The sequence below is a fragment of the Streptomyces sp. CB02414 genome (assembly GCF_001905385.1).
GTDB lineage: Bacteria > Actinomycetota > Actinomycetes > Streptomycetales > Streptomycetaceae > Streptomyces.
This window is the reverse complement of record NZ_LIPF01000006.1, coordinates 228,409-284,204: the sequence shown is the minus strand read 5'-3', so window position 1 is coordinate 284,204 and position 55,796 is coordinate 228,409. Positions and strand designations below refer to the sequence as shown.

Sequence of the window (55,796 nt, the reverse complement as noted above, 5' to 3'; positions counted from 1 at the left end):
CCCAGGGAGCCGTCGACGGCTCCCACGTCAACCGCGTTCTCGGCGCGCTCGGGGTGCGCCGCCTCTTCGACGTCCATCCCGACCTCGCCTCGGCGACCGGCGACAGGCCCCGCCCGCTGTCCGCCTGAACCGCGCACCCGCCCGGCCCGTCGGCCCGTATGCCGCCCGCGGCCGCGGCCGGCGTCGTACTCTCCGAGCGAGACGCAGACCACCGACACCGACGTGAGGCGGCCGGAGAGAACCATGGTCAACAGCGAGTACGAGCGCAGGATCGCCGCACGCTTCGCCACCTTCGACCAGGACGGCAACGGTTACATCGACCGTGCGGACTTCAACGCGGCGGCCAAGGCGCTGCTCGCCGAGTTCGGCACCGCCGCCCGTTCCGAGCGGGGGCAGTCCCTGTACGGCGGCGCGGAGGCGCTCTGGCAGGGCATGGCGGGCATCGCCGACCGGGACGGCGACCAGCGCATCACCCGTGAGGAGTTCGTCACGGCGGCGGTCAAGCGGCTGCGGGACAACCCGGACCGGTTCGCCGAGATCGCCCGCCCCTTCCTGCACGCGGCCCTGGACGTCGCCGGCACCGACGGCGACGGAGCGGTCGGCGTCGAGGACGTCGCGCGGGTCCTCACCGTGCTCGGCGTGCCGGAGGAGACCGCGCGGTCGGTCGCCGCCGCCCTCGACACGGACGGCGACGGCAGGGTGGGGGAGGCGGAGATCGTCCCGGCCTTCGCCCGCTACTTCACCGTCCCGGAGTAGCGCGCCGCGCGCCGCCGGCCGTCTCCACCTGTCTCCGCACTCCGTCCCCGCGCGGGATGTCACGGATCGTGGCACGGCGGCGTCACGGAGCGTTGATACCGGGTTGTGTCCGCCGTGTGACCCGTCACGGCCCGGAGTCGGCGCCACACTCCGGTACCTTGTGTGGGATGCGAGTGGTCCTGAGCGCCGAGTGTGGTGGAACGGCCGTCGGCCGCCGCCTGTTCGACTCCCCGGAGCGGGCGTCGCACAGTATGCCGCAGGGGTACTCCTTCGCGCTGGAATATGCCCGAAGCGCTTGTTGGCGTGACTGTACGTCAACCATGCTGTCCCGCAAGGGATTCACGTTCCGTGATCCCCGCCCGGCCGTTGTTCTGGCCATGCAGAGAATGGCTACGATCGTGGCCCTCATGAGGCGCGAGCCTTTGTGTCCGCCGGTTCGGATGGTGTGAGCGGTGCAGGTGCTTCAAGTGCAGCTGGAGGTCCGGCCCGACCCCTCGGAAGTGGGGCGGGCCCGGCGGTGGGCGCGCTCACGGCTCGCCGGGTCCGGGATACAGGCCGACGAACCACTCGCCGAGACGCTGGTGCTCCTCGTCTCCGAGCTCGTCACCAACGCCGTGGTGCACACCGGCCGTTCGGCCGTACTGCGGCTGGTGCTCCCGGGAGCGGTGACGGAGGAGGCCGGGGAGGCCACCGTCCGCCTCGAGGTGGACGACGCGAGCGACCGGGCCCCGGTGCCCCGCTGCGTGGACGGCGAGGAGACGGGCGGCCGGGGTCTCGCCCTGGTCGACGGCCTCGCCGACCGCTGGGGTTGGAGCCGCGAGGGTACGGGCAAGCGCATCTGGTGCGAACTGGACCGCTGCGCCGGGCCGGAGGACACCGCGCCTACCTGCGACGGCGGTGACGGCGCGGTCGCGTACGAGGGGTACGCGTACGAGGTGGTGTAGCGGCCGGCGCGGGACGCGGAGGCGCCCGGTGCGCGGAGCCCGTCATTCGCGGGGCCGGTGCGGCAGTGCGCCGGTGTGTGCTTCCGTGCGCGTCCCGTACAAACCGGGTGTAAGTGATGAACAGTCCGCTGCCGGTTGACGGATCGTGACCGTTTCCTCACGCTTGTAGGCGACGATTCGCCGCGAGGGGACGACGAGGGCTCGGTGACGGAGCCCTCGACGAGTGTGGGTCGTGTTTCGGCGGCGGTTCCCTCGGGGGCGACGGGAGCCGGGCGGGAGCGCCGGAGTCGGGTGGCGGCGCGCGATGCCATGCTCGGGGCGGTCGGCGCCGCGCCGCCGGCCGACGAGTTCCGTCCGCCGCCCCTCACTCTCCACAGGCTGTGGACAAGTCGGGCCGGAAGGTCCGCCGGTACGCGGTCGGGGTGACCCCGAGCGCCGCCTGCAGATGCTGCCGCATCGACTGGGCCGTACCGAAGCCCGCGTCGTGGGCCACCTGGTCGACGGAGAGGGCGGTGGACTCCAGCAGGTGCCGGGCCCGTTCGACGCGCTGTCCGGTGAGCCACTGACCCGGACTGACGCCGACCTCCTCGCGGAAGCGGCGGGTGAAGGTGCGCACCGACATCGACTCCTGCGCGGCCATGTCCCGCAGCTGGATCGGCTCCTGGAGGCGGGCGAGTGCCCAGGCGCGGGCGCCTGTCGTGGAGGACTGCTGCGGATCGGGCACCGGCCGCTCGATGTACTGCGCCTGCCCGCCGTCGCGGTGCGGCGGTACGACCGTGCGGCGGGCCACCTCGTTGGCGACCGCCGTGCCGTGGTCCCGGCGCACGATGTGCACGCACAGGTCGATGCCGGCCGCGACGCCGGCCGAGGTGAGGACGTCGCCGTCGTCGACGAACAGCACGTCGGCGTCCACCCGCACCTTGGGGAAGAGCCGCTGGAAGTGCTCGGCGGAGGCCCAGTGCGTGGTCGCCGGGCGCCCGTCGAGGAAGCCGGCGGCGGCCAGGACGTACCCGCCCGTGCAGATCGCCACGAGCCGGGTGCCGGGCCGGACATGGGCGAGCGCTGCGGCCAGCTCCTGAGTCAGCACGCCCTCGTCGTGGACCGGGCCGAGCTCGTAGGAGGCCGGGACGACGACCGTGTCGGCGGTGGCCAGGGCCTCGGGGCCGTTCTCCACCATGATCGCGAAGTCCGCGTCTGTCTCGACGGGCCCGGGCGGGCGGACGGAGCAGGTGACGACCTCGTACAGGCGGCGCCGCCGCTCGTCGCGCGCGAGTCTGAAGATCCGCTGCGGGATGCCCAGTTCGAAGGGGAGCAGGCCGTCGAGGGCGAGCACGACGACGCGGTGCGGCCTGGGGGCGGGGAGGGCTGGGGACGTACGGTCGGACGCCATGGCCCGATCCTAGCGAATGCTGTCCTTCGGGCCACTCGATCGGCCGGGACCCGTCCCCGAAGCTCAATGACGTGACCCAGACAACCGACGACGCCGCAGCAGCCGTACACCAGCCGGAGCCCGACCGCCCGCGCCGCCGCCCCCGTGTGCACCGCGCCTGGTGGGTCGCCGCCGTCACCTTCGTGACGATCATCGGCGCGGCCGCCTTCCGCTCCCTGCCGGGCATCCTCATCGACCCGCTCCACCAGGACTTCGGCTGGTCGCGCGGCACGATCGGCGCCGCCGTCTCCGTCAACCTCGCGCTCTACGGGCTGACCGCGCCCTTCGCCGCCGCGCTCATGGACCGCTTCGGCATCCGCCGCGTGGTCGCCGCCGCCCTGACCGTGATCGCCCTCGGCTCGGGCGCGACGGTCTGGATGGAGTCGGCGTGGCAGCTGATCCTCTGCTGGGGCCTGCTGGTGGGCCTCGGCTCCGGCTCCATGGCGCTGGCCTTCGCCGCCACCGTCACCAACCGCTGGTTCACCGAACGCCGGGGCCTGGTCACCGGCGTCCTCACCGCCGCCTCCGCCTCCGGGCAACTGATCTTCCTGCCGCTGCTGTCCTGGATCGTCGAGACGTACGACTGGCGCCCCGCCGCCGTCACGGTCGCCCTGGCCGCCCTCGCCGTCGTCCCCTTCGTCTGGCTCCTCCTGCACGACCACCCCGCCGACGTGGGCATCGAGCCGTACGGCTCCAAGGAGTTCGTTCCCAAGCCCGCCCCCGTGCCGGGCGCCGCCCGCCGCGCCCTCACGGTCCTCTTCTCCGCCGCCCGCACCGGCCCGTTCTGGCTGCTCGCCGGCACCTTCGCGATCTGCGGCGCCTCCACCAACGGCCTGATCCAGACCCACTTCATCCCCGCCGCCCACGACCACCACATGCCGCTGACGACCGCCTCCGCGCTGCTCGCCGTCATCGGGATCTTCGACGTGATCGGCACCGTCGCCTCCGGCTGGTTCACCGACCGCTTCGAACCGCGCCGCCTGCTCGCCGTCTACTACGCCCTGCGCGGCATCTCCCTCCTCTTCCTCCCCCTCCTCCTCGCGCCCAGCGTCCACCCCCCGATGGTCTTCTTCATCGTCTTCTACGGCCTCGACTGGGTCGCCACCGTCCCGCCCACCCTCGCCCTGTGCCGCGAGCAGTACGGCGAGGACAGCGCCATCGTCTTCGGCTGGGTCCTCGCCTCCCACCAGGTCGGCGCCGCCCTCGTCGCCTTCCTCGGCGGCGTCGCCCGCGACGAGTTCGGCTCCTACGACGTCGTCTGGGTCGCCTCCGGCGCCCTGTGCGCGGCGGCGGCCCTGATGGCCCTGGTGATCCGGCGCCGTCCGGCCGCGGCGCCCGGCGGCACCGCCTAGGGTCTGCCCGGCAGCCGTGACACCCGCCCCGCCTCCCTCTTCGCCACCGCCCCGGCGATGCGGCCGGCGTCGAGGCCCAGCTCGCGGAGCATGCCGCTGATCGGGTTGGTGAAGCCGGTGAAGTACAGGCCGGGGGCGTCCGGCCGGCTGCGGGCGCCCCGTACGGTCGGTCTGCCGTGCGCGTCGAGCACGCCAAGGTGGCCGACCAGGCCCTCCAGTCCCCGGCGGTAGCCGGTGGCGGCGATCACCGCGTCCGGGGCGGTGCGGGTGCCGTCGGCGAGGGCCACCTTGCCGTCCTCGAAGCCCTCCACGGCGGCCACGACCTCCACCCGCCCCTTGCGCACCGCGTCGATCAGACCGACGTCCTGCACCGGTATCGCGCCCTCGGCGGCCCGGGTGAGCAGGCCGGTCTCCGGGCGGGGCAGCCCGTGCGCCGACAGGTCGGGCGTGCTGATCCGGGCCAGCGGCCGGGCGAGCCGGTCCACGAGACGGGCGGGCAGGCGGCGGGCCAGGACGCCGTTGTACTGGGCGGGCCAGCCCGCGGTGGAGCGGCGGACGATGTGCGGCGCGGTGCGCACGGACAGCCGGACCCGGCCGGCCCCGCCCTCCACCAGGTCCACGGCGATCTCGGCGCCCGTGTTGCCGACGCCGACGACCAGGACGTCGCGGCCCGCGTAGGGGGCGGCGTTCCGGTACTCGGCGGCGTGCCGGAACTCGCCGGTGTACGTCTGACGCCCGGGCCAGTCCGGCACGCGCGGGGTGTGGTTGTAGCCGGTGGCGACCACCACCGCGGCGCCGGTCAGCTCGCGGCCCCCGGAGGCGTGCAGCGTCCAGCCGGCGCCGTCGGGCGCGCGCTCGACACGGAAGACCTCGACGCCGGTGACGATCTCCAGCTGGTGGACCTCGGCGTACTTCTCCAGATACCGCACCACGTCGTCCCGGGCGACCCACCGCCCGAAGCGGCGCGGCATCGGCAGGCCGGGCAGCGCCGACAGGCGGCGGGTGGTGTGCAGGCGCAGCCGGTCGTAGTGGTGCCGCCAGGAGGCTCCGACGTGGTCGGCGCGCTCCAGGACGACGGCCCGTATGCCGCGGGCGCGCAGCGCGTGGGCGACGGCGAGGCCGCCGGGCCCTGCGCCGATGACGTACACGGGGCGCTCCGCGGGGTGGGCGGGCTGCGGCTGAGCGGACGCTGTGGAGTCGGCCATGCCGCGAGCGTAATCAAGGCTCGGCTTGATGGGTCTCGGTCAAGACCGGAATCGGTTGCGGAACGGTCACGACCGCGACGGGTCGGCTTCAATGGCCCGATGGCCTCCACACGTATGCCCACCCTGCTCCCCTCTCTGACCCAACCCCGCGGACACGGGCTGCACCTGGGTCCCTGGGACGCCGGGTCCGACGCCGACGCGGAGAGCTGGCTGCGCGGCTGCCTGGACCCCGAGTTCCAGCGCTGGAACACCCCGCTCAAGCTGTGGACCGACCTCGCCGGCGCCCGCGAGTCGCTGCGCGCACGGGCCCAGGAGGCCGGGGAGGGCAGGGCCGCGTCGTTCCGGATCACGGACGGGGAGAGCGGTACGACGCTGGGCCACATCGGCGTCAACGAGATCAACCTGCCGCTGAGGCTGGCGCGGGTCGGCTACTGGGTGCTCCCCGAGGCCCGCGGCCGGGGCGTCGCCACCCGCGCCCTGCTCCTCGCCTCACGCTGGGCCTTCGCGGAACTCGGCCTGCACCGCCTGGAACTGGGCCACGCGCTGGGCCACGATGCCTCCTGCCGCGTCGCCGAACGATGCGGGTACGCCCCCGAGGGCACGCTGCGCGGCGCGATGTTCGAGGCCGGCCGGCACGACGCGTTCCGCGACGCCCACCTGCACGCCCGGCTGGCGACGGACAAGGAGCCGGCCCCGCCGCGCGGGCGGTGCTGAGCGCCGAGCGCGGGTGCGCGGCCGTTCCCGCCCGCGGGTGCGCGCTGACCGCTGCGGACGCCTGCTTCGCCCGGTGGGCGGCGTTGCGCGGGGGGTGTGGGTGGGTGTGGTCGGCGGGGGGGGGGTGCCGTTGGCGTGCAGGCCGGTGTGTGCTTGCCGTGGTCGGCGGGCGTGTGCGGGGCTGTGCCGGCCCCGCCGGGGGCGCGCTGACCGCTGCGGACGCCTGCTTCGCCCGGTGGGCGGCGCGTTGCGCGGGGGGTGTGGGTGGGTGTGGTCGGCGGGGGGGTGCCGTTGGCGTGCAGGCCGGTGTGTGCTTGCCGTGGTCGGCGGGCGTGTGCGGGGCTGTGCCGGCCCCGCCGGGGGCGCGCTGACCGCTGCGGACGCCTGCTTCGCCCGGTGGGCGGCGCGTTGCGCGGGGCAGCGCGGGTGTGTGCGGCAGGTGAGGTGCGCGGTTGCCGCCGCAGGCGGGCGTGTCCGAGGGCTGTTCCCGTCCCCGCCCGCCGCTGACGGGCGTCCCCGGCGGGCAGTGGCCGTGGCCGCCCGTCAGGGCCAGAGCAGGCCCGTGCGCCAGGTGGTGCGCCCGGTGTCCTCCGTCCGCCGGTAGGCGAGCCGTACGTGGCGGCGGTGGGGGTCGCCCTGGAAGAACTCCACCTCGTCGGGGAGGAGCCGGTACAGCGTCCAGGACGGGGCCGGGGCGTCCGGCTCGCGGCCGGCCCGTTCCCAGGCCGCCTCGGAGGCTCGGGCCAGTTCCTCCAACGACCCCAGGTCCTCGCTCTGCCGCCCGGTGAGCGCGGCGGCCAGGGCGCCGGCCGACCGCGCGTGCAGGTCGGCCCGCGCCTCCTCGGCCGGCGCGACGGTGACCGGGCCGCGCACCCGCACCTGGCGGCCCAGCACCGGCCAGTGGAAGACGAGCGCGGCGTACGGGCGGGCCGCGAGGTGCCGGCCCTTGCGGCTGCCGGCGTGCGTGGCGAAGGACCAGCCGTCCTCGTCGGCCCCGTGCAGCATGACGATCCGCACGTCCGGCAGCCCCTCCGCGTCCGCGGTCGCCAGCGACACGGTGTGCGGTTCGCGCTGCCCGGCCGCCACCGCCTCGGCGAACCACCTCGTGAACAGGTCCAGTGGGTCGCCGGGCGCGTCGGCCGGGTCGAGGGGCGGCAGTTCGGTGACCGCGGGGTCCCACACCCGCAGTGACCTCAGCAGCTCGTGGAGATCGGTCGGCTCGGTATCCATGCCCCGATTGTCACGTGCGCTCAGACCGAGCCGAGGTCCGAGGACACCCACCGCTCGGGACGCATCCGGACGACGACCTGGTCGCCGTGGTTGGCGGAGGCGAAGGCGACGTAGCCGTCGACCTTGTCGGCCGGGAGGTAGCGGGCGGAGACCTCCCGCAGGTCCTCGTCCGTGGCGGTGACCGTCCCGACGACCGGCCCCTCCACCGACACGTACCGGATGGTGGGCTCCAGCCGGTCGACCATCAGCGAGAACCGCCCGGCCGCCTTGATCAGTTGGTTCTTGCGGCTGTCCAGTCCGGTCATGATCCAGACGTCGCCGCCGGGCTCGTACTGGTACCAGATCGGCACGGTCAGCGGTGCGCGGCCCGCTCCGGCGTCCACCGCGAGCGCGGCGATGTGGGGCTCGGCCAGGAACTTCTCACGCTCTTCGCGAGTCAGGGCCATTCCGGTCTCCTCCAGCGGGTACGGGCGTCGGTCGCTTCCTCGGTACCACGTCAACGCCGGTCGGGACGGCGGCTGTTCCCCCGGCGCCGGGCGGCCGGCGGGATCAGGACAGCGCCAGGCGCTGCACCAGCAGGAACGCGCCGATGCCCAGCATCGCGGCGCCCGACGTACGGGTGACCGCACGCGCGGCGGCCGGCCGGGCACCCAGGACGGCACGGGCGGCGAGACCCACCGTCAGGTACACGGCGGCACAGCACGCCATGTGCAGCAGCCCCAGGACGACAGTCTGCACGGGCACCGGCAGGTGCGCACCCCGGGTGACCAGGAACTGCGGCAGCACGGACAGGTAGAGCAGCAGGCCCTTGGGATTGAGGCCGCTGATCGTCGCACCGCGCAGGAAGACCCGGGCGCGGGAACCGCCCTCCGCGGTGGCTGAACCCTCCGCGCCGGCCGGCCCCTCCTCCCGCGCGGCACCGGGAGTGCCCGGCCGCCGCAGCACCCCCCACCCCAGCCACACCAGGTACGCCGCGCCCGCCACCGTCAGCACCGTGAGCAGCCCCGGCGACCCGGCGACCAGGACCGCCAGCCCCGCCGCCGCCAGCAGCGTGTGCAGCGCGTACCCGGCGACCAGGCCGCCCACCGCCCACGTCACCGACCGTTCGCGCAGTCCCGCCGCGATGGCGTACGCCCAGTCCGCGCCCGGCACGCACACCAGCAGCAGGTCCAGGGCGAGGAAGGAGAGAAGCAGTGCCGAGTCCATACCGGGAAGATTAGGAGCAGATGCCCCGAAGGTGTTCCCGAGTTTTTCCCCGTGCGGCACCTTGAGTGGACGAATTTCCCCCATGGATGACATGGACCGGAAAATTCTTGCCGAGCTCCAGCAGGACGGGCGGCTGACCGTGACCGAACTGGCCGCGCGCGTGCGGCTGAGCGTCTCGCCGTGTCACCGGCGGCTGCGCGAGCTGGAGCGGTCCGGGGCGATCGGCGGCTACAGGGCGGTGGTGGACCCGGCCGCGGTGGGCCTGAGCTTCGAGGCGCTGGTCTTCGTGTCGATGCGGCAGGAGGACCGGGAGACGGTCGCCGAGTTCGAGCGGGCGGTCAGCGAGGTGGGGGAGGTGGTGGACGCGCAGCGGCTGTTCGGGGAGCCGGACTACCTGCTGCGGGTGGTCGCCGCCGACCTGGCGGCCTACCAGCGGCTCTACGACGAGCGGCTCGCCACCCTGCCCGGGGTGCTGCGGCTGACGTCGACGCTGGTGATGAAGCACGTGGTGCGGGACCGGCCGCTGCCGGCGTAGTGCGGGCGCGACGGAGATGACAGGCTGCCGCTTCCGGCGCCGGGCCGACCGGCTCTACTTGGCGGGCTTCTTGCCGGTGACGCCGAGGTACATCAACAGCGAGAGGGTGGGCTTGAGTTCGGCCTGCTTGACGCCCCAGGAGGAGAAGCCCTTCTGGTGCGAAGCCGCGGCGGCCAGCATGACGACCAGGGAACCGGCGATCGCCGCGGGGTTCACGTCCTTGTCGACCTTGCCCTTGGCCTGCAGTTCGGCGACGGAGTCCGTGAGGGAGGAGTGCACCGAGTTCAGGACCTTCATGCGGATCTTGGAGAACCGTTTGTCCCCCTCGGCCGCACCCAGGTCGACGACCCGGAGGATCGCGTCGTTCTTCCGCCAGAAGTCCAGGAACCCGTCGACCAGTTCCTGCGCCGTCTGCCAGCCCGCCTTGCCGGTCCACGAGCGGCCCGCCGTCAGCTCGGCCAGTCCGGAGCTCTCGGCGGCCATGTGGTCGGCGAGCTCCAGGACGGCGCCCTCGACGTCCGGAAAGTACTGGTAGAAGGTCGCGGGCGAGGTGCCGGCCTTGCGGGCGACATCGATGACTTTGACATCGCGATAGGGGGAGGAGCTGAGCATGTCGCTGAGGCAGTCGAGCAGTTTCTGCCGGGTCGCCTGCCCACGTCGACCGGCCACGCGGCCGTCGACGGTACGCACTTGTCCTGTCATGCCGTCAGCTTACCGACGGGTGATCCGAGCGCGATTCGGCCGACTGCAAATGGGGTGTGCGAGCGCCAGGAGGCTGGTGTGCCTGGTCTGCGCGGTGCGGGCGGCGCGGTTACTTTGACGGCATGGCCGAAAACGGGGCATCACAGAAGACGGCGTCCGCTCGTCCGGAACTCCCTCAGGGCGCACCCTGCTGGGCCGACGCCCAGCTGCCGGACGTCGAGGCGGGCAAGCGCTTCTACGGGGAGCTCTTCGGGTGGACCTTCGACGCACCGGAGGAGGAGACCGTACGGGCGCGGCTGGACGGCGAGCCCGTCGCCGCGCTGGTCCGCAAGACGGACGGCCGGATGCCCACCGTGTGGTCCGTGTACTTCCACACCCCGGACGCCGCCGCGCTGGCCGGGCGCATCCGGGCGGGCGGCGGCCAGATCGTCACCCCGCCCCACCCGGTGGGCGACCAGGGCACCACCGCGCTCGCCGCCGACCCGGACGGCGCCGTCTTCGCCCTCTGGCAGCCGGACCGCCACCGCGGCTTCGGGCGCCGGCACGAGCCGGGCACCTTCACCTGGGCCGAGCTGTACACCCGGGACACCGAGGCCGCCAACGCCTTCTACGGCGACCTGTTCCACGACGCCCTCTTCGGGCCGGACGCCGCTCCCGACTTCGGCCGCGCCCCCGTCTCCTCCGTCTTCCCGGCCGAGATGCCGCCGCACTTCCTCGTGCACTTCCTGACCGGTGACGTCGAGGCCGCGCTCGGCAGGGTGGCCCGGCTCGGCGGGCGGGTGCGGGTGCCTCCGTTCGAGACGTCGTACGGAGGGGTGGCCGTGGTCTCCGACGACCAGGGAGCGTCGTTCGCGCTGCTGCAGCGCTGAGCGGAGGTCGGGGGCGCGGGCCACCAGGGAGTCTTTGTCCGGGATCGGGATGACACACCCCGATTGTCCGCAGGTTCGCCACCAGCGCTCCGGACAGGAAGAATCGGGGTGCGTGCCGCCACTGGGGTGCCGTGGTGAGACGCTGCACTTCGGTCGCGTACATATGTGGGTGGCGCGGCTCGTACGGGGAGGTGGCAGGCAAGTGGTGGATCAGCTGACGCAGCACGATCCGCGGCGGATCGGGCCGTTCGAGGTGCTGGGGCGGCTCGGCGCCGGCGGCATGGGGCTGGTCTATCTCGCGCGCTCGGCGTCCGGGCGGCGCGTGGCGATCAAGACGGTCCGCACGGAGCTGGCGGAGGACCAGCTGTTCCGCGTCCGCTTCACGCGGGAGGTGGAGGCGGCCCGCGCGGTCTCCGGTTTCTACACCGCCGCAGTGGTCGACGCCGATCCGCGCGCCGCGGTGCCGTGGCTGGCCACGGCCTACGTGCCCGCTCCCTCCCTCGAGGAGATAGTGAACGAGTGCGGGCCGCTCCCGGCGCAGGCGGTGCGCTGGCTGGCGGCGGGCGTCGCGGAGGCGCTCCATTCGATCCACGGCGCGGGCCTGGTCCACCGCGACCTGAAGCCGTCCAACGTCCTCGTCGTCGAGGACGGCCCCCGGGTGATCGACTTCGGCATCGCGTCCGGCGTCTCGAACACCAGGCTGACGATGACGAACGTCGCCGTCGGCACGCCCGCCTACATGTCCCCGGAGCAGGCCAAGGACTCCCGCAGCGTCACCGGCGCCAGCGATGTCTTCTCGCTCGGCTCGATGCTGGTCTTCGCCGCCACCGGGCACCCGCCCTTCCACGGCGCCAACCCGGTCGAGACGGTCTTCATGCTGCTGCGCGAGGGCCCCGACCTCGAAGGCCTCCCCGACGAGCTGCGCCCGCTCATCGAGTCCTGCATGCAGATGGAGGCCACGGCCCGCCCCAACCCGGCCGACCTCCAGGCCCAGCTCGCCCCGCACCTGTTCGGTTCCGGCTCGGACGACAGCGGTACGGCGTCGGCGTGGCTGCCGGAGCGGGCGGTGGGCCTGATCGAGAGCCGCCGGGGCGGCCGCCCCGCGCCCAGGCTCGCCACGACCGCCGGCGGCCGGGGCGGTGCCGGAGGCGGAGCGCACGGCGGCCCCGCGGGCCCCGCCCCCGCCGTACCCGCGCCCCCGCTCCCGCCCCCGCCCTCCCACGACCCCGTCGTACCGGCACCGCCCGGACACGCGCCGCCGGTGCCCGCGCCCGTCGGCTCGCCGGACTCCGGCCCGGTCCGGCTGGCCGGGGTCTCCGTGCCCATCGGCCCCGGTCCGCGCGTCGCCGACATGCGCGCCGCCGCCGTCGCCGCGCCCCCGCCGGAGTCCGCCCTCGCCGCGTCCTGGTCCCGCCCGCGCCCCGGCGTCAACGGCGCCGACCCCGCCGCACCGCCCGCCCCCGCCGCGCCCCCGGAGGCGTCGCCGGCGGGCTGGCGGCCCTGGCGCTTCCGCATGTCCAACGACGTGTGGGGAACCCCGGCCGTCGCCGAGGAACTGGTCTACGTCACCTCCTTCGAGGTGCACGCCCTGGACGTCGCCACCGGCCGCCGCCGCTTCAAGACCCGGGACGTCGCCTGGTCGATGGCGGTCGCCGACGGACGTGTCCACGCCTCCGACGGGCCGACCCTCTTCGCCCTCGACGCCCGCGAGGGCGCCGACCTGTGGCGCGTGCAGACCGACGCCTGGGTGTACTCGCTCCAGGCCGAGCGGGGCACCCTCGTCACCGCCACCCGGGGCGGCGGCGTGCAGGGCTGGGAGGCCTCGGGCGGCCAGAAACTGTGGGAGATCACCGGCTGCCAGACCGACTTCGAGTCCCCGGAGGCGGGCGCCGCGCTCCACGAGGGGACGGTGTACGTCTGGCAGGACGCCCGGCTGCGCGCCCTGGACGCCCGCACCGGCGACGAGCGCTGGTCGTACCCGATCGGCGACGCCGCCTCCTGCGGCGGGGTCCCGGTCCGGGTCGCCCCCGCCCCCGACGGCTACGTCTACGTCTCGGCCGGCACCCGGGTCCTCGCCCTGGAGGTCGCCTCCGGGCACGTCCGCTGGCACTTCGAGGCCCCGGCGGTCTTCCTCGCCCCGCCGGCCTTCGTACCGGGCCCGGCGGTGACCGGCGGCGGCGTCTACCTCGCCGACTACCTCGGCACCGTCTACGCCCTCGACGCCACCGACGGCCGCGACCGCTGGCGCATCGCCACCGAGGCCCGCTCCTCCACCGACCCGGTCCTGGTCGCCGCCGGCCACGTCCATGTCGGCAGCGGCAAGGGCCTCTACACCCTGGACGCGGTCACCGGCACGCCCAAGTGGCGCTTCCAGGCGGGCGGCGACATCGTGGGCGCCCCCGCGGTCGCCGAGGGCCGCATCCACTTCGGCTCCACGGACCACCTCCTCTACACCCTCAAGTCCGACGACGGCCGCCTCCGCTGGAAGCTCGCCACCGGCGGCGAGATCACCGGCTCGCCGGTGGTGCGGGACGGCATCGTGTACGCGTGCAGCAAGGACCGCTGCGTGTATGCGCTGGACGCGGAGAAGGGCACGGGGACGGCCCGTACGACATGAGTCCGGGCGCCGGCGACGATGCCGCCGGCGCCCGGACACATGTCGGCCGCGGCGGCTCCCCTCCGCGCCGCCGCGGCCGATCCCCGTGTGGAGAAAGGTCTACTTGCCGTCGCCGTCCAGGTCCAGGGCGGGCGGGGCCGGCATGGCGTTGTCCATCGTGGTGATGGTGTCGGCGGGGCCGCTGGGCATGGCGTTGTCGAGCGTGGTGACGGTCTCGTCGTTCGCCGGCGGCGTGGGCATGGCGTTGTCCTGCGGAGTGGCCGCCGCTTCCTTCTGCTTGTCGCTCATGTCTTCGGTCCTTTGCTGCTGAGTCAGCGAGTTGGCGACGCCCGTCCGGTAGCTCCCCCGTGGGCCGCCGGACGGGCGTTCGGAGCCGCACGATACTTCTCGGGCTCCCGGCCACCCCGTCTGCCCCCCGACGCGACGGTGTGACAGCAACGACAGTGCCCGAGGGGCATAAACAAACGCTGAACGCCCACCCGCCCCCGGGTACGGCGTCGTTCAGGCCGCTGACCGAGGGGAGAGGAGCGCCCGCACGTCGTCCGCCTGCGGAGCACCGATCTGCTGGAAGATGTTGAGCGCCTCCTGCCAGCAGGCCTTCGCCCGGTCCGCCTGACCGAGCGCGGAGAGAGCGCGGCCCAGCAGGGTCAGGACGTTCCCGCGCATGCGGTCACCTCCGATGCACCCCAGGGCCAGAGCCTGTTCGGAGTGCCGGGCCGCCTGCGCGGGGCGGCGGGCGGCCAGGTGCACCTCGGCGATGCGGAAGTTGGTCGTCCCCTGCCAGAGGCGCTGTCGGTGGGCTTCGAAGATGAGCAGGGCGTCGGAGAACTGCTGGAGGGCTTCGCCGTGGCGGTCGGCCTGGGTCAGCGCGATGCCCAGGGTGAAGTGCCCGTTGGCGAGCCGCATGGTCCGGCCGATGTCGAGCTGCGCAGTCAGCCCGCGGTGTGCGATGGCCACGGCCTTGGCGGTGTTTCCCATGCCCAGGTGGGCCCGGGAGAGATTGCAGAGACTCAGTGCCTCGCCGGCCCGGTTCCCGGCGGCCCGGTACCCGTCGATGGCCTGCTCCAGGAAGGCCCGGCCGTCCGCATACCGCCCCTGGTGCAGTGAGATGAGCCCGCGGTCGTTGGCGACCCAGCTGACCGCCGTCGTGTCCAGCGCCGACTCCGCCAGTTTCATGGCCAGAGCCGCCTGCTGGGCGGCCTGCTGGATGCGGCCGGACACCAGCAGGACGTTGGTGAGGGTGGTCAGCGCCCTGCCCTGAGCGCGAGTGTCCCCGGCGGCCGCGGTGGCCTCGCACATCGCACTCGCCGTCGTCTCGTACTGGTGGGAGTTCGCCCCTGACTCCGTCAGGTCCTTCGCCGCCCACAGCAGGTCCACCGCGCGGCGCAACCTGTCGGTTCCCGCGGCCTGCCGCACACCCGCCAGCAGCGGCGCCGCCTCGGTGTACAGCCAGTCCAGCGCGGCCGATCCCTCGGTGAACGACAGCCCCGGGTACTCCGTCGGCTCCAGGCCGTCCACCAGCCGGTCCCCGGGCCGCTCGATCGCGTACACCCCCGCCGCCGTGGCCAGGTAGAAGTCCAGCAGCCGCGACAGCGCCGCCTCCCGCTCGCTCGGCGGGTGCTCGTCCCGTTCCGCGCACGCACGCGCGTAGAGGCGGACGAGGTCGTGCAGGCGGTAGCGGCCGGGGGCCGCCGACTCCAGCAGGGAGGTGTCGACCAGGGACTCCAGCAGGTCCTCCGTGTCCTCGACCGGGAGGTCCAGCACCGCGGCGGCGGCCGCCAGGGAGATGTCCGGGCCGTCCGCCAGCCCCAGCAGCCGGAAGGCACGGGCCTGGGCCGGTTCCAGCTGGCCGTAGCCCAGTTCGAAGGTGGCCTTGACCGCCAGGTCGCCGGCCCGCAGCTCGTCCAGGCGGCGCCGCTCGTCCGCCAGTTTCGCGGCGAGGACCGAGACGGTCCAGGTGCGGCGGGCCGCCAGCCGGGACGCGGCGATGCGGATGGCGAGGGGCAGGAAACCGCACGCCCCGACCACGTCCAGCGCCGCCTCCCGCTCCGAGGCCACCCGCTCCTCGCCCACGATCCTGGTGAAGAGCGTCAGCGCCTCCTCCGGGGACATCACGTCCAGGTCGACCAGGTGCGCCCCGGCGAGGTCCACCATCCGCACCCGGGACGTGACGAGCGCCGCGCACCCGTCCGTGCCGGGCAGCAGGGGCCGCACCTGCGCGGCGTCGCGGGCGTTGTCGAGGAGGACGAGGACGCGGCGGCCGTCCAGGACGGACCGGTAGAGGGCGGCGCGTTCCTCCAGGGAGTCGGGGACGGCCGAGTCGGGCGTGCCGAGGGCGCGGAGGAAGGAGCCCAGCACCGTCTCCGGTTCCGCCGCCCGCGCGCCGGCGCCCTGGAGGTCGACGTAGAGCTGCCCGTCGGGGAAGGCGGCCCGCGACTGGTGGGCGACGTGCACCGCGAGGGTCGTCTTGCCGACGCCGCCGATGCCGGCCAGTGCGGAGACCGCCATGACACGGCCCGACGGTCCGTCCCCGGACGCCGAGGCCAGTACGTCGCTCAGCTCGCGGACGAAGGCCGTACGGCCGGTGAAGTCGGGCACCGTGGCGGGGAGCTGGGCCGGGCGGACCGGGGGCGACACCGCTTCCTCGGCCGGCGCCGACGGTTCGGCGAGACCCGGGTCCGCCTGGAGGATGCGCTGCTGGAGTTCCTGGAGGCCGGGGCGCGGGTCGACGCCGAGTTCGTCGGCCAGCAGGCGCCGCGTGTCCGCGTAGACGGCCAGCGCCTCCGCCTGGCGTCCGCTGCGGTACAGGGCCAGCATCAGCAGCTCGCGCAGGCGTTCGCGCAGCGGGTGGGCCGCGGTGAGCGCCGTCAGTTCCGAGACGGCCTCGGCGTGGCAGCCCTGTTCCAGGTCCATGTCGAGGCACGTCTCCAGGAGTTGGAGCCGCCATTCCTCCAGGCGTACGCGCTGCCCCTCCGCGTACGGGCCAGGTACGCCCGCCAGTACCTCGCCGTCCCACAGCGCCAGCGCGCGGCGCAGAACGTCACGGGCGTGGCACAGGTCTGAGGCGCCCCGGGCCTTCTCCGCCTCGGCGGCCAGGTCCTGGGCCGTCCCCAAATCCAGGGCGCCCTCGCCCGGCAGGCGCACCGCGTACCCGCCCGACTCGCTCACCAGCACGCCGGGGTCCAGGACCTTGCGCAGCCGCGACGCGTACGTCCGTACCGCCGCCAGCGCCTGCGACGGCGGTTCCTCGCCCCACAGGGCGTCGATCAGCTCGGCCGCGGTGGCCGTCCGCCCCTCACGGAGCAACAGGGCCGCCAGCAGGGCCCGTTGCTGGGGGGAGCCGGTGGCCAGCGGCTCCCCGCCGCGCCAGGCGCGTACCGGTCCGAGTACGCCGAAGCGCAGCCCGGCCGACTGTTCGGGTTCCGCCGGGCTTCCCGGATGCCGCTGCTCCGGAACCCGCGGTACACCGTCCATGCCGTCCCCCTAGACATCCTGAGCAACCAGGCCAGTTTGCCTTGTTCATGCCGACCGCGTCAGCCGCGGGAGACGCCGATCACAGGTCCCTCACCTGCTTTCACCGTCGTCCAGGTCCACCCGCACCGTCAGGTGCCCCGTCCCGACGCCCATGGCCCGCACCGCCAGGCTGTTGAGCCGGGGGAGGAGCCGGAGGCGGGCGACCGGGTCGTCGTCGGGCAGGAGGCGGGCCGTGCCCGTGTACCAGCGGCCCCTGATGCGTACCCGTACCCGCGGGTCGGCCCGGACGTTGCGTACGTACTGGGACCGCTCGCCGAACTCCGACACCAGCCAGAAGGAGTCCCCGACCCGGCGTCCGCCCACCGGTGTGCGGCGGGGCAGGCCGGAGACGCGGCCGGTGGTCTCCAGCAGGGTCTGGGCGGGCAGGCGGCGCATCACGGCGTTCAGCCGGCGCTGGACGGCCGTGACGGCCCGGTACTTCTTCTCGGCGTAGGGCGGCTTCGACATCGTTCGTTCACGCTCCCGTCTCGTGTGCCTCCATGTTCCCCGGAAAACCTCAGGGGGAAGGTGAGGGCAGGGCCGAGAGACGGGTGGTGCGGTCGTGCGGGTCGTGACCTGGAATCTGTGGTGGCGGTTCGGGCCGTGGGCCGACCGGCAGAAGGCGGTCCTCGCCGTGCTGCGGGAGTTGCGGCCCGATGTCGTCGGACTCCAGGAGGTGTGGGCCGCCGACGACGGCGCGAACCTCGCCGAGTGGCTGGCCGGTGAACTCGGCCTGCACTGCGCCTGGGCCGCCTCCGAGGCCCCCGAGCGGTGGCAACGGCGGATCGCGGACGACACGGTCGGCATCGGCAACGCGGTGCTCAGCCGCTGGCCGGTGACCGAGCGGGCGGTGCTGCGGCTGCCCGCGCCGACGGAACTCGACGACGGACGCCTCGCGCTCCACGCCCGCCTGGACGCCCCCGGCCACCCGGTCCCGTTCTTCACGGCCCACCTGAACTCCGGAGACCATGCCGCCGCCGTGCGCCGCGAACAGGCCGCCGCCCTGGCGGACTTCGTCGCGAAGTACCGCCACGGCACCGCCTTCCCGCCCGTCGTCACCGGGGACTTCAACGCCCGCCCCGAGTCACCGGAGGTCCGCCTCCTGCGCGCGGGGCGGCTGCACGACGCCTGGGACGTCGCGGACCCCTCGGCGCCGGCTTCGACCTGGGACGCGGCCAACCCGTACATCCCGAACCCACCTGTCCCGGGCGTCCGGATCGACTACGTCCACGTGGGGCCGCCCGGGCCGGACGGACTCGGCCGGGTACGTACCGCGCGACGGGCGGGCGACGGACCCGTGGACGGCGTGTGGCCCTCCGACCACGCGGCGGTCGTCGTGGACCTGGCCGGGAATTGACGCGGGAGAGCGGAAACGGCCGCCCGGCGTGAACTCGATGAAGGCTCAATTACCGTGCGTGTATGTGCCGGTGGTCAAGTGATCGATTCGTGGTTAGCATGCTCGTGTGCCTGGCGCTCCACCGACCAATGGAGTTCCGGTACGTGTCGTTTTCTCTCCTGGCCAGCGGGACGGCGGCAGACCGAATCGGGGGAAGAAGTAAGCAGGCCGAAGCCCAGCAGGCGGCGCGACCCCGGGCCTGACGCTCCTTGAGATCTACAACGCCCTTCGCTGACGCGGGCCCCACTCGGCCGACCACGAAGACACGGAGTACTCGGTATGACCGACACCATGTCCGCCCGCGCCGCCACGGAAGGCACGTGGGCCCTGCCTCTGCTCGCGCTCGCTCCCGTGGCGCTGGTCAGGCTCTTCACGGAGCCCTCCACGCCGTGGCTCGCCGCTTCCTGGGCGCTTCTGGCCCTGTCCGCCGTCCTGATGGCGGTCGGGTGGAGCACGGTGCTGCGCCACGGGACCCGCACGGGCGGGACATGGGCCACGTGTCTTCTCGCCCACGGAGCGTTCGCCTGGAATGTGATCGCCATCGTCCGCCAGTAGCGCGGGAATTGCACGGCTGTGCATGCTCCGCCGAGGGACAAGAGCGGTAATCGGGGAAGGAAGTCCGAGGGACCTTCGGTTTCCACGCCTGTCAGATCACCTTGAGGCTTCCTTCCCCTTGCGATAACGCACGACAAGTCTGCATGAGCGCTGCACGGCCCGAGGCGGCGAACGGTAATTCGGCCCGTTTCCCGATTACTTGAATGCGCCTGCCGCCGGCCGGTCTTCGGGCTGCCCCGGTTACTCCCGCCCCAGGAAAATCGGATTCGTGAACGCGGCCAGCGCCCCCGGCAACGGCCCCGCCGCCGCCTCGTGCCGCAGCTCCGCCCGCACGTACGCCGCGTAGGACGCGGTCGTGCGCCACTCCACGACGTCCGCGCCGGACACCGGCAGCGGGGCGCTGGTGAACAGCACGCCCTGGTCGGTGACGAACCGCACCGTGCAGCGCGGGGCGCCCGTCACCTCCAGGCGGACGGTGACCGGGGTGTCGTCGTCCACGCGCAGCCGCTCACCGATGCCGGCGTGCTCGCCCCGCCCGCCGGAGGCGGTGAAGGCCAGCGTCAGCTTCGCCGACTCGGCGACGTACGACCGCCCGGCCCGGATGCCCTCCTGGATCGCCTCCCGGGTCAGGTCGTCGGCGAGGACGACGGTCTGCGGGCGCCCGATGACGTCGGGGGAGCGGTGGGAGTCGCTGCTGCCCATCGCCGGGATCCAGTCCCCGCCGTGCCGCCCGCCGCGCCCGTCCCGTACGGCGGCGACCAGCATGCCGTCCCAGTCGGCCAGCGCCACCTCGTCGTCGGGTGTGTAGGCCCCGTTCCACACCTCGACCGCGTCCGCCTCCCCGAACCCGAACTTCCAGTTGCAGCCGATGCAGGTGGCGTGCGGGTGGGCCGGGACGACCAGGCCCCCGGCGCGGCGGATCTGGCGCGCGAACCGCCCGAAACGGTTGTCCCGGGCCCGGTAGCGCCAGTCGACGAAGGTGCCGGGGTCGGTGCCGAGGGCGACGACGTGGCCGTTGCGGGTCGTCACCTCCTCGCCCAGCATGATCAGCAGGTCGTCCCCGGCCTCCGGTCCCCAGTGCGCGTGCGCCGAGTGCGTGTTGTGCTCCGAGGAGTTGATGAAGTCCAGCCCGGCCGCCCGCGCCAGCTCCGCGATCTCGGCGAGGGTGTAGCGGCCGTCGGAGTACACCGAGTGCAGGTGGCAGTCGCCGCGGTACCAGGCGCGGCCCCGCCCCTTCGCGCGCTCGGGCGGGTACACCGGCCGCGGGGTCTCGCCCTGCTCCCCGTACGTCAGCGTGATCGTGATCTCGTACGACAGGCCCTGCGGCGCCACCGTGTACGGGCCGAGGGCGACGTGCCACGTGCCCGGCCGCACCGGGCCCGGAATGTACCCGGGCGTCGCGTCGTCCGCCCGCACGAAGAACTCGGTGCGCGCCCCGCCCGACCAGCCCCTGAAGCCCCGGCCGCCCAGTTCGGTGCCACGCTCGTCGAAGAGGCCGATGTCGAGGGCGTTGCCCGCGGTGCCGGCCGGGACGGCGGGCCGGTCGTAGGTGTAGGCGACGTGGAGCTCCCGGACCCCGGAGGGGATCTCGACGGGGACGTACACGAAGTCGGGCGAGCCGGTGGGCAGCGTGCCCCGCACCGTTCTCGTCCGCCGCTCACGGGGTGCCGCCGATGCGAAGCTCACGGTTCCCAACGTAAGCGCGGCGGCGGCTCCCGTCACGAACACCGCGCGTCTGCCGATTCCTGCGTGGTCGTCCTCGCACATGCTGCTGCTCCCAAGGTGTCGTCGGTGACTGGCACGGGTGGTGCAGGGATGGTGCGTGCAACCCTCGTATTGAGCCGTGAACTCCCGTACAAGAGAAGGGGGTACGCGCATAGCGGGCCGGAAACCGGAGGGTGGGCCGGTGGGACGGCACCGACGCTTCGATCATGCCGCTCGTATGCTCGAAGGATGACGACTTCCGCGACCCCCGGAACCGGCTCGACGGGCCCCACCGAGAACGCCCTGCGTCGCGCCCTCAAACGCGCCCGGGACGGCGTCGCCCTCGACGTCTCCGAGGCCGCCGTGCTGCTCCAGGCCCGCGGCGAGCACCTGGACGACCTCACCGCGTCCGCCGCCCGGGTCCGTGACGCGGGCCTTCAGGCCGCCGGGCGCCCCGGCGTCATCACGTACTCGAAGAGCGTCTTCGTCCCGCTGACCCGCCTGTGCCGGGACAAGTGCCACTACTGCACCTTCGTCACCGTGCCCGGCAAGCTGCGCCGCGCCGGGCACGGGATGTTCATGTCGCCGGACGAGGTCCTCGACATCGCCCGCAAGGGCGCCGCCCTCGGCTGCAAGGAAGCCCTCATCACCCTCGGCGACAAGCCGGAGGACCGCTGGCCGGAGGCCAGGGAGTGGCTCGACGCGCACGGGTACGACGACACGATCGCCTACGTCCGCGCCATCTCCATCCGCATCCTGGAGGAGACGGGCCTGCTGCCCCACCTCAACCCGGGCGTCATGACCTGGACGGACTTCCAGCGGCTCAAGCCCGTCGCGCCCTCCATGGGGATGATGCTGGAGACCACCGCCACCCGCCTGTGGTCCGAGCCCGGCGGTCCCCACCACGGCTCCCCGGACAAGGAACCCGCCGTCCGCCTGCGCGTCCTGGAGGACGCCGGCCGCTCCTCCGTCCCCTTCACCTCGGGCCTGCTGATCGGCATCGGCGAGACCTACGAGGAGCGCGCGGAGTCCCTGTTCGCCCTCCGCAAGGTCTCCCGTGCCTACCACGGCATCCAGGAACTGATCATCCAGAACTTCCGCGCCAAGCCCGACACGGCGATGCGCGGCATGCCCGACGCGGAACTGGACGAACTGGTCGCCACGGTGGCCGTCGCCCGCCACATCATGGGCCCGTCCGCCTGTCTCCAGGCCCCGCCCAACCTGGTGGACTCGGAGTACGAGCGGCTGATCGGCGCCGGCATCGACGACTGGGGCGGCGTCTCCCCGCTCACCATCGACCACGTCAACCCGGAACGCCCCTGGCCGCAGATCGACGAACTCGCCGCGAAATCCCGGACGGCCGGGTTCGAGCTGCGCGAACGCCTCTGCGTGTACCCGGAGTTCGTGCAGCGCGGCGAGCCCTGGCTCGACCCCCGCCTGCGCCCGCACGTGGCGGCGCTCGCCGACCCGGCGACGGGCCTGGCCCGCGAGGACGCGACGGTCGAGGGCCACCCGTGGCAGGAGCCGGACGAGGCGTTCACCGCGACCGGCCGCACCGACCTGCACGCCACCATCGACACCGAGGGCCGTACGTCGGACCGCCGCGACGACTTCGACGAGGTGTACGGCGACTGGGGCGCCCTGCGCGAGGCCGCCGCCCCCGGCATGGCCCCCGAGCGCATCGACACCGACGTACGCGCCGCGCTGGCCACGGCGGCCGACGACCCCACGAAGCTGACGGACGACGAGGCGCTCGCCCTGCTGCACGCCGACGGCCCGGCCCTGGACGCCCTGTGCAAGGTCGCCGACGACGTGCGCAGGTCGGCCGTCGGCGACGACGTGACGTACATCGTCACCCGCAACATCAACTTCACCAACGTCTGCTACACCGGCTGTCGTTTCTGCGCCTTCGCCCAGCGCCGCACGGACGCCGACGCCTACACGCTCTCCCTGGACCAGGTCGCCGACCGCGCCCAGCAGGCGTGGGAGGTGGGCGCGGTGGAGGTCTGCATGCAGGGCGGCATCCACCCCGACCTGCCCGGCACGGCGTACTTCGACATCGCGCGGGCGGTCAAGGAACGCGTCCCCGGCATGCACGTGCACGCCTTCTCGCCGATGGAGGTCGTCAACGGCGCCACCCGCACCGGGATGTCGGTCCGCGAGTGGCTGACCGCGGCCAAGGAGGCGGGCCTGGACTCGATCCCGGGCACGGCGGCCGAAATCCTCGACGACGAGGTCCGCTGGATCCTCACCAAGGGCAAGCTGCCGACGGCCACCTGGATCGAGGTCATCGAGACCGCCCACGAACTCGGCATCCGCTCCTCCTCCACGATGATGTACGGCCACGTCGACCAGCCCCGCCACTGGCTGGGCCACCTGCGCACGCTCGCCGGGATCCAGCAGCGCACGGGCGGCTTCACGGAGTTCGTGACGCTCCCCTTCATCCACACCAACGCGCCGGTGTACCTGGCGGGCATCGCGCGACCGGGCCCCACCCTGCGGGACAACCGCGCGGTGACGGCGATGGCCCGCCTCCTCCTGCACCCGCACATCCCCAACATCCAGACAAGCTGGGTGAAACTGGGCACGGAGGGTGCGGCGGAGATGCTCCGCTCCGGCGCCAACGACCTGGGCGGCACCCTCATGGAGGAGACGATCTCCCGCATGGCCGGCTCGTCCTACGGGTCGTACAAGTCGGTCAAGGACCTGATCGCGGTCGCGGACGCCGCGGGCCGCCCGGCGAAGCCGCGCACCACGCTCTACGGCCCGGTCCCCGAGGAGCGGCAGCGGGCGGCACGGGACTCGGACGGGCACCTGCCGCGGCTGCTGCCGGTGCTGGACTGAGGAGTCGCGGGTGCGCAGTACGATGATCGGGCCCCCGGTGTGTCGGGGTTCTCGTAGCTGAGGAGATGCGTGCCCGTGCCTGCCCGACTTCCCTCATGGGCGTGGGTCTCCGGCCTGACCGTGGGGGCGATAGCGGCGGTGAGCGTCCTGGCCGTACAGGCGGACCAGGGACCCCACCCCACCGCCGCGGCGACGAAGCCGAAGCCGTCGGCGTCGGCGGACGCGCACCCCACGCCGAAGGAGACCGCGCCGGCCCCGGTACCGGAGGGTTCCGGCACCGGGCGGCGCGTCGTCTACTCGGTCGGCCAGGACCGGGTGTGGCTGGTCGACGCCAGCGACGCCACCCGGCGGTCCTTCAAGGTCTGGCCGGGCACGGTCGACCCCGACCCCGGCGAGTACAGCGTCGGCTCCCGCCGCCAGGACCCGACGACGGGTTCCGACGGGGTGCGGATCGAGCAGATCATGTACTTCGCCCAGGAGGACGGCGTCTGGGTCGCCTTCTCCAACGCCGTGGACGGCTCCTCGCCGCCGCCGCCCGTCGACGGAGTCAGGACGGGCGGCATACGGCTGCCCAAGGCGGACGGCGACGCGCTGTGGGAGTTCGGCACGTCCGGCACGACGGTCACCGTGGTCGCCTAGGTCACTGTGGGTTCTTGGTCTCCGCCTCGCCGGACGGCAGGTGCGCCACGATCAGCACGACGCCGCTGAACAGGAGTACCCGGGTCGCCGCGTCCAGCCCGTTCCAGTCCTCCGACTGCCACATCGCGAACCACTCCCCGCCGATCGCGAGGAACCCGGCGCCGAAGAGCAGCATCAGCATGAGCGTGCCGTACGTGGTGAAGCGCCGAGCGGGAGCGTGCTGCCGGCGTATCCAGAGCCAGGTCGCCCAGATCAGCACCAGCGCGGCCGCGGTCTCCCACACGATGATCGCCACGTAGGCGGTGTCCTGGAGCCCCTTGCTCGTGATCGCCCGCCACATCAGGTCGTCGTCCTTGAACGTCGTGTCCATCGACAGGACGTGACGCACGTACTGCTGGTTGTTGTCGAAGTCGGTGATGTTCCCGAGGGCCACGAGGGCGATGTACAGGGCGAGGACCGCGGTGAGCACGGTGGAGGCGAGTAAAAGGGTGCTGCGGGGGATGTTGGTCATGGCAGCACTATCCCGAAGCCGAGGGCCCCGCCAGTAGGCAGGGCCCTGGAACGTGATCTCTTCGCAGCGTTCCGCCGGTGAACAACCCTGCGGGTCAGTACACCTAGCGGCCCGTGCAGACCGCCGTGTCCACCAGGTCGAAGACGTGCTGGTGGGCCGCCATCATGTCGGCCGGTTCGGCGGCCACCGAGCTGGACAGGGCCGTCGTCGCCACCGTGGCCGCGCGGCCGTCCCGCGTGGCGCCGCCGTAGGTCTCGTAGCCGTGGATGGAGCCGCCGTGGCCCCACAGCTCGACGCCGCAGGACAGGGGAGTGCGGAAGAGGCCCAGCCCGTATCCGGTACCGGGCGTGGGAGCGCCCTCGGTGACCGGGACCGTGGTCTGCATCTCCTTCAGCTCGGCGGCCTCCAGCACCTTGCCGCCGAGCAGGGCGGTGAAGAAGCGGTTGAGGTCGCGCGGGGTGGTGACCAGCTGTCCGGCCGCCCAGGCCTGGGACGGGTCGAGGCGGGTGATGTCCGCCAGCGGCGCGCCGGGGGTGGCGGCGGCGTAGCCCTTGGGGTGGGCGCCCCGGATGCCGCGCTCGCCGACGCCCGGCCAGTAGGTGTCCTTCAGACCGAGCGGGCGGATGATCCGGTCGGTGATCTCCTCGCCGAAGGGGCGGCCCGTGACCTTCTCGACGAGCAGGCCCGCCAGGACGTAGTTGGTGTTGCTGTACTGCCACTTCGCGCCGGGCTCGAACGCCGCCTTCTGGCTCAGGGCGAGGTCGATCAGGTCACGCGGGTTGTAGTACGTGTCGCGGACCTCGAACGGGTCCAGGCCCAGCGTCTGGACGTAGTCGGGCAGGCCGCTGGTGTGCTGGAGCAGGTCGCGCACGGTGATGCGGCCGCCGTCGATGCCGTCGCCGCGCACCAGACCCGGCAGGTACGTCTCGATCGGCTCGTCCAGCTTCACCTTGCCCTCGCCGACCAGCTGGAGCACCGCCGCCGCGGTGAGGGCCTTGGTGTTGCTGCCCGCCCTGACCTGCCCGTTGACCGGTACGGACGCGCCGGTCTCCAGGTCGCCGGTGCCGGCCGTGTAGTCGCGGACGCGTCCGTCACGTCCCTGGTCGGCGACCAGTGCGGCGGGGAAACCGTCCTCGCGCACCAGGTCCTTCGCTCCCTCGCGCACGGCGTCGCGGTGACCGGCGTGGTCCGGGGCGCCGTAGGCCAGGGAACCGGTCACGGCGAGGCCGCCGCCCAGGACCGCGAGCGCGGCGACCACCGACAGCACGCGCCCACGCTGCTTCCTCGGCTTGGACGGGACGGAGGCGGAGGCGGAAAGACGGTCGGACACGGGGGATCCTCTCAACAAGGCTGCTCTCGGAACGCCTTGAGCCTTTCGCGAACCGGCCGCCCGCTCGATGGGGCCAGGCGGCGTAAACGGGGTGTACCTTCCCCCACCCCCGTCCGCCCGGCCCGGCGGCCGATCCGTCACCCGGCCGCCCCCACGACGAGCGCCGCGATGCTGAGCGCCAGGTAGCCGAGGGGGAACGCGATGTTGTGGAAGACCCGGGCACGGACATGTGCGGCGACCGCGCCGACGAAGAAGAGGACGAGGCCGACCGCCGCCGCGATGCCGAGCGGCCGGACCCCCAGCAGGCCGACGAGGAGCCCGGCGGCTCCCGCCCCCTTGAGGCCGGCCAGCCACGGGAGCCACGACGAGGGGACCCCCACCTCGGCCGAGTTGGCGAGGACGAACGGGGCCCGCAGCAGGTCCGCGACGGCGATTCCGGCATGGGCGACGATCGCCACGACGGTGACGGTCACGTAGGCGGTGTCCACGGGTTCGCTTCCTTCCAGTGGCTTTCCTCCAGCCTCACCGGCGCCCACCGCGACGTCCAATACCTGGTTCTATAACCTGGTGGAATGGATGTCCACACCCGATTGCTGCGGTACTTCGCGACCGTGGCGGAGGAAGGCAGCCTGACCCGGGCGGCTCAGCGGCTGTACGTCTCCCAGCCCGCGCTGACCAAGCAGATCCGGCAGCTGGAGTCCGCACTGGGAGTGCCTCTCTTCACGCGCTCGCGCAGCGGCATGGCCCTCACCGAGCCGGGCCGGGCGCTCGCGGCGCGGGTGCCCGCTCTCCTCGCCGGGTGGGAGGCGGCACTGCGCGAGACGAGGTCCGCGGCGCGCCGGGCGGACCGGGTCCTGCGGGTGGGCTTCCTCGCCAGTGCCGCCAACGAGGCGACGCAGCCGATCATCGCCGAGTTCGCCCGGCGCCGCCCGGACTGGCGGGCCGAGATGCGGCAGGCCGCGTGGTCGAACCCGACCGCGGGACTCGCCGACTCGGACGTCGACGTCGCCCTGGTGCGGCTGCCGTTCCCCGGGCAGGAGACGCTGCGTGTGGTGGAGCTGTTCAGCGAGCCCCGCTGCGTGGCACTCCCCGAGAACCACCGGCTGGCCGGGCGCGGGACGATCGACTTCCGCGAGCTGTGGGACGAGCCCTTCGTGGCCGCACCGCCCGAGACGGGCCCCTGGCGCGCGTACTGGCTGGCCGCCGACGAGCGCGACGGCCACCCCGTACGCGTCGGCGCGGTCACCGAGCAGCCCGACGACTGGCTCACCGCGATCGCCAACGGCTACGGCGTCGCCCTCGCGCCCGAGTCCGCCGCCCGCTTCTACACCCGCCCAGGCGTCGTCTACCGCCCCGTCACCGGAATCGGGCCCAGCGAGGTCGCGGTCGCCTGGGCCCCCGCCGCCGACGACGATCCCGTCGTCCAGGACTTCGTCCGCTGCTGCCGCGAAGCACACTCCGCCCGGCCCTGAACCGACCGCCCTCGTTCGAATACAGTGCTGGACGTCGTACGTACGGACCGTGTCGGTGCCGAAGGGAGGCCCGGGTGGGCGCGACAACCGGTGCCGTCTGGGGACGTGCCGAACAGCAGGACTTCCGCAGCCGGGTACGAGGGACACTGCTCGGCGTGGCCGTCGGCGACGCCTTCGGCGCCCCGGTCGACGGGCTGGACCTCGACGGCATCCGCCAGGAGCACGGCGCGGAGGGCCTGACCGACCCGGCACCCGCCCACGGCCGGCGCGGTGCGGTCACCCACCTCACCCAGCTCACCCTGTTCTCCGTGGACGGGCTGATCCGCGCCCAGGTACGCCGGGACACCGGCGCCTGGCACCCGCCGACCGACCTGCACCGGGCCTACCGGCGCTGGGCCGCCACCCAGCGCGACTGGGGGCCCGACCTGCGACGCAAGGACGACGGCTGGCTGGCCCGCGAGGAATGGCTGTACGCCCGCCGGGACGCGCCCCGGGCGCTGCTGCTCGGACTCGGCGACGAGACGATGGGCACGCCCCAGGCGCCGAAGAACCCGGGGGAGCGGGGTGCGGAGGCCGCCGCCCGCTCGGCGCCGTTCGGGCTGCTGGTCGGCTGGGAGCCGCAGCTGGTCGACCAGCTCGCCGTGGAGTGCGCGGCGCAGACCCACGGCCACCCCGGCGGCTATCTGGCGGCGGGCGCGTACGCCGTGATCGTGCACGGGCTGGCGCGGGGCGACAGCCTGGACGCCGCGGTGCAGCGGGCGCTCGCCCTGCTCGCCGCCCGGCCCGGACACGAGCCGGTGGCGGCCGCCCTCCAGCATGCGCTGGGCGCGGTACGGCAAGGGCTGCCGACGGCGGACCGGGTGACCGAGCTGATCGGCGAGGGGACCGCGGAAGGCCTCGTGGCGGCCGCCGTGTACTGCTCCCTCGTCGGCGAGGACGTACGGCACGGGCTGCGGCTCGCCGTCAACCACGGCGGGCCCTCCGCGGCGGCCGGCGCCCTGACCGGCGGGCTGCTCGGCGCCCTGCACGGCGAGACGGCGCTCCCGCCCGCCTGGCTGGCCGAGCTGGAGGGCCGCCCGACCATGCTGGAACTGGCCGACGACTTCGCCATGGAGATGACCCAGGGCCCTGCCCTGCACGGTCCGGCCGGGTCGTCCCCGGGGTGGCTGGCGCGCTACCCGCGCGGCTGAACGCGGCTGGAGACAGTCAGGAATCGAGAAGCACCGGCCGACGGCCGCCGCTAGCGTGACGGTCATGAACCTCAGCATCCACACCACCGTCCTCCCGCACGACGACCCGGACGCGGCGGTCACCTTCTACCGGGACGTCCTCGGTTTCGAGGTGCGCAAGGACGTCGGGCAGGGCAAGATGCGCTGGATCACGGTCGGCCCCGCCGGCCGGCCCGACGTCTCCCTGCTCCTGGCGCCGCCGGCCGTCGACCCCGGCATCACCGACGCCGAGCGCCGCACCATCACCGAGATGATGGCCAAGGGCACCTACGGGTGGATCCTGCTCGCCACCGAGGACCTCGACGGCACCTTCGAGAAGGTGCGGGGGCACGACGCCGAGATCGTCCAGGAGCCGACCGAGCAGCCGTACGGCGTCCGCGACTGCGCTTTCCGCGACCCCGCCGGCAACCAGATCCGCATCCAGGAACTGCGCTGAGCCCGGACGGTGCCCCGGCCCAGACCGGGACACCGTCCGCACCCACAAGCCGGCCAGGCCCTAGTCACCCACCCGGGACCGCGCCACCGACTCCTCCGCGCCGCCCGCCGGCGCCGGGATCGCGGCCGCCGCGCCCGAGGCGTCGTCGTCGCCGTCGGTGTTGACCTTCTCGATGATCGCGAGCCGTTCCGGGGTGTCCTCCGGCTTGAGGTAGCCGATCAGGACGTACAGGACCAGCGACACGGCCAGCGGGATCGACACCTGGTACTCCAGCGGCACCCCGCCCTCCACGCTCCAGTGGATCGGGTAGTTGACCAGCCAGAAGGCGAGCAGACCGGCCGCCCAGCTGGTGAGCGCCGCCGTCGGGCCGGAGCGGCGGAAGGGCCGGAGCAGACCGAGCATCATCGGGATCGCGATCGGGCCCATCAGTCCGGCCACCCACTTGATGACGACGGTGATGATGTCCTTGAACGTCGGCGAGTCGACCTGCGTGGCCACCGCCATGGACAGCCCGAGGAAGACCACCGTGGTCAGGCGGGCCGCCAGCAGCCCGGACCGGGTGCCCCAGGCCCGCGCCCGCGCCGACAGCACCGGCGCCACGTCACGGGTGAAGACGGCGGCGATGGCGTTGGCGTCCGAGGAGCACATGGCCATGGTGTGCGAGAAGAAGCCGACGATGACCAGGCCCAGCAGCCCGTGCGGCAGCAGCTGCTCGGTCATCAGGGCGTAGGAGTCGGAGCCGTCCGGCTTCTGCGACTCCACCAGCAGCGGCGACATCCACATCGGGAAGAACAGCACCAGCGGCCAGACCAGCCACAGCACCGCCGACAGCCGCGCGGAGCGGGTGGCCTCCCGGGCGTTGCTCGTGGCCATGTAGCGCTGGGCCTGGTTGAGCATGCCGCCGTTGTACTCGAAGAGCTTGATGAAGAGGTAGGCGAGCAGGAACACCGCCCCGTACGGGCCGACCAGCGGTTCGGCGTGGCCCTGGAGTTCGGGCTCGTCCCAGACGCCGAAGAAGCCGCCGTGGTCGCCGAGCTTCATGACGACGGCGACGAACATCGCGACGCCGGCCAGCAGCTGGATGACGAACTGGCCCAGCTCGGTCAGCGCGTCCGCCCACAGGCCGCCGATCGTGCAGTAGACGCCCGTGACGACGCCGGTGATCAGGATGCCCTGGTTGAGGGAGATGCCGGTGAAGACCGACAGCAGGGTGGCGATGGCCGCCCACTTCGCGGCCACGTCCACGATCTTCAGCAGCATCCCGGACCAGGCCAGGGCCTGCTGGGTGGGCAGGTTGTACCGGTTCTTCAGGTACTCCAGGGGAGAGGCCACGTGCAGCCGGGAGCGCAGCCGGTTGATGCGCGGCGCGAACAGGGTGGAGCCGATGGCGATGCCGAGGGCGATCGGGAAGGACCACGTCACGAACGACGTCACGCCGTAGGTGTAGGCGATGCCCGCGTACCCGGTGAACATCACCGCGCTGTAGCCCGACATGTGGTGCGAGATGCCGGAGAGCCACCAGGGCATCTTGCCGCCGGCCGTGAAGAAGTCGCTGACGTTGTCCACGCGTTTGTGCGACCAGACGCCGATCGCCACCATCACGGCGAAGTAGCCGATGAGCACGGACCAGTCGAGACCGTTCATGTGCCCCCTTCCGGGGTCCGCCTTGTGAACTCCGCTCAGCCGGTTGGCACTTCGCACGAGCGGGGTAGGGGCGTGGCAGGCCGCGAAGTGCCCGCTCATCGTGGGTGCGACGACGCGGGCACGACAAGGAAGGGGAAGGTCAAGAGCGAGTAAAAAGGTTCGGCTAGCTGACCTCGGTTCACCTACGTGAACACCCGCCGGTGAGTGCGGCGGGTTACTCCAGCTCGTCGGGGCAGGGCGTGCCGCGCTTGAGCCCGTACGGCGAAGCCAGCCGGTAGGTGCCCGCCTCGGGTGCGACCAAGGTCGTCCACTTGTCGCCCTTGGCGGTCTCCTCCGTCTCCGTCAGACAGCCGTTGACGTTGTCGTACGTCTTCGGCGTGCCCTCCGGTGCGTTCTTGGAGGCCTCGGTCTCCTGGGGCGGCTCCAGCTTGTTGCCCTCGTCGTCGACGAGGCTCAGCCACGGCGAGTACGGCATCCGGATCAGGATGCGGCCCGGTTCCTTCACGTCGATCGTCCACTCGTCCTGCTCGGCGCTCTGGACGACGGCGTTGGGCTCGGCCAGCGGCGTCGGGTCGAGCACCTGGAACAGCTGCCAGTTGGCGTCGCCCCAGACCTGCTTCAGGTACGGCAGGCCCCGCTGCAGCAGCTCCCGCTCGCGCTTGCCGCCGTCACCGTCCGGCTCGCCCTTGGGCAGCACCACGTAGTGCACGGCCCATCGCTTGAGCCACTCGTGGTAGTTCGCCGAGTTGAGCGTGTCGTCGTAGAAGAGCGGGTTGCGCTCCATGTCGGCCTGGCGGGTCCAGCCGCGGGCCAGGTTCACGTACGGCGCGAGCGCCGAGGCCTCCCGGTGGGAACGCGCGGGCACGGCCTCCACCCGGCCCTTCTCCGCGCCGACCTCCTGCAGCTCGTTGAGGAGCGGTGCCAGCTCGCGCGCCCAGGACGCGGTCGGCTGGGTGTGGATGACGTCGTCGGCCGACTTGAAGCCGATCCAGCCGGCGAAGCCGACGAGCGAGACCACGAGCGCGTACCACTTGCGGGACTTCGGCACCGTGAACGGCAGCGCGGCCACCAGTGCCGCCCCGGCGAAGAGCATCGCCAGGCGCGTGATGTTGGAGCCGATCTGGGAGCTGATCAGCCAGACCAGCAGCACGGACAGGCCGTACACCGCGGACGTGATCCGCACCGTGGTCCAGGTGCTCGGCACGAACCAGAACACCAGCCCCGCGAACAGGACCGGCAGGACGGCCGAGCCGAAGGCCATCGGCTGGGTGCCCGAGAAGGGGAACAGCACGGCCGACAGCGCCACGACCGCGGCCGGTGCCAGCCCCAGCGACCAGGCGCCCGGACGGCGCTTCTGCAGGAACAGGGCCACCGCCACCAGGCCCACGAACAGGCCCGCGACCGGTGACGCCATGGTGGACAGCGCGGCCAGCGGAGCCGCGCACAGCCCTTTCGCCCAGCGCTTGTGCCGCCAGCGGTGCGGCCAGCAGAACACCGCGGCGACCGCGCCGAGCCCGAACATCATGCCCAGCCCGAACGTCACCCGGCCCGACGCGGCGTTGCCCATCAGCCCGAACAGGCCCGCCAGCGACGCCCACAGCGGATTGCGCACCACCCGGCTGCGGATCAGGATCATCGTCAGCAGCCCGGCCGACAGCGTCCCGGCGATCATCATCGTCGTACGCACGCCGAGCACCGACATCAGGTACGGCGAGACCACGCTGTACGACACCGGGTGCATGCCGCCGTACCAGGCGAGGTTGTACGCCGAGTCCGGGTGCCGGCCGACGAACTCCGCCCACGCGTCCTGTGCCGCGAGGTCGCCGCCACTGTTCGCGAACGTGAAGAACCAGGCGATGTGGAGGAGCCCGGCGAGGGCGGTGACGGACAGCACGGGGTGGCGCAGCATGCGCTCGCGCAGGGCGAGGAACGCCGCCTTCACCGCGGACGGCGCTTCCGGCTCGCGGCGCCCGGCACCGTCACCGGCACGGTCCGTGTCACGGCCGTCGTCCGCGCGGGGCGCGGGTACGCGTGGTCGCGGGCCGGTTCCCGGGCCCGGTTCGGCGTCGTCGGCGCGTGTCGGCTCCGCAGTGGCCACCTGAAGGCACTCCCCGTGTCCCGTCTTCTGATTTCGGCCGTGTCCCGTTCCCGCGACCGGCGACCTGCCCCGTTTCGTGACGCTAGCACGCACGCCCGCACCGTCGCTTGTTCCCCTGTGGAAAGCGAACGCCCCCGCGGCCGGGCGGCCGCGGGGGCGTCACATCGGTACGGCCCCGGTGGGCGGGCCGTCAGCCCAGCCGGGTCAGCTTGTCCGTGAAGGAGGGCTCCACGAGATCCTTCTGGAGGGCGACGGGAACCTTCACCGCACCCGCCGCGCCGCCGTCGCCCACGGTCAGGGTGCCGACCTTCGTGCCGGCGGCGGCCGTGTGCGGCACCTCGTCCGCCTCGAACGTCAGCTTCACGGTCAGGCCCGGCCAGCCGACGGCCTTGACGTCCTCGGTGGCGACGACCGGCGTCCGGCCGCCGAGACCGTCGTCGACGTAGCCGACGACGTCCCCCTTCTTCAGGATCGTCGACGACTCCAGGACGTCCTGCGCGGCCCGGATCAGCTTGTCGCTGGAGTCGAGCGCGGCGGCGAGGATGCCCTTGTCCGCGGTCGCCGGCTGGCGCACCACGGCCCCGACGATGGTCCGGGTCTCGCCGCCGACCTCCTTCTTCGCCGCGAAGACGAGGTTGCCGAGCGCGGAGGTGGTGGTGCCCGTCTTGATGCCGACGACGCCGTTGTGACCGACCAGCTGGTTCCAGTTGGAGTGGTTGACGCCCTTGTAGTCGTTGTACGACATCTTCTGGGCCACTTCGCGGAAGGCGACCGACTCCATCGCCGCCTTGGCCAGCTTCACCTGGTCCACGGCCGTGCTGACCGTCGTGTTGTTCAGGCCCGACGGATCGGTGTACGTGGTGTTGGTCATGCCGAGGTCCTTCGCGGCGGCGTTCATCTTCTCCACGAACGCCTTCTCCGACCCCGCGTCCCAGCGGGCGAGCAGCCGCGCCACGTTGTTCGCGGACGCGATGAGGATGGCGTCCAGCGCCTCGCGCTGGGAGATCTCGTCGCCCGCGTACACCTGCACGGTCGACTCGTCGCCGGCGTTCGACTGGTCCTCGGCCGCCTGGTCGATCTCGATCATCGGGCCGTCGGCGCCGCTCTTGAGCGGGTGGTCGCGCAGGATGACGTACGCCGTCATGACCTTGGCGACACTCGCGATCGGCACGGGCTTCTGCTCGCCGGACGAGCCGAAGGTGCCGATGCCCTGCACGTCCAGCGCCGCCTGCCCGCTGGACGGCCACGGGATCTCGGGCTTGCCGCCCTCGAACGCGAAGCTCTCCTGCGCCGTGAGGTCCAGCTCGGGCGCGGGCAGCGCGCGCATGGACTGCACCACGCCGAGGACGACCACCAGGAGCAGGACCAGCGGGGTCCAGATCTTGACCCGGCGCATCGTCGTGCGCAGCGGGGTCTCCGGTGGCGGCGGCGTGTTCGTCAGCTCCGCCAGCAGGTCCAGCGGCGGCTTCGGCGGCAGCGGCTGCTGCGTGGTCCGCTCGGGCCCGACGTGCGGTACGGCGGTGGTGGTTCCGGTGCGGGGGGCCTGCGGCGCCTTCTGCGGGGGCTTGCGGGTCGCCGGGTCGTCCGACTGCCGGAGGGCCACGAACTTGCTGGTCCGCTCGGCGTCGCTCTCGGCGCTCCCGCCGGGCTTCTTCGGCGCGGCGGCGTCGCCGAGCTTCAGCATGGTCGTCGGCTGGTCGACCTCGCGCGCGGAGGGCCGCAGCGCCTTGAAAACGGCGGTGGGCTGATCCCCACCGGCCGCCTTGCCGGCGTCGGCACCGGTGTCCGCGTCCGCATCCGCGTCCGAGGGCGTCTTGCCGTCGTGGGGCGCGTCAGGGCTGCCGCCAGGCTCCCCGTCGGCATCCGAGTCGGTGCGCTCGCCTGCGGGCGTCTCGCCGTCGGCGTCCGAGTCGGCGCGCTCGTCCGTGCGGCTCTCCGCGTCCCGCGACGCCTCCGCGCTCCCGCCGGCGGGGCGGTCCGAGTCGCCCTCAGGGGCCGGCTCGTCGTCCGCCGTGGCACCGTGGCCGGCCGCGGGCTTCGCCCCGTCCCGCGGCACCTCGGAGTCCGCGTCGACGTCCGCGACCGCGCCACCGGACTCGTCCGGTGCCTCGTCAGCGTCCGTGGCGGCGGTGTCCCGCCCGCCTGCGGGGGTCTTGGCGTCGTCCTCCTGCCCGGCGGTGGCGAGCGCGCCGGTGTCCCGGGGGGCGTCCGCAGCCGTACCGGCCTCGTCCGGGGCCTCGTCGGCGTCCGTGGCCGTCTCGGCGTCCGGCCTGACGCCCCCTGCGGCCCCCGCGCCCGGCGTGTCCTCGGCGTCGCTCTCCGCGTCGCCCTCCGTGTCCTCGTGCCGTGCGTTCGCGGCGGCCCGTTCCTCGGCGGTCGCCACCCACGCCGCGACGGCGTCCCGCAGCCGTCCGTCGCTCGCGGCGGCGGGTCCCGCGGGCTCGTCCTCGGCCGCGGTGGAGGACCCGGCGCTCCCCGCGTCGGCGTCGGCTTCCGCGTCGTCGTCCCGCGTGTCGCGGACCGACAGCACCCGGGTGGCCGTGTCGACCCCGCCGCGAGACTTCCCGGTCCCGGCGGACGCCGAAGGCTTCGCGTCCTCCCGCGCCACCGACAGCCGCGGATCACGCGTCTCGCTCGCCCCGGTCCTGGCTTCGGGAACCGGACCCGCGCTCCCCGACGTCGGTTCTTCCGACGACTCGTGCTGCTTCGACCTGTCGGGGGACTCGCCCGCCACCGATGCCTCCTCCATGCGCCGCACGCCTCGTGTGCGCTACCGAACCCGTACCGGAACCATGTACCAGTGTCCTGTGTACGGGTGGAACCCACGCGGTAGACGAGAACGACATACCTACTGGTTCCACTACGAAGCGGTCACGCACCCTCGACAGACCAATGTGAGAGGGGTCACCCTGTCTGTCATCCACGCGGGGAGGCATGGATGGGCAGGAGCCGCAGAACACTTCCGGAGGAGCTTCTGCTGCTGGCGTTGGACCCGACCACGGGTACCACCGCGCAGCCGCAGTCGCTCGACCTCGGTCTGGCCGGAGCGCAGCTGGTGGAGCTGGCGCTGGCCGGACGTATAGCCCCAGACGGGGATCGTATCGCCGTGGTGGCCCCACGGCCGACAGGAGATCCAACACTGGACTGCGCGTTGGAGTTGCTGCGAAGGCGCGGCGCTCCCGTACGGGCGGTCAACTGGATTGGCGGGCCCCGCCTGGGGCTGCGCCAGACCTACCTCTCGCATCTGGAGCGATGCGGCATGGTGCATGCCGTGGAGGGCCAGATGTGCGGGGTGCTGCCGACGACTCGCTACCAGGCGACGGACACGGCGATCAGCAGGGAGATCAAGGCCCGGCTGGACTCGGCGATCCGCACCGGCGTACCGCCGGACCCGCGGACCGCGGCGCTCGCCGCGCTGGCCCACGCGGTCGGTCTCGGCAAGCACCTCTACCCGGGCAACGAAGGGCGTTCGTCACGGTCCCGGCTGCGGGACCTCATCAGGCACGACCCCATGGGCGGCCTGGTGGCGCACGCGGTGATGGACGTCCAGAACGGCGCGGCGGCCCAGCCACGCCGCAGCCCGGCACCGGCCGGCCGCCAGGCCGCGGGACCGGGCGCCAGGACGGCCCCGGAACCCGCCCGCGGTGTTCCGGCGCAACCACGCCACGGATCCATGGCCCGCGCGGCGGCCCACTGAGCCGCACGAGCCCCACCGCATCACCGCACCGCCGCACCACCAGTCCCCGAGCCCGGTCACGGGAGCCGCAGGTCCGCGCGGGGCGGTGGGACCGACCGCACGTCCGCACAGCCGGGCTGCGGAAAGGTTCCGCCGCCCCGCGCGGCCATGTCACAGCCATGTGTGCGGGTGGCGCCCCGAACTGGCGTGTACGCGGCGCATATCGACCGTTTCCCAGCGCTGGAAAGCACCTTGGTGGCAGTCTGCTCAGCAGCAGATACGCAAAGTGGCAGGTATGAGTCACGCAGCCGGAGGTGCACGTCCCGTGGCGTCCAATGTCAATCCCACCGTCAGGCGGCGCCGGCTGGGCCAGGAGCTGCGCCGGCTCCGTGAGCTCAAGGGCATGACGGCCGAGGAGGTGGCGGAGCGGCTGCTGGTCTCGCAGTCGAAGATCAGCCGCCTGGAGAACGGCCGGCGCAGCATCAGCCAGCGCGACGTCCGCGACCTGTGCGGGGTGTACGAGGTCGAGGACCAGCGGATGGTCGACTCGCTGATGGAGATGGCGAAGGACTCTCGCCAGCAGGGCTGGTGGCACGCCTTCGGCGACATCCCGTACAGCGTCTACATCGGCCTGGAGACCGACGCCGAGTCGCTGCGGACCTACGAACCCCAGATCATCACCGGTCTGCTCCAGACCCGGTCCTACGCCGAGGCGCTGATCCAGGGCGCCCTGCCCGAGACGCCGGTCGCCGACGTGGAGAAACGCGTCCAGGTCCGGATACGGCGTCAGGAACGCGTCACGGCGGAGACCAACCCGCTGCGGCTGTGGGTGGTTCTCGACGAGGCCTGCCTGCGCCGGGTGGTGGGCAACAGGCAGGTGATGCGCGAGCAGCTGGAGCACGTCGCCGAGATGTCGCAGCTGCCGCACATCACCGTGCAGGTGCTGCCGTTCGACGTCGGGGGACATCCCGGCATCAACGGGCAGTACTCGATCCTGGAGTTCGCCGACACCGCCGACTCCAGCGTCGTCTACATCGAGGGCGTCACCAGCGACCTGTACCTGGAGAAGGCCCCGGACGTGCAGAAGTACACGGTGATGTACGAGCACTTGCGGGCGCAGGCCCTCAACGTGGACGAGTCGCGGCGGCGCATCGAGGACGTGGCGAAGGAGTACGCCCGCTGACGCGGTGGCGGATGTTACAGCCCTGGTGCGCGGTACAGGAAGAGTCGCCTGGAATATGCCACCCGGTCGGGTGAATGGCTGCTCCGTACGGCGAGGTCAGCGAGTAGCGTCGATCACGCCAAAGATCAAGCGTCATTGGCGTGAACCACACTCAGCGACTCACCATCGGAGCAGACATGGCAATTCTCCAGGGCGCCCAGGAATCGTGGATCAAGTCCTCCTACTCCGGGGGCAACGGCGCGTGCGTCGAGGTCAAGTCGCCGGTCGTGGCGGCACTCGCCGTCCGTGACTCCAAGGTCGCCGGGGGGCCGACGCTGGCCTTCCCCGCCGACGCGTGGAACGCCTTCGTGACCTCGGTCAAGAAGTAACGGCTCCACGCGCCACCCGGCAGCACCGCCGACGGAGCCCTCTCGACCAGTTCGCCGACCTTGCCGAGAGGGCTCTGTTCAGTTCGCCTCAGCTCACGGGGAACGCGATGTCGCACACCGGGTCCCCGGGGCCCGCCGCCTCCCAGTCGGCGAAGTACACCTCACGGCACGGCCCCGCCGCCGTCAGCCCCTGGGCCGCGATCCACTCCTCCACCGCCGCGAACGCGGCCAGGATCTGCGGATAAGCCACCTGCGCCTTGGTGATCCGGGTGAAGGCCAGCCGCTGGGCCGGCACCACCCGCACCCGCGTCTGCCAGGCCCGCCCCCGCTCCTCGCACCACGCCCGCGCCGCCGCCTCGTCGGCGACCGGCACGCACGACTCGGCCGGACCGTCGCTCTCCTCCGTCACCTCGGAGTGGTACACGACGAACGGCGCCGCCGTCACGCCCCCGCAGCCCCGCGCCGCCTCCTCCAGCCGCTCCAGCGACGCGCCGATCCAGGCCGGCAGCTCGTCCGCCAGCGTGTGCCGGGTCTCGCTGATCACCACCTGCCCGGGCACGTCCACCGTCTCGACCACGAACTTCCCGTTCATCCCGGAACTCCTTCCCGAAAGGCGTCCACGGAGGTAGCCGGCGAGCGTCCGCTGCCCGGCCACCCGGGCCTCGACCCCGGACCAGTAGGCGTCGAGCAGTTCGGCGCCGCCCGGCCCGTCCGCGCGCACCACCTCCGCGACCTGCGCCAGCGGCATGTCCAGCCGGCGCAGCAGGGCCACGAGCCGGGCGCGTTCGGTCTGGCCGGGGCGGTAGTAGCGGTAGCCGGTGGCCTCGTCCACGTGGTCGGGCACCAGCAGGCCCATACGGTCGTACAGCCGCAGGGCCTTGGCCGACAGCCGGGCCCGCGCGGCGAACGCCCCGATGGTCAGCAGACCGTCGTCGTGTGCGTCGTCCACGCCGTCATCCTCCGTCACCGGGCGGTCCGTTCCGCCCGGCGACGGAGACGCTCGGGCCTGCCCCAGGGGCAAGGTCAACCGGTCCGGCGCTCAGCCCGCCAGCCGCTCCTCCACGGCCGCCACGACCTCGGCCGCCTCCGGCTCCGTCTGCGGCGCGAACCGGGCGGCGACCTTGCCGTCCCGCCCTATCAGGAACTTCTCGAAGTTCCAGCGGATGTCCCCGCTGTGCCCCTCGCCGTCCGCGAAGCCCGTCAGCCGGTCGTACAGCGGATGCCGGCCCTCCCCGTTGACCTCCACCTTCTCCGTCATCGGGAAGGTGACGCCGTACGTCGCCGAACAGAACTCGGCGATCTCGTCGGCGCTGCCCGGCTCCTGGCCCATGAACTGGTTGCACGGCACGCCGAGCACGGTGAACCCCTGCTCCGCGTACCGCTCGTGCAGCCGCTCCAGGCCCGAGTACTGCGGGGTGAGCCCGCACTTGGAGGCCACGTTGACCACCAGTACCACCCGGCCCGCGTACTGGGAGAGGTCCGCGGACCCACCCTGGAGGGCACCGATCTCGACGTCGAGGGGAAGGCTGTCGTTGTCACGCGCGTTCTGTGAGGTCGTCATGGGCGGATGCTAGCCCCGCGACATGTCCCGTGCCCCGCCCGCCCGCGGCCCGCTCGACTCGACGAGCACGTCCCCGGCCGCCGTCCGCGAGTACAGCACCGACCGTCCCGCCCGCCGCCGCTCCACCAGCCCCGCGTCCAGCAGCACCCGCAGGTGCCGCCCGACCGAACCGAGCCCCTGCCCGGTCAGGCCGACCAGCTGGCTGGTGCTCACCGGCGAGCCGAGCAGCGTCAGGACGGCCGCGCGGGCCGGTCCGAGCAGCGCGCCGAGCGCGGCCGGCACCTGCCGGGCACCGTCGTCCGCGAGGGCACCCGCGCACGGGTAGACCACCGCGTACCGCTCCGGTTCCTCCCACGCCACCCACCCGTGCCGCTGCGGAGTGACCGGTACGAGGACCAGCTCGGCGCCGGCCAGGTCGCGGGGCGGGTAGGGGTTCAGGTTGATCTGGAGCCGGCTGCCGCCCAGCCAGCGGGTGCCGGGCCGCAGGGCGTCCAGCGCCGCAGCCCAGCCTCCCCGGCTCACCTGCGCGGTCCGCGCGACCACGTCGGCCTCCAGGACCCGGCGGCGCCGGTCCCAGTACGGCCGTACCGCCTCGGCCCAGACGTCCTGAAGCAGCGCGCCGGCCCGCTCGGGCAGGTCGTCGCGGTCCAGGGCGGCGGGCAGCGGGCCCCCGAGGGAGACGGCCAGGTCGGCGCGGGCCCGCTCGGGGCGGGTCGCCCGGACGCGGGCGAGACCCTCCTCGAAACTCTCGCCCTCGGCCGGGGTGGGGGTGAGGAAGTCGGCGATCCACTCCCGGCCGACGCCCGAGCGGACCAGCAGCGCGGCCACCGGGTCCTCGGCCAGCCGGCGCCGGTGCGCGGGCAGGTGGGTGTCGAGCCAGGCCCGTTCACCGGGGTGCGCCGCCACACCGGCGTGCAGCAGCTTCAGGCACGCGAAGGTCTCGGCGAGCGGTGAGACGACGAAACGGCTGCGGGCGAGCGTGTCGGCGTTGACCTGCCACCAGCCCACACGGCCCCCGTTCCGTTCCCCGCGATGTTTCGCCTCCACGCGAAACGTTAACGGTCTTCCACCGCCCCGCCCGAGACTCCCCGCATGCCGGACACACCCCGCAAGAGCTACACGGACCTCTTCCGAACCCCCGAGTTCAGCCCTCTTTTCCTCTCCTCCTCCGCCAACGTCGCCGCCCAGACGGTGAGCGGTCTGGCGCTCGGCACGCTCGTGTTCCGGGCGACCGGCTCGCCGCTGCTGTCCGCGCTCAGCATGTTCGGCCCCGCGCTCGCCCAGGTGCTGGGCGCCACCTTGTTCCTCTCCGGCGCGGACCGGCTTCCCCCGCGGGCGACGCTGGCGGGCCTCTCGCTGGCCTTCGCCGCGGCCACCGCCGTCCTCGCGCTGCCCGGCCTGCCGGTCTGGGCGATGCTCGCCGTCGTCCTCGTCGAGGGCCTGATCGCCTCCCTCGGCGGCGGGGTCCGCTGGGGCCTGCTGAACGAGATCCTCACCAAGGACGGGTACCTGGCGGGACGCTCGCTCTTCAACATGATGAACGGCGTCACGCAGATCGCCGGCTACGCGGCCGGCGGAGTCCTGGTGACCGTGCTGTCACCGCGCCTGTGCCTGCTGCTCGCGGCCGGCCTCTACGCGGCGGCGGCCGCGCTCGCGCTCCTGCTGACCCGCCGCCCGCCCCGCGCCGCAGGCCGCCCCTCCGTGGCCGCCACCTGGCGCGCCAACGCCCGCCTGTGGTCCGCCCGCCCCCGCCGCCACGTCTACCTGGCCCTGTGGATCCCCAACGGCCTCGTCGTCGGCTGCGAGTCCCTGTACGTCTCCTACGACCCTCGCGCCGCGGGCACACTGTTCGCCTGCGCCGCGCTGGGCATGCTGGCCGGGGACGTGACCGTCGGCCGCCTGCTGCCGCCCCGGCTGCGCCCGCGCCTAGGCATCCCCCTGCTGGTACTGCTGGCCGCCCCGTACCTCGCCCTCTTCCTGCGCCCGCCGCTGCCGGTGACGGCCGTACTGGTGGCCCTGGCCTCCGTCGGCTTCGGCGCGAGCCTGGTGCAGCAGGAGCGCCTGGTCGTCCTCACCCCGGACGAGCTGACCGGCCACGCCCTCGGCCTGCACTCCGCCGGGATGCTCACGGCGCAGGGCCTCGCCGCGTCCCTGGCGGGCACGGTGGCCCAGTTCACCTCCCCGGCGACGGCGATGACGGCGATGGCGCTCACCTCCCTCGCGGTGACCCTCACCCTCACGGTGGTGAGCCGCCGGGACGCGGGGGCGGACGGGGGGCTGCTGCCGAGGCGGGTGGTGCGAGCGGCGTGACCACCGGGCCCGTCCGGCCGCTCGGCCTCGATTGGGTTAAGGACCGCCCGGTGCCTCCTGCGCGAACAGGCCCTTGCATAGGCTAAGAGACTGGGGGGGGACGCCTGAGAACAGGAGAGGGCGGCTCTTGAGCGCTGCGACACCGGAGTAGTCATGACCGCGAAGAAGTCGCCGTCCAGTTCCACGGTGCTGGCCTGGATGCCCGTGGCGGCCATGACCGTGGTCGCCGTCGTCGACCTCACGGCCGGCCCGGACGTGGGGCTGCTGCCGCTGGTGTCGCTGGGACCGGCGTTCGCCGGGCTGGTCGGCGGCTGGCGGCGCACGGCGGTGATCGGGCTGGCCGCGCTGCTGCTCTGTGTGGGCCTCGGCCTCTACAACGGGCTCTTCGACCAGCCTCGCGGCTACACCGCCATGGTGTCGGTGGCCGGCGTCACCGGCGTCGGCATCGCGGCGGCCGTGGCGCGTTCGCGCCGGGAGGCGGAGCTGGCCAGCGTCCGGTCGATCGCGGAGGCGGCGCAGCGGGTGCTGCTGCGCCCGGTGCCGCTGACCGCGGGCCCGCTGCACGCGGCCGTCTCGTACACCTCGGCGGTCGCCGAGGCCCGTATCGGGGGCGACCTGTACGAGGTGGTGGCCTCGCCGCACGGCGTCCGGGTGATCGTGGGCGACGTGCAGGGCAAGGGCCTGGCGGCGGTGGAGACGGCGGCGCGGGTCCTCGGCGCCTTCCGGGAGGCGGCGTACGACGAGAAGGACCTGGTCAAGCTCGGCGAGCGGCTGGAGCGCAGCGTCGCCCGTGAGCTGGAGGACGAGAAGTTCGTGACCGCGATCCTCGCCGAGATCGGCCACGACCACCAGGTCGTCCTCCTCAACTACGGCCACCCGGCCCCGATGGTCGTCCACCCCGACGGCACCGCCGACTTCCCGGAGCCGCCCGCCTACGCCCTCCCGCTGGGCCTGTCCGCCCACGGCGGTCCCGGCCCCGAACCCTTCCCGGTGCCCTTCGTCCCCGGCGACCAGCTCCTCCTCTACACCGACGGCGTCACGGAGGCCCGGGACGAGGCGGGCGGCTTCTATCCGCTCGCCGAGCGCGCCCACCTCCTCAAGGACCCCGACGTCCACCGCGCGCTGGACGCCCTGCGCGAGGACCTGGTCCGGCACGCGGCCGGACCGCACCACGACGACGCCGCGATGCTGCTGCTGCGCTACCAGGGCCCCGCCGGCGCCGGACCGGCCGCCGCCGTCGCGACCGCCGCCGATCCGGCCGGCTGAACGGACCGGCGGCTCTCGGGCCGGCGGGTCAGGCGTGGCGGGCGCCCGCGGACGCCATGCCCAGCCAGGTGTGCGGGTTTCCGGCCCAGCACCAGCCGAGCTTCGGGGCCTTCTGGCTGATCCAGATCGCCGGGACCCGCCGGTCGCCGGACCGGGACCCGCCGAGCGAGAAGCACTTGTTCTTCACCAGGACCTGCGGGGCGTGCGTCATCAGCGCGATGCCCTCCTCGATGGTGAGCAGGGTGCGGCCCCGTCCGGCGATGGTGGCCATCGCGTCGTTCGGTACGGCCCCGCAGAACTCCTCCCCGCGTTCCACGTCGAACAGCAGGTGGACGCCGTCCGGGCCGGGCGGCGCGGCCTCCTCGGTGGCGACGAACCGTTCCAGGGAGCCCGGCTCGAAGCTGTGGTCGACGAAGCCGGGCAGTTTGCCGCCGTGCAGGGTGGTCAGCGGCATGGTCCGTTCGACCGGTACGAGGGCGCGGGTGACGACGAGCACGAACGGCACCCGGCCGTCGGCGGCCGGATCGTACGCGGCGCCCGCCGCACCGCCCGCCCGCTCCACGGCCGCGGCACGCAGCGGCGCCACCAGCTCGGCGAACTGCTCGGGGGTGCGGCCGGCGAGCGCCGGGTAGTCGAGCGAGTCCAGCGTCCGGACCTGCCGGTCGAACTCGGCCCCGGCGTCGTAGGCGATGAAGCTCTTCTGGTCGGTCAAGCGAGGTCCTCCTCCGTCTTCTCCGTCTTCTCCGTCTTCGTCGTCTCCGTCGCGGCGGTGCTCGCGATGGATTCGATGTCGGCGGGGCTGCCGGACATGATCGTGCGGACGTGGCGGGTGACCAGCTCGACGGGCCAGTCCCGCCACGCGGCCCGCTGGAGGCGGGCGATGTCGTCGGCGTCGTACCGGGTGCGGATGGGCCGCGCCGGATTGCCGCCGACGATCGTGTACGGCGCGACGTCCCCCGTGACCACCGCGCCGGCGGCGACGATCGCCCCGTCGCCGATGCGTACGCCGGGCATGACGGTGGCGCCGTAGCCGAACCAGACGTCGTTGCCGACGACCGTGTCGCCGCGGCTGGGCATGCCGGTGACCAGGTCGAGCGTGGCCTCCGCCCAGGCGCCGCCGAACATGGTGAACGGAAAGGTGGAGACGCCCATGGTCGGGTGCTCGGCCCCGGCCATCAGGAACCGGGTGCCGGAGGCGATCGCGCAGTACTTGCCGATGACCAGCTTCTCCGGCCCGTACGCGTAGAGCACGTTGCGGGTCTCGAAGGCGGTGGCGTCGTCGGGGTCGTCGAAGTAGGTGAAGTCCCCGACCTGGATGCGTTCGTCGGTGACGAGCGGCTTGAGCAGGACGACCCTCGGATGCTGGGCGAGCGGGTGCAGGACACCGGGGTCCGGGGCGGCCTTGCCGCCGGCTTCGGGGGTGGTCATACGGTGACCTCGATCCTGGCCAGGGAGCCGGTTTCCAGGGCGCACCACAGGGCGCCGTCGTGCGGGGCGATGCCGTGCGGTTCGCAGTCGGGGCGGGACAGCGCGTACGAGGTGACGTGACCGTCGACGGTGATCCGCCCGACCCGGCCGCTGCCCCACTCGGTGAACCACATCGCCCCGTCGGGCCCGGCGGCGACGGCGTGCGGCCGGCACGCCGGGTCGGGCAGCGGGTACTCGGTGATCTCACCGCCCACGGTGATCCGGCCGATCCGCCCGGCCCCGATCTCCGTGAACCACAGCGCGCCGTCCGGCCCCGCCGCGATGCCGACCGGCGCGGCACCCTCGGTCGGCAGGGGGTGGACGGTGCCGGACCCGTCGGTGGTGATCCGCCCGATCGCGTTCTCCTGATTGAGGGTCATCCACAGTGCCCCGTCCGGGCCCGCCGTGATGGCGGACGGAAAGGCGCCGGGCGCCGGATACTCGGTGACCTCGCCGTCCATGGTGACGCGGCCGACCCGGTCGGCGGCGGACAGCGTGAACCACATCGCCCCGTCCGCCCCGGCCACGATCCCGAACGGCCCGCCCTCCGGCGTCACCGGCGCGAAGGAGGAACGGGAGCCGTCGGGCGCGATCCGCCCGATGCGGTGCGCCTGGTACTCGGTGAACCACACGGCCCCGTCCGGCCCCGCCGCGACGAGGGTCGGCCCGGCCCCGACCGGATGGACGGTGACGGTCCCGTCGCCCGGGTCGCGGCGGCCGACGGCGTCCTGGTGGACGAGGGTGAACCAGAGAGCACCGTCCGGCCCTTCGGCGAGGGCGTAGGGGCCGGCGTCCGGGCCGCTGACGGCTAACTCCTGTACGGATGCGGAGACTTCCCTGAAATCGTTCATCGGTAGTAACTTTAGATCGAGGCTATACAGGCAGTCAACATAAATTTACAACGAGGGTAGTTTTCCTGATGGATCCCATCGACCCGCCCCCACCGCCACCCCTCCCGACGTCCCTCGGGCTGCGCGAGACCAAGAAGCGCGAGACCCGGCAGCTCATCTCCGACCGGGCGACCGCGCTCTTCATCGAGCAGGGCTTCGAGCACACGACGATCGCCGAGATCGCCGACGCCGCCCGCGTAGCCAAGAAGACGGTGACGAACTACTTCCCGCGCAAGGAGGACCTGGCCCTCGACCACCAGGACGAGTTTGTCGCCACCCTGGCCGACGCCGTCACCGCGCGCGAGGGGAACGAGGCTCCGCTGGCCGCCCTGCGCCGCGCCTTCCTGGCCGCCGTGGCCGCCCAGGACCCCGTCGCGGGCTTCGCCGGCCCGGCCTTCACCCGCATGATCGCCGACAGTCCCACCCTCACGTCGTGCCTGCGCGGCCTGCACGACCGGCGGGAGGAGGCCCTGGCCGAGGCGCTGGCGGAAACGACCGCCGCCCGACCCGACGACATCACCCCCCGCACGGTCGCCGCCCTGCTCGGCGGAGTCCACCGCGTGCTGTTCACCCGCATCCAGGAACTGACCCTGGCGGGCCGCGCCGACCCGGAGATCGCGAAGGTGCTGGACGGCGAGGCGCGACGCGCCTTCGACCTCCTGGAACCGGCCTTGAGGGACTACGGCCGGAGGGCTCCGGGTGCGACGTCACCCGAACGGACGCACACTGACTGAGTGAGCGAAATGCGCACCATGCGGGGCGACTCGGGCCTCGGTGCGGGTCGCGCGGCCTCCCAGCCGCTGGCACTCGCGGCCATGATGTTCGCGGTGGCGATGACCTTCATCGACCAGACCATCGTGTCGATCGCGGCGCCCGACGTCGTCTCCGAACTCGGCCTCTCCGCCACGGGCATGCAGTGGGTGATCAACGCCTACCTGCTGGCCCTGGCCGCGTTCTTCGCCCTCGGCGGACGCCTGGCCGACCTGTGGGGCCCGCGCCGCGTGGTCGTCGCGGGCACCCTGATCTTCGTCATCTCCTCGGTGCTGTGCGGCTGCGTACCGGCCGGCGACTACGCCCTCAGCTGGCTGATCGCCTTCCGCGCCACCCAGGGCCTGGGCGCCGCCCTGCTCTTCCCGGCCGCACTCGCCGTGGTCGTGGCGGTGTTCCCCGTCGAGCGCCGCGGACGCGCCCTCGCCCTCTTCTTCGGCGTCACCGGCGCCCTCACCGCCGTAGGGCCCCTGCTCGGCGGCTGGCTGACGGCCTGGACCTGGCGGGCGATCTTCTGGGTCAACGTCCCCGTGGCGCTCATCGCGCTGATCCTCACGGCCCTGGCCCGCATCCCCGACCGCCGCCGCGACGAGACCCTGGACGTGCGGGGCGCGATGCTGATCGTCGCCGGCATGAGCCTGAGCGTCCTCGGCTTCCAGCAGGCGTCGGCGTGGGGCTGGGACAGCGCGGCGACCTGGGCCTGCATCGCAGGCGGCCTGGCCCTCCTCTACGCCTTCGTCCGCTACGAACTCCGCACCCCCGGCCACCCCCTGATCAACCTGTCGGTCTTCCGCGACCGCGGCTTCACCGCCGACACGCTCGTCCTCTTCTTCGCGATGCTGGCGTTCGTCCCGGTCTTCTTCTTCGCCTCGGTCTACGCCCAGGTCTCCCTGAGCGCCTCCCCCAACCAGGCCGCCCTCTACCTCCTCTACTTCTTCGCCGGCTTCGCGATCGCCTCCCAGTGGGGCGGCCGCATCCTGGACAAACGGGGCGCCCGACCGGCGATGAAGATCGGCTGCGCGCTGGGCGCCGTGGGCTTCGCCCTCTGGGCGGGCAAACTCACCGACCTCTCCATGCACGACCAGTGGCCCTACGCCGCACTGGCCGGCGCGGGCATCGGCTTCCTCCTGGCCCCGGCCTCGACGGACGCGGTCAACCGCGCGATCGACGCCTCCTACGGCGAGGTCACGGGCATCACCCAGACCGTCCGCAACTACGCGGCGAGCGTGGGCCTGGCCGTCTTCGGCACCGTCCTGACCCACACCATGACCGACCGGGTCACCGAGACCCTCAGCACCCGCGGCGTCCCCCCGGGCACGGACCACTCCGTCGCCCGCGACGTGTCCCAGGCGATCACCGGCAACGCGGACACCCGCACCCCCAGCGGCGACGGCCCCCTGGAGACCACGATGCGGGAGGCCATGCCCGCCATCCGCATGGACTTCGCCGAAGCCAACCAGTGGATCTTCTACGGCATGGCCATCGCCCTGGCCGTCGGCTACTTCTGCGCCCTGCGGCACCCGGGGGGCCGCGCGACCCCGCAGGACGGCACGGCATCGCAGGACGGCACGCCCCCGACGGAACGGCGGCCCCGGGACAGCGCCCGGTCCGAGAACGGCGACTAGGGCCCCGCCGGAGGCGCTCCCAGCCCGAGGACGTCGAGCACCGCTCGGGTGGCCGGGCTGGGGTTGAAGCGGCTCCACACCAGGTACTCGGTCCGGCGCGGTCCGTCGACCACCGGGACCAGTACCAGTTCCGGGTTGTCGGCGACCCGGCGGCGGATGAACGCCGACGGCAGCAGCGCGACGCCGAGCCCGCGCGCGATCAGCTGGGTGATGAGTTCCACGATGCCGGCCTCGTAGGCGACGTCGCGCGTCAGACCCGCGGCGGCGAACGCCTGGTCGGACTGGGCCCGGGCGGGCGTCCCGCTCACGAAGTCCACGAACGTCTCCTCGGCGATCTCCTGCAACGTGACCCGGGAAACGCCCGCCGCCCGGTGCCCGGTCGGCACCACCAGCACGTGTTCGTCGTGACCGAGCACAACGGTCTCCACACCGGAAGGCGGTTCGCTCTCCGGCACGCCGAGGAAGGCGATGTCCAGGTCGCCGGCCCGGACCGCCGCCGCCAGTTCATCGCTGCGCCCGGAGCGCAGGGCGACGCGGACCTCCGGATGCTGGGCGCGGTACCGCTGCAGCAGCTCGGGCACGTCGACGGCGGCCGTCGTCACGATCACTCCGACGGCGAGCCGGCCGCGTACCGTGCCGGTCGCGGCCGCGGCGTCGGCGGCCGCGCGGTCGGCGGCGGCCAGACACTCGCGCGCGGCTGCGACGAACGCCGTCCCCGCAGGCGTCAGTTCGACGCGCCTGCTGGACCGTGCGAACAGCCTGACCCCGAGTTCCCGCTCCAAGCCGGCGATCCGGTGACTCAGTGACGACTGCACCACGAAGCAGCGTTCCGCGGCGCGGGTGAAGTTGCGGGTTTCGGCGACGGCGACGACGTAACGCATCTGCTGGAGATCCACACAGTCATCGTTCTGGTTCATAGGTGTGATGACAAGCATGTGTTGGACTCATTGCAGGCCCGGTCCCGAGACTGCCTCACATGGACACCTCGACGGAGCGGGCCCTCGGCCCGCCGCGGATCCCGTACGCGCCACAGTTGGCGACCGTCGCACTGACCGCACTCGCTCCCGCGGCCTGGGGCACCACGTACGTGGTCACCACGGAACTGCTTCCGCCCGGGCATCCGCTGTTCGCCGGGATGCTCCGCGCACTGCCCGGCGGGCTGCTCGCGCTGGCGCTCACCCGAGTGCTTCCGCGCGGGGACTGGTGGTGGAAGGCCGCCGTCCTCGGCGCGCTCAACATCGGGGCCCTCTACCCCCTCCTGTTCGTCGCGGCCGAACGGCTCCCCGGCGGTGTCGCCGCCACTCTCGGCGCCGCCCAGCCGCTGATCGTCGCGGGGTTGGCCGCCGTGATCCTCCGCGTCCGGCCGACGGCCTGGCGACTGACCTGGGGCGTGCTCGGCGTGGCCGGCGTCGGACTCGTCGTGCTGGGACCGCAGGCCCGGCTGGACGTCGTCGGCGTCCTCGCCGGGCTCGGCGGTACGGCCTCCATGGCCGCCGGGATCGTCCTCACCAAGCGGTGGGGCCTTCCCGCGGGGGTCGGTCCGCTGTCCCTGACCGGTTGGCAGCTGGCGGCGGGCGGACTGCTGCTGCTTCCCCTCGCGGCCGCGTTCGAGGGGGCACCCCCGCACATCGACGCCGGAGCCGTCGGCGGATACCTGTGGCTCGGCAGCGTGGGCGGACTGGTCGCGTCCACGCTGTGGTTCCGCGGCATCGGAAGGCTGTCGGTCGGCGCGGCCGCACCGCTGGTGCTGCTGTCCCCGCTGGTCGCGACCGTCATCGGCGTCGCGCTGGGCGAGTCACTGAGCGCGTCGCAGACCTTCGGCTTCGTCCTCGCCCTGGCCGCGTTGCTCGCGGCGCAGCTCAATTCCCCGAAGCGCGGTCCGAGAAGCCCGGACGGCGTGACCACCACAAACGAGAAGGACGGACTCGATGAAGACAGGCATGACGATCGCCGTACTGGGAGCCACCGGGATGGTCGGCAGCCGGGTGATCAAGGAGGCCGGTACACGCGGACACCAGGTGCTCGCTCTGTCCCGGAAGCCCGCGAGTGAGGATCCGGGCGCTCCGAACGTGACGCCGGTCGCGGTCGACGCCACCGACCCGCACGCCGTGCGCGAGGCGCTCGCGGGCTCCGTCTCCCACGGCGCGGTGGACGCCGTCGTACTGACCGTGCGGACCGTACCGGTCGACGAGGAGTTCCTGGTCGGCACCACCCGCAGGGTGCTGGACATCGCCGCCCAGCTCCAGATCCGCGTCCTCGTGGTCGGCGGCGCGGGGGCGTTGCGCAGCCCCGACGCCCCCGGGCTGCTGGTCGCCGACAATCCGGCGTACGTACCCGCCGGCATCAGGGCCGTCGCCGCCGCCGGAATCGCGCAGCTGCGAACCTGCCAGTCCCACGCCGATGCCGACTGTGTCTACCTGAGCCCACCGGCCCTGCTGGAACCCGGCACACGGACCGGCCGCTACCGGCGCGGCACCGACACCCTGCTCGTCGGGGCCGACGGCCGGTCCTGGATCAGCGCCGAGGATCTGGCCGTCGCCGTGGTCGACGAACTCGAGACCCCTGGCCCCGACCCCCTCATCACGGTCGCCCACCACGGCGAACGCCCATCGGCGTGATCCGGGCAGGACGACAGCCGGCCCCGGACGAGGGCCCCGAGGACCACCACATCGCCTCCCTGCGGGAGAAGACCCAGGTCGGCGACGTAACGAGCGGTGTGCCCCCGGCAGGACCGCCCGAGCCTGCGACACCCGCTCAAGGGTGCTGTCGCGGTGCTGGTGCGACGGCCGGACGCAGACGCCGGCGTATCTTCCCGTCCGGTGTCGTTGATGTCAGCTACGGACGTCGGGGCCTCTTGCCTGTCCAGTGGTTCCTGGTGGGCCGGCCGTCACCACGGGTACCGGGACCGGACGGGAACCGAAGGCCAGTGACTCCGCACCGGCCACGCCGACCAGTGACGCGGCCACGGCGGGCCGTACCGGTACCAGCGGCGGCTCTCCATGTTCCATCGTGGCCCGGAAGGCGCACAGTACCCGTACGGTGCCCTCGGCCCCGCGGGCCACAGGTTGCCCGGCGAGGGCGATGGGCGGAGGGGTGCGTACTTCCTCGCGTGCGTGTCCCTCCGCGGCCGCCCAGCCCTCCGTTCTGACACGGACGGACCAGGACCGTTCGCCGGCGGTCCGGACGGACTCGGCCAGCGCCTGGCTGCCGCGTACGGAGATCCAGCTCCAGTGGCTGTCGGCCTCGCCCTGGAGGAACCCGTGCCGAGTGAGCGCCAGCGCCCCGGTGGACAGCCGTACCGCCATGACGACCGCGGCGCGCGGATCCGCCTCGTCCACGGGGAACGCCGACACCTCCACCGGCCAGGCGTCCGTGAGGGCCAGCACCGGCGAGAGGGTGTGTGTGCAGTACGCCGTAGGAGCGATGCGCCCGCGCCAGTGCGCCGGATCACCGATCAGGCCCGTGACCTCGGCCGGGGACATGCCGTGCAGGTAGTCCGCTTCGATCAGGCCGATCCGGCCCAGCTCCCCGGCCTCGATCGCCTGCCGGATGAGATGGACGTGCGGATGGCCCACGTAGTTCTCGGCGAAGGAGTAGGTCGCGGACGACCCGTCCGCCGCCGCGATGAGCCGCTCCCCTTCCGCGGCGTCCGCGCACGCGGCCGACTCGGACAGCACATGCACCCCACGGTCCAGGAACGCGATGGCCAACGGCGCGTGCTCGTCGAAGTCGTTGGCCAGCACGACCCCGTCGAGACGGTGCTCCAGCAGCTCCTCCCACCGCTCCACCAACACCGCACCGGGAAACCGCGCCCGCGCCACGGCACGGCGTTCGGGGTCGCGGTCACATGCCGCCACGATCTCCATGCCCACCTTGCGGCACCAGTCCGCCAGGTGAAGCCCCATCCTGAGCCCGACCACTCCCACTCGCATACGGACATCGTCTTCCGAACCACCCGTCCCTCACAGCCGGTTTCCCACCACGGAAAGGCAGCAGGCGGAGCGGCTGACCGAAGGGCACTCCCCGGACACCACGAAGGGCCAGCCTGGAAGGGGAACCCCCTGGGCTGGCCCCTTTCTCTGTCCCCCGGCAGGAGTCGAACCTGCGACACCCGCTTCAGGAGGCGCGACGGCCGGACAGAGGTGCTGGTGTACGCCTCCGTCCGGCGTCGTTGATGCCAGTTGTGGACGCCAGAAGCCTCCTCATCCGTGGCTCTACAGGGATCGGTCGCTGACCGTCACACCGCCTGCTTCACGACTTCGGGAGCCCGTTGGCGGACGGCTGTAGTTGCTGTGCGTTGTTCCGCTGCTGTACCGGGTGGCCGCCGTCCTGATCAGGGCTCCGTATCGGCTGCCAGGTGCGGCGACGGTCGCCCGTCCGCCTCGGCACGCAGGGACGGATCCAATGCCGAAGGCGCCTGCTGGGCAGCTTCGATCTCTGAGTAGAGACCGATCAGTGCACCTGAGCACGCAACCCACTCAGGGCTGACTCCGAGGAGGTAGAGAATGATCACCACAATGACGATCTTCAATCCATTGCGGTAACGCTCGAAACCTGGGTGTGGGCACCTCAGGTAGCGGGAATGGGACCGAACGAGGTTCACGTTCGTCTCCTTTGGTGTGCCGTGAATCCAGGGCCCCGTCTCACGGGCTTCCCGACCTGAGTGAGACGGGGCCTTCCTGTGGTTGCGGGGGACTCTTACCCACCATCCGCGAGAGATCCCCGTTTTGACGCGGGGCGCATGTCCGAAGCACGGAAGCACGCACTGGCGCAAAATGAAGGCCATTTCTGCCCTCACCAGGCTCGATACCTAAACATGTGAGGCGCGCATTGCTACAAGGGGAAGATCGTCGACACCTGTAAACGCGTACACCGTCATGGGGGGCGCACGACAGTCGAGATCCCCGACTCGTGGAGTCAAACCACAGGCCCGGGACCGGAAGCTGGGGCGTTTGGCCGGTGCACTGCGGCTTCTTAGGTCGAGTTAGCGGGCACGGATGTCCCCGCTGGCTCGAGCCCGACTCAACGGGCCGCTCAGTCCAGGAAGTAGGAGTGGGGATACCCCCCGCAGAAATGCACGGGTCAGCAGGCGGGCCATGGCTGTGCCGTGCCTGGAGGATCGGGAGCGCTGCTCGTGCCCGTTCCTCAGTCTCACGAATTGAGGCCATGATGTCGCGCTCCGCGCACCCAGTTCCTTCCGTCGACCGATCTCACGCCTCCGGCGCAGAGTGCCTGGTGTCGGGTTCCCAGGCGCCTCCTGGGCCGGTGCACGTCGCGTTCGCGTTATGGATCACGGCTGTTGCCGCCGGTGCCTTTGAGACGGTTCTGGCGGTGGGCAGATTGGCGGCCGAGGACTCGGGTTCCGCCGCCGAGATCGTTGGAGGGCTCGCAGTGCGGTTGCCCGTCTTCGCCGTGGCGCTCCTTCTCGCATTCAGGATGCGCCGTGGCCAGGGCTGGGCCCGGATCGTGCTGACGCTGGGCCTCGGTGTGGTGGGCATGGCGTCGATGGTGGTGGAACCGATCCGTGCCTTGGCCGAGGGCCGCACGCTCGGCACGGCACTGGCGGAGGCCGGAGCGCTGGACCTGGTCTTCGGGGCCAGCCGGGTGGTGCACGTGGTCGCCGTGCTCTCCGCCGTGGTGCTGATGTTCCTTCCGGCTGCCAACCGCTACTTCCTACTCCGCCGTGTCCACAGGACATCGGTTGCCGCTGGACAGCGCACCCGTTGATGTCGGACGTAGATGTCGAAAGGCCCCGGAACCATGATCGGTCCGGGGCCTTTCGACTGGTGCCCCCGGCAGGATTCGAACCTGCGACACCCGCTTTAGGAGAGCGGTGCTCTATCCCCTGAGCTACGAAGGCAAGGCATGGCGGCAAGGTGCAGTGCCGCCGTCGACAGTGTAGCGGTTGGTCAGGTGAGGGGGACCGGGCGGAAGCGGCCCGCCGTGCTCAGGTCGGCCTCGATGCGGGCGGCGGTTTCGCGGAGGGGCGGGAGGATGTCCGTCACGCAGGCCTCTGGTGTGCGGCGGGCGGCGTGCATCGCGACGTTGAGGGCGGCGACGACGTGGCCCTCGCGGTCGTGGACCGGGACGGCGAGGGAGCGCAGGCCGGCCTCCAGTTCCTCGTCGACCAGGGCGTAGCCGGCGGCCGGGGGCTCGGGGAGGAGGACGCGGCCGAGGGCGGTCGCGTGGGCGGGGAGGCGGGTGCCGATCGCGATGTGGGCGCTCAGGACGCGGCCGGTGGACGCCCGGGCCGTGTACTGGATCTCCTCGCCGGAGTCGGACAGGACGGCCAGCGCGATCGATTCGTGGACGCGGTCGGCGAGGGTGGTCAGGTGGGGCTGGGCGATCTGGGGAAGGGAGGTGCGGGAGAGGGGTGGGAAGCCGAGGGAGAGGACGCGGGGGGTGAGGGTGAAGGTGTGGTCGGCAGTGCGTCGCCGTACCAGGCCCGCGTGTTCGTGGGTGATCAGGGCCCGGCGGGCGGTGGCGCGGGACAGGCCCGTCGCCTTCGCGACCTCGGTGAGGGTGAGGGACGGGCGGTTCTCGTCGAAGGCCGTGAGGACGGTGAGGCCGCGGGCCAGGGATTCGACGAAGTCACGGCCGAGTTCCTGCTTCGACGCGCCCGTCCATGTGGCCAGGTCGGCCGGGGGTGGGGTGGGGCGCGGGGGCGGCGTGGTGCGCAGGGTGTGTTCCATCGAGCGGACCGCCTCGCGGAGGCGGGGGAGGAGGGTTGCGCGCAGGTCGTCGGCGGTGTGGCGGCTGGTGTGGCTGACGATGCTCGCCACGCAGGCCGGGGCGCCGGTGCGGGGGTCGCGTACGGGGACGGAGACGGCGACCAGGCCCGGTTCGATCAGCTGGTCGTCCAGGGACCAGCCGGCGGTTGCCGCCATGGCCGTACGGTGTGTGAAGTCCGAGTCGGGGGCGGGGTGTTCTGCCGGGGGGACGGCCGGGAAGGTGTGGTGGTGGGGGTCTGCTGCTCTGCGGGTGTGCCAGTGGTTCCAGTCGGCGTCCGTCCACTCCGTGGCGAACAGGGGCCCGGGGGCCGTGCGTTCGGCGGGCAGGAGGTCGCCGATGCGGAAGCTGAGGGACATCGCGCGGCGGCGGGTGGCCTGGTGGATGAAGCGGATGCCGTCCCCGTCGGCGACCGCCAGGGAGACCGACTCGTCCAGCTCGTCGGCGAGCGCGTCGGCGCGGGCGGAGAGCAGGGCGGGGAGGCGGAGGGCGGCCAGGTAGGCGTTGCCCAGTTCCGTCAGGCGGGGGGCGAGGGTCACGTCGCGGCCGTCGAGGCGGACGTAACTCATGCGGGCGAGGGTGGCCGTGACGCGGTCGACCGTGGAGCGGGCCAGGCCGGTGGCCTTCTCCAGGCCGCTGAGGCTGAGGGTGCCGTCGCGCGCCCCGGTGAGGTGGTGGAGTACGGCGATGCCGCGCAGGAGGGGGGTCACCGCCTCGGCGGGCGGGTCCGTGTCCGCGGTCGGTGCGGTGCCGGAGCCGTCCGGTGAGGTGTCGTGCGTGAGGTCGGCGGGCATCGGGTCTCCGGTACGGCGGTCGTGGCGGGCCCGCCTACCGTATGCCGCCGTAGGGCGGCGCCGGTCGTCAGCGCCGGGTGACGCGCACCTGGTGGTCGCCCTTCGAGTCCGCTCCCGAGACCGCGATCGTGACGCCGTGGCGCGGGTCCTTGAAGGTCTCGCCGGGGGTGAAGGCGGCGTCCGAGAGTTCGGCGTGGACGTTCGGGGCGCGGGTGCAGCCGCCGCTGTC

Annotated in this window: 52 protein-coding genes and 1 tRNA gene (2 of these 53 only partly in view); 25 read left to right on the top strand and 28 right to left on the bottom strand. The window is 72.8% G+C overall.

Annotated features, from left to right (window positions below; translation table 11 throughout):
- The 3 genes from AMK11_RS21135 to AMK11_RS21120 all read left to right on the top strand — a co-directional run.
- Positions 1–128 carry the end of an STAS domain-containing protein gene (locus tag AMK11_RS21135; RefSeq protein WP_073729810.1) on the top strand. The gene continues 253 nt to the left of window position 1, outside the view, so 128 of the gene's 381 nt are visible here — the last part of the coding sequence; the start codon falls outside the window, past its left edge; it ends in the stop codon at positions 126–128.
- A 115-nt stretch (positions 129–243) separates the two neighbouring features.
- Positions 244–756: an EF-hand domain-containing protein gene (locus AMK11_RS21130; RefSeq protein WP_073729515.1), complete on the top strand. Its 513-nt coding sequence runs from the start codon at positions 244–246 to the stop codon at positions 754–756.
- A gap of 467 nt (positions 757–1,223) precedes the next feature.
- Positions 1,224–1,700, top strand: coding sequence for an ATP-binding protein (locus AMK11_RS21120; protein WP_073729511.1), 477 nt, complete (start codon positions 1,224–1,226; stop codon positions 1,698–1,700).
- A 364-nt stretch (positions 1,701–2,064) separates the two neighbouring features.
- Here the strand turns inward: AMK11_RS21120 and AMK11_RS21115 are convergent, their stop codons facing one another.
- A complete protein-coding gene (locus AMK11_RS21115) occupies positions 2,065–3,090 on the bottom strand; it encodes a GlxA family transcriptional regulator (RefSeq protein WP_073729509.1) in 1,026 nt (341 codons plus the stop codon).
- A 71-nt stretch (positions 3,091–3,161) separates the two neighbouring features.
- On the opposite strand from AMK11_RS21115, the gene AMK11_RS21110 reads away from it, so the two are divergent.
- Positions 3,162–4,481 (top strand): MFS transporter, encoded by a 1,320-nt coding sequence (locus AMK11_RS21110; RefSeq protein WP_073729507.1) that lies wholly within the window; start codon positions 3,162–3,164, stop codon positions 4,479–4,481.
- Here AMK11_RS21110 and AMK11_RS21105 read toward each other — a convergent pair.
- A complete protein-coding gene (locus AMK11_RS21105; RefSeq protein WP_073729505.1) occupies positions 4,478–5,686 on the bottom strand; it encodes a flavin-containing monooxygenase in 1,209 nt (402 codons plus the stop codon). The genes AMK11_RS21110 and AMK11_RS21105 overlap by 4 nt on opposite strands.
- Before the next feature lie 99 nt (positions 5,687–5,785).
- On the opposite strand from AMK11_RS21105, the gene AMK11_RS21100 reads away from it, so the two are divergent.
- The gene (locus tag AMK11_RS21100) at positions 5,786–6,400 is read left to right on the top strand and encodes a GNAT family N-acetyltransferase (protein WP_079187582.1); all 615 of its coding nucleotides are present in this window, start codon (positions 5,786–5,788) and stop codon (positions 6,398–6,400) included.
- Positions 6,401–6,943: 543 nt separating this feature from the next.
- Here AMK11_RS21100 and AMK11_RS21095 read toward each other — a convergent pair.
- The 3 genes from AMK11_RS21095 to AMK11_RS21085 form a co-directional block, all read right to left on the bottom strand.
- Positions 6,944–7,630 carry a pyridoxine/pyridoxamine 5'-phosphate oxidase gene (locus tag AMK11_RS21095; RefSeq protein ID WP_073729501.1) on the bottom strand — a complete coding sequence of 229 codons (687 nt, stop codon included), beginning with the start codon at positions 7,628–7,630 and terminating at the stop codon, positions 6,944–6,946.
- A 20-nt stretch (positions 7,631–7,650) separates the two neighbouring features.
- Positions 7,651–8,076, bottom strand: coding sequence for a pyridoxamine 5'-phosphate oxidase family protein (locus AMK11_RS21090; RefSeq protein ID WP_073729499.1), 426 nt, complete (start codon positions 8,074–8,076; stop codon positions 7,651–7,653).
- Positions 8,077–8,179: 103 nt separating this feature from the next.
- Complete coding sequence (locus AMK11_RS21085; RefSeq protein ID WP_073729497.1) at positions 8,180–8,836, bottom strand: LysE family translocator; 657 nt, start codon at positions 8,834–8,836, stop codon at positions 8,180–8,182.
- Positions 8,837–8,918: 82 nt separating this feature from the next.
- Between AMK11_RS21085 and AMK11_RS21080 the strand changes: the two genes are divergently transcribed.
- The gene (locus AMK11_RS21080; RefSeq protein ID WP_073729495.1) at positions 8,919–9,371 is read left to right on the top strand and encodes an Lrp/AsnC family transcriptional regulator; all 453 of its coding nucleotides are present in this window, start codon (positions 8,919–8,921) and stop codon (positions 9,369–9,371) included.
- Between the two features lie 54 nt (positions 9,372–9,425).
- On the opposite strand, the gene AMK11_RS21075 is transcribed toward AMK11_RS21080, so the two are convergent.
- Complete coding sequence (locus AMK11_RS21075; RefSeq protein ID WP_073729493.1) at positions 9,426–10,061, bottom strand: TetR family transcriptional regulator; 636 nt, start codon at positions 10,059–10,061, stop codon at positions 9,426–9,428.
- 134 nt (positions 10,062–10,195) lie between these two features.
- Here AMK11_RS21075 and AMK11_RS21070 point away from each other — a divergent pair, with 134 nt between their 5' ends.
- Positions 10,196–10,942, top strand: a complete 747-nt coding sequence (locus AMK11_RS21070) for a VOC family protein (protein WP_073729491.1) — start codon at positions 10,196–10,198, stop codon at positions 10,940–10,942.
- Positions 10,943–11,144: 202 nt separating this feature from the next.
- Positions 11,145–13,559, top strand: coding sequence for an outer membrane protein assembly factor BamB family protein (locus AMK11_RS21065; protein WP_073729489.1), 2,415 nt, complete (start codon positions 11,145–11,147; stop codon positions 13,557–13,559).
- 99 nt (positions 13,560–13,658) lie between these two features.
- Here AMK11_RS21065 and AMK11_RS21060 read toward each other — a convergent pair whose 3' ends face one another.
- The 3 genes from AMK11_RS21060 to AMK11_RS21050 form a co-directional block, all read right to left on the bottom strand.
- Positions 13,659–13,847: a hypothetical protein gene (locus AMK11_RS21060; RefSeq protein WP_073729487.1), complete on the bottom strand. Its 189-nt coding sequence runs from the start codon at positions 13,845–13,847 to the stop codon at positions 13,659–13,661.
- Between the two features lie 213 nt (positions 13,848–14,060).
- Positions 14,061–17,033 (bottom strand): AfsR/SARP family transcriptional regulator, encoded by a 2,973-nt coding sequence (locus AMK11_RS21055; protein WP_073729485.1) that lies wholly within the window; start codon positions 17,031–17,033, stop codon positions 14,061–14,063.
- Positions 17,034–17,123: 90 nt separating this feature from the next.
- Positions 17,124–17,540: a nitroreductase/quinone reductase family protein gene (locus tag AMK11_RS21050; RefSeq protein ID WP_073729483.1), complete on the bottom strand. Its 417-nt coding sequence runs from the start codon at positions 17,538–17,540 to the stop codon at positions 17,124–17,126.
- A 94-nt stretch (positions 17,541–17,634) separates the two neighbouring features.
- Between AMK11_RS21050 and AMK11_RS21045 the strand changes: the two genes are divergently transcribed.
- Positions 17,635–18,429 (top strand): endonuclease/exonuclease/phosphatase family protein, encoded by a 795-nt coding sequence (locus tag AMK11_RS21045; RefSeq protein ID WP_073729481.1) that lies wholly within the window; start codon positions 17,635–17,637, stop codon positions 18,427–18,429.
- Positions 18,430–18,747: 318 nt separating this feature from the next.
- Positions 18,748–19,023 carry a hypothetical protein gene (locus tag AMK11_RS21040; RefSeq protein WP_073729479.1) on the top strand — a complete coding sequence of 92 codons (276 nt, stop codon included), beginning with the start codon at positions 18,748–18,750 and terminating at the stop codon, positions 19,021–19,023.
- Between the two features lie 240 nt (positions 19,024–19,263).
- Here AMK11_RS21040 and AMK11_RS21035 read toward each other — a convergent pair whose 3' ends face one another.
- On the bottom strand, positions 19,264–20,790 hold the full coding sequence (locus tag AMK11_RS21035) for a CehA/McbA family metallohydrolase (protein WP_073729477.1): 1,527 nt from the start codon (positions 20,788–20,790) through the stop codon (positions 19,264–19,266).
- A gap of 186 nt (positions 20,791–20,976) precedes the next feature.
- On the opposite strand from AMK11_RS21035, the gene AMK11_RS21030 reads away from it, so the two are divergent.
- Both AMK11_RS21030 and AMK11_RS21025 read left to right on the top strand, forming a co-directional pair.
- Positions 20,977–23,571 carry a bifunctional FO biosynthesis protein CofGH gene (locus AMK11_RS21030; protein WP_073729475.1) on the top strand — a complete coding sequence of 865 codons (2,595 nt, stop codon included), beginning with the start codon at positions 20,977–20,979 and terminating at the stop codon, positions 23,569–23,571.
- Between the two features lie 75 nt (positions 23,572–23,646).
- Positions 23,647–24,210, top strand: coding sequence for a hypothetical protein (locus tag AMK11_RS21025; protein WP_073729809.1), 564 nt, complete (start codon positions 23,647–23,649; stop codon positions 24,208–24,210).
- A 1-nt stretch (position 24,211) separates the two neighbouring features.
- Here the strand turns inward: AMK11_RS21025 and AMK11_RS21020 are convergent, their stop codons facing one another.
- From AMK11_RS21020 to AMK11_RS21010, 3 genes are all read right to left on the bottom strand, one after another.
- Entirely contained in the window at positions 24,212–24,721 is a 510-nt protein-coding gene (locus AMK11_RS21020) for a DUF2165 domain-containing protein (RefSeq protein ID WP_073729473.1), read from the bottom strand.
- 103 nt (positions 24,722–24,824) lie between these two features.
- Positions 24,825–26,051: a serine hydrolase domain-containing protein gene (locus AMK11_RS21015; protein ID WP_073729471.1), complete on the bottom strand. Its 1,227-nt coding sequence runs from the start codon at positions 26,049–26,051 to the stop codon at positions 24,825–24,827.
- 137 nt (positions 26,052–26,188) lie between these two features.
- Positions 26,189–26,539 (bottom strand): DoxX family protein, encoded by a 351-nt coding sequence (locus AMK11_RS21010; protein WP_198941423.1) that lies wholly within the window; start codon positions 26,537–26,539, stop codon positions 26,189–26,191.
- Positions 26,540–26,623: 84 nt separating this feature from the next.
- On the opposite strand from AMK11_RS21010, the gene AMK11_RS21005 reads away from it, so the two are divergent.
- The 3 genes from AMK11_RS21005 to AMK11_RS20995 all read left to right on the top strand — a co-directional run bounded on the left by AMK11_RS21005 (position 26,624) and on the right by AMK11_RS20995 (position 29,188).
- Positions 26,624–27,523, top strand: a complete 900-nt coding sequence (locus tag AMK11_RS21005; protein WP_073729467.1) for a LysR family transcriptional regulator — start codon at positions 26,624–26,626, stop codon at positions 27,521–27,523.
- 74 nt (positions 27,524–27,597) lie between these two features.
- Entirely contained in the window at positions 27,598–28,713 is a 1,116-nt protein-coding gene (locus tag AMK11_RS21000) for an ADP-ribosylglycohydrolase family protein (protein WP_073729465.1), read from the top strand.
- A 64-nt stretch (positions 28,714–28,777) separates the two neighbouring features.
- Positions 28,778–29,188, top strand: coding sequence for a VOC family protein (locus AMK11_RS20995; RefSeq protein WP_073729808.1), 411 nt, complete (start codon positions 28,778–28,780; stop codon positions 29,186–29,188).
- A 60-nt stretch (positions 29,189–29,248) separates the two neighbouring features.
- Here the strand turns inward: AMK11_RS20995 and AMK11_RS20990 are convergent, their stop codons facing one another.
- The 3 genes from AMK11_RS20990 to AMK11_RS20980 all read right to left on the bottom strand — a co-directional run bounded on the left by AMK11_RS20990 (position 29,249) and on the right by AMK11_RS20980 (position 35,679).
- Entirely contained in the window at positions 29,249–30,832 is a 1,584-nt protein-coding gene (locus tag AMK11_RS20990) for a sodium:solute symporter family protein (protein WP_073729463.1), read from the bottom strand.
- Between the two features lie 214 nt (positions 30,833–31,046).
- Complete coding sequence (locus AMK11_RS20985) at positions 31,047–32,930, bottom strand: MFS transporter (protein ID WP_073729461.1); 1,884 nt, start codon at positions 32,928–32,930, stop codon at positions 31,047–31,049.
- Between the two features lie 190 nt (positions 32,931–33,120).
- Complete coding sequence (locus tag AMK11_RS20980; RefSeq protein WP_079187580.1) at positions 33,121–35,679, bottom strand: D-alanyl-D-alanine carboxypeptidase; 2,559 nt, start codon at positions 35,677–35,679, stop codon at positions 33,121–33,123.
- Positions 35,680–35,868: 189 nt separating this feature from the next.
- Here AMK11_RS20980 and AMK11_RS20975 point away from each other — a divergent pair, with 189 nt between their 5' ends.
- From AMK11_RS20975 to AMK11_RS20965, 3 genes are all read left to right on the top strand, one after another.
- Complete coding sequence (locus AMK11_RS20975; RefSeq protein ID WP_073729459.1) at positions 35,869–36,627, top strand: GOLPH3/VPS74 family protein; 759 nt, start codon at positions 35,869–35,871, stop codon at positions 36,625–36,627.
- A gap of 304 nt (positions 36,628–36,931) precedes the next feature.
- Positions 36,932–37,789 (top strand): helix-turn-helix domain-containing protein, encoded by an 858-nt coding sequence (locus AMK11_RS20970; RefSeq protein ID WP_073729457.1) that lies wholly within the window; start codon positions 36,932–36,934, stop codon positions 37,787–37,789.
- Between the two features lie 176 nt (positions 37,790–37,965).
- Positions 37,966–38,157, top strand: coding sequence for a DUF397 domain-containing protein (locus AMK11_RS20965; RefSeq protein WP_073729455.1), 192 nt, complete (start codon positions 37,966–37,968; stop codon positions 38,155–38,157).
- Positions 38,158–38,245: 88 nt separating this feature from the next.
- Here the strand turns inward: AMK11_RS20965 and AMK11_RS20960 are convergent, their stop codons facing one another.
- From AMK11_RS20960 to AMK11_RS20950, 3 genes are all read right to left on the bottom strand, one after another.
- Entirely contained in the window at positions 38,246–39,106 is an 861-nt protein-coding gene (locus tag AMK11_RS20960) for a MerR family transcriptional regulator (protein ID WP_241847025.1), read from the bottom strand.
- 90 nt (positions 39,107–39,196) lie between these two features.
- Complete coding sequence (locus AMK11_RS20955) at positions 39,197–39,718, bottom strand: glutathione peroxidase (RefSeq protein WP_073729451.1); 522 nt, start codon at positions 39,716–39,718, stop codon at positions 39,197–39,199.
- Between the two features lie 9 nt (positions 39,719–39,727).
- Positions 39,728–40,726: an ArsR/SmtB family transcription factor gene (locus AMK11_RS20950; protein ID WP_073729449.1), complete on the bottom strand. Its 999-nt coding sequence runs from the start codon at positions 40,724–40,726 to the stop codon at positions 39,728–39,730.
- A gap of 84 nt (positions 40,727–40,810) precedes the next feature.
- On the opposite strand from AMK11_RS20950, the gene AMK11_RS20945 reads away from it, so the two are divergent.
- The gene (locus AMK11_RS20945) at positions 40,811–42,028 is read left to right on the top strand and encodes an MFS transporter (RefSeq protein WP_073729447.1); all 1,218 of its coding nucleotides are present in this window, start codon (positions 40,811–40,813) and stop codon (positions 42,026–42,028) included.
- 153 nt (positions 42,029–42,181) lie between these two features.
- The gene (locus AMK11_RS20940) at positions 42,182–43,294 is read left to right on the top strand and encodes a PP2C family protein-serine/threonine phosphatase (RefSeq protein ID WP_073729445.1); all 1,113 of its coding nucleotides are present in this window, start codon (positions 42,182–42,184) and stop codon (positions 43,292–43,294) included.
- 28 nt (positions 43,295–43,322) lie between these two features.
- Here the strand turns inward: AMK11_RS20940 and AMK11_RS20935 are convergent, their stop codons facing one another.
- Genes AMK11_RS20935 through AMK11_RS20925 form a run of 3 tightly spaced genes read right to left on the bottom strand, consistent with a single transcriptional unit; the run spans position 43,323 to position 45,612 of the window.
- Positions 43,323–44,006, bottom strand: coding sequence for a DUF5701 family protein (locus AMK11_RS20935; RefSeq protein WP_073729443.1), 684 nt, complete (start codon positions 44,004–44,006; stop codon positions 43,323–43,325).
- Positions 44,003–44,722, bottom strand: coding sequence for a CatB-related O-acetyltransferase (locus AMK11_RS20930; protein WP_073729441.1), 720 nt, complete (start codon positions 44,720–44,722; stop codon positions 44,003–44,005). The genes AMK11_RS20935 and AMK11_RS20930 overlap by 4 nt, the downstream gene beginning before the upstream one ends.
- Entirely contained in the window at positions 44,719–45,612 is an 894-nt protein-coding gene (locus AMK11_RS20925; protein ID WP_073729439.1) for a Vgb family protein, read from the bottom strand. Before AMK11_RS20925 ends, AMK11_RS20930 begins: the two co-directional genes overlap by 4 nt.
- A gap of 68 nt (positions 45,613–45,680) precedes the next feature.
- Here AMK11_RS20925 and AMK11_RS20920 point away from each other — a divergent pair, with 68 nt between their 5' ends.
- Complete coding sequence (locus AMK11_RS20920; RefSeq protein WP_073729437.1) at positions 45,681–46,385, top strand: TetR/AcrR family transcriptional regulator; 705 nt, start codon at positions 45,681–45,683, stop codon at positions 46,383–46,385.
- Positions 46,386–46,394: 9 nt separating this feature from the next.
- The gene (locus AMK11_RS20915) at positions 46,395–48,044 is read left to right on the top strand and encodes an MFS transporter (RefSeq protein ID WP_241847035.1); all 1,650 of its coding nucleotides are present in this window, start codon (positions 46,395–46,397) and stop codon (positions 48,042–48,044) included.
- Here AMK11_RS20915 and AMK11_RS20910 read toward each other — a convergent pair.
- A complete protein-coding gene (locus AMK11_RS20910) occupies positions 48,041–48,940 on the bottom strand; it encodes a LysR family transcriptional regulator (RefSeq protein WP_073729805.1) in 900 nt (299 codons plus the stop codon). The genes AMK11_RS20915 and AMK11_RS20910 overlap by 4 nt on opposite strands.
- 80 nt (positions 48,941–49,020) lie before the next feature.
- Between AMK11_RS20910 and AMK11_RS20905 the strand changes: the two genes are divergently transcribed.
- Both AMK11_RS20905 and AMK11_RS20900 read left to right on the top strand, forming a co-directional pair.
- The gene (locus AMK11_RS20905; protein WP_079187578.1) at positions 49,021–50,094 is read left to right on the top strand and encodes an EamA family transporter; all 1,074 of its coding nucleotides are present in this window, start codon (positions 49,021–49,023) and stop codon (positions 50,092–50,094) included.
- On the top strand, positions 49,985–50,662 hold the full coding sequence (locus AMK11_RS20900) for an NAD(P)-dependent oxidoreductase (RefSeq protein ID WP_073729435.1): 678 nt from the start codon (positions 49,985–49,987) through the stop codon (positions 50,660–50,662). Before AMK11_RS20905 ends, AMK11_RS20900 begins: the two co-directional genes overlap by 110 nt.
- Positions 50,663–50,875: 213 nt before the next feature.
- Here AMK11_RS20900 and AMK11_RS20895 read toward each other — a convergent pair whose 3' ends face one another.
- Positions 50,876–51,976: a Gfo/Idh/MocA family protein gene (locus tag AMK11_RS20895; protein WP_073729433.1), complete on the bottom strand. Its 1,101-nt coding sequence runs from the start codon at positions 51,974–51,976 to the stop codon at positions 50,876–50,878.
- A gap of 401 nt (positions 51,977–52,377) precedes the next feature.
- The gene (locus AMK11_RS37835; RefSeq protein ID WP_143194587.1) at positions 52,378–52,647 is read right to left on the bottom strand and encodes a hypothetical protein; all 270 of its coding nucleotides are present in this window, start codon (positions 52,645–52,647) and stop codon (positions 52,378–52,380) included.
- Between the two features lie 662 nt (positions 52,648–53,309).
- On the opposite strand from AMK11_RS37835, the gene AMK11_RS20890 reads away from it, so the two are divergent.
- Positions 53,310–53,771 carry a hypothetical protein gene (locus tag AMK11_RS20890; RefSeq protein ID WP_079187577.1) on the top strand — a complete coding sequence of 154 codons (462 nt, stop codon included), beginning with the start codon at positions 53,310–53,312 and terminating at the stop codon, positions 53,769–53,771.
- A gap of 57 nt (positions 53,772–53,828) precedes the next feature.
- Here the strand turns inward: AMK11_RS20890 and AMK11_RS20885 are convergent.
- From AMK11_RS20885 to AMK11_RS20875, 3 genes are all read right to left on the bottom strand, one after another.
- Positions 53,829–53,904 (bottom strand) — tRNA-Arg (locus AMK11_RS20885).
- A 49-nt stretch (positions 53,905–53,953) separates the two neighbouring features.
- Positions 53,954–55,567, bottom strand: a complete 1,614-nt coding sequence (locus AMK11_RS20880) for an IclR family transcriptional regulator domain-containing protein (protein WP_073729432.1) — start codon at positions 55,565–55,567, stop codon at positions 53,954–53,956.
- Between the two features lie 67 nt (positions 55,568–55,634).
- Positions 55,635–55,796: the 3' portion of a M6 family metalloprotease domain-containing protein gene (locus tag AMK11_RS20875; protein WP_073729803.1), read on the bottom strand. Its footprint extends 1,137 nt past the window's final position; 162 of the gene's 1,299 nt are visible here — the last part of the coding sequence; its start codon lies off the right edge, out of view; its stop codon occupies positions 55,635–55,637.

Excerpts from the sequence above, each read along its gene's own strand:
- AMK11_RS21095 (WP_073729501.1), bottom strand. The coding sequence starts at position 7,630 with ATGGATACCGAGCCGACCGATCTCCACGAGCTGCTGAGGTCACTGCGG.
- AMK11_RS21060 (WP_073729487.1), bottom strand. The coding sequence starts at position 13,847 with ATGAGCGACAAGCAGAAGGAAGCGGCGGCCACTCCGCAGGACAACGCC.
- AMK11_RS20965 (WP_073729455.1), top strand. The coding sequence starts at position 37,966 with ATGGCAATTCTCCAGGGCGCCCAGGAATCGTGGATCAAGTCCTCCTAC.
- AMK11_RS20955 (WP_073729451.1), bottom strand. The coding sequence starts at position 39,718 with ATGACGACCTCACAGAACGCGCGTGACAACGACAGCCTTCCCCTCGAC.
- AMK11_RS21115 (WP_073729509.1), bottom strand. The coding sequence starts at position 3,090 with ATGGCGTCCGACCGTACGTCCCCAGCCCTCCCCGCCCCCAGGCCGCAC.
- AMK11_RS21020 (WP_073729473.1), bottom strand. The coding sequence starts at position 24,721 with ATGACCAACATCCCCCGCAGCACCCTTTTACTCGCCTCCACCGTGCTC.
- AMK11_RS21070 (WP_073729491.1), top strand. The coding sequence starts at position 10,196 with ATGGCCGAAAACGGGGCATCACAGAAGACGGCGTCCGCTCGTCCGGAA.
- AMK11_RS20880 (WP_073729432.1), bottom strand. The coding sequence starts at position 55,567 with ATGCCCGCCGACCTCACGCACGACACCTCACCGGACGGCTCCGGCACC.
- AMK11_RS20990 (WP_073729463.1), bottom strand. The coding sequence starts at position 30,832 with ATGAACGGTCTCGACTGGTCCGTGCTCATCGGCTACTTCGCCGTGATG.
- AMK11_RS20930 (WP_073729441.1), bottom strand. The coding sequence starts at position 44,722 with ATGACCACCCCCGAAGCCGGCGGCAAGGCCGCCCCGGACCCCGGTGTC.
- AMK11_RS20940 (WP_073729445.1), top strand. The coding sequence starts at position 42,182 with ATGACCGCGAAGAAGTCGCCGTCCAGTTCCACGGTGCTGGCCTGGATG.
- AMK11_RS20995 (WP_073729808.1), top strand. The coding sequence starts at position 28,778 with ATGAACCTCAGCATCCACACCACCGTCCTCCCGCACGACGACCCGGAC.
- AMK11_RS20915 (WP_241847035.1), top strand. The coding sequence starts at position 46,395 with ATGCGCACCATGCGGGGCGACTCGGGCCTCGGTGCGGGTCGCGCGGCC.
- AMK11_RS21130 (WP_073729515.1), top strand. The coding sequence starts at position 244 with ATGGTCAACAGCGAGTACGAGCGCAGGATCGCCGCACGCTTCGCCACC.
- AMK11_RS21035 (WP_073729477.1), bottom strand. The coding sequence starts at position 20,790 with ATGTGCGAGGACGACCACGCAGGAATCGGCAGACGCGCGGTGTTCGTG.
- AMK11_RS20905 (WP_079187578.1), top strand. The coding sequence starts at position 49,021 with ATGGACACCTCGACGGAGCGGGCCCTCGGCCCGCCGCGGATCCCGTAC.
- AMK11_RS21105 (WP_073729505.1), bottom strand. The coding sequence starts at position 5,686 with ATGGCCGACTCCACAGCGTCCGCTCAGCCGCAGCCCGCCCACCCCGCG.
- AMK11_RS21055 (WP_073729485.1), bottom strand. The coding sequence starts at position 17,033 with ATGGACGGTGTACCGCGGGTTCCGGAGCAGCGGCATCCGGGAAGCCCG.
- AMK11_RS20920 (WP_073729437.1), top strand. The coding sequence starts at position 45,681 with ATGGATCCCATCGACCCGCCCCCACCGCCACCCCTCCCGACGTCCCTC.
- AMK11_RS20900 (WP_073729435.1), top strand. The coding sequence starts at position 49,985 with ATGACGATCGCCGTACTGGGAGCCACCGGGATGGTCGGCAGCCGGGTG.
- AMK11_RS21005 (WP_073729467.1), top strand. The coding sequence starts at position 26,624 with ATGGATGTCCACACCCGATTGCTGCGGTACTTCGCGACCGTGGCGGAG.
- AMK11_RS21080 (WP_073729495.1), top strand. The coding sequence starts at position 8,919 with ATGGATGACATGGACCGGAAAATTCTTGCCGAGCTCCAGCAGGACGGG.
- AMK11_RS21040 (WP_073729479.1), top strand. The coding sequence starts at position 18,748 with ATGACCGACACCATGTCCGCCCGCGCCGCCACGGAAGGCACGTGGGCC.
- AMK11_RS21085 (WP_073729497.1), bottom strand. The coding sequence starts at position 8,836 with ATGGACTCGGCACTGCTTCTCTCCTTCCTCGCCCTGGACCTGCTGCTG.
- AMK11_RS21050 (WP_073729483.1), bottom strand. The coding sequence starts at position 17,540 with ATGTCGAAGCCGCCCTACGCCGAGAAGAAGTACCGGGCCGTCACGGCC.
- AMK11_RS20980 (WP_079187580.1), bottom strand. The coding sequence starts at position 35,679 with ATGGAGGAGGCATCGGTGGCGGGCGAGTCCCCCGACAGGTCGAAGCAG.
- AMK11_RS20945 (WP_073729447.1), top strand. The coding sequence starts at position 40,811 with ATGCCGGACACACCCCGCAAGAGCTACACGGACCTCTTCCGAACCCCC.
- AMK11_RS20925 (WP_073729439.1), bottom strand. The coding sequence starts at position 45,612 with ATGAACGATTTCAGGGAAGTCTCCGCATCCGTACAGGAGTTAGCCGTC.
- AMK11_RS20975 (WP_073729459.1), top strand. The coding sequence starts at position 35,869 with ATGGGCAGGAGCCGCAGAACACTTCCGGAGGAGCTTCTGCTGCTGGCG.
- AMK11_RS21030 (WP_073729475.1), top strand. The coding sequence starts at position 20,977 with ATGACGACTTCCGCGACCCCCGGAACCGGCTCGACGGGCCCCACCGAG.
- AMK11_RS21100 (WP_079187582.1), top strand. The coding sequence starts at position 5,786 with ATGGCCTCCACACGTATGCCCACCCTGCTCCCCTCTCTGACCCAACCC.
- AMK11_RS21090 (WP_073729499.1), bottom strand. The coding sequence starts at position 8,076 with ATGGCCCTGACTCGCGAAGAGCGTGAGAAGTTCCTGGCCGAGCCCCAC.
- AMK11_RS20895 (WP_073729433.1), bottom strand. The coding sequence starts at position 51,976 with ATGCGAGTGGGAGTGGTCGGGCTCAGGATGGGGCTTCACCTGGCGGAC.